Here is a 54,041-nt window from a genome sequence, read left to right as displayed (position 1 = left end):
CGGCGGCCCCGTGCCGTCGCCGGGGGGCTCGGTGGCCCCGCCGGCCGACCCGATCCGCGGCCCGGCCTCCTTCACCGGATGAGCGCCGTCGCGCCCGAGGCGTCCTCGCCGCCCCGGTGGCGGCTCGACCGCTACTTCTCCGGCCTGGACGACCGGGCGCTGCTGGGCGCGGTGGAGGCGGTCGGCGCCGAGGCCGGCCGGCTGCGGAGCCTCTGCGACGAGCGTGACGTGCGGGGCGGTCCCGAGCGGGCCCTCACCCCGGTCGACGCCGAGACGGCCGAGGTGGTGCTGGGCGCGGCCAACGACCTCATGGCCCGGATGCGCCTCGTCGCGGCCTACCTGCACGCCCACGTCGCCACCGACGCCCGCGATGCCGAGGCCGCCCGGCTGCAGGCCCGCTTCCAGGCCGAGACCGCGGGCTTCGGGCCCGTCCTCAAGCGCGTCGAGGCCTGGACCGCGTCGGTGGGCGCCGTCGCTCTCGCCGCCTCCGGACCGGTCGCCGGCGACCACGCCTACTGGCTCGAACGAGGCTCCCGGCTCGCCGCCCACCAGATGACCGAGTCCGAGGAGGACCTGGCCGCCGAGCTGGGCCTCACCGGCGGTCGCTCGTGGGCGCGCCTGCACGCCGAGCTGAGCTCGACGTTGACCGCCACCGTCGAGCTCCCCGACGAGGGGCCCACCGAGATGGCGGTCACCGCGGCACGGGGCCTGGCCGGGCACCCCGACGGCTCCGTGCGACGTGCCGCGTTCGAGGGCGAGGTCGCGGCCTGGCGCTCGGTCGAGATGCCGCTCGCCCTGGCCCTGGGGTCGCACCGGGGCGAGATGCTCGCCCTGAACCGGCGGCGCGGCTGGGACGACCCGCTGGCCCCGGCGCTGGCCACCAACAACGTCGACCGGGCCACCGTCGATGCGCTGACCGCGGCGGTGGTCGACTCCCTCCCCGCCTTCGCCCGCTACCACCGGGCCAAGGCCCGCGCCCTGGGTCACGGCGAGAGCGGCCTGCCGTGGTGGGAGCTCCAAGCGCCGGTCGGCGCACCCCGCCGGTTCTCGTGGGACGAGGCCGTGGGGGCCGTCACCGATGCCTTTGCCGGGTACTCGCCCGGCCTGGCTGCCCTGGCCCGCACCGCGGTCGACGACGGCTGGATCGACGCCGAGCCCCGTCCCGGCAAGGTCGGCGGTGCGTTCTGCATGCCGGTGCGCGACGGCGAGAGCCGGGTGCTGCTCAGCTTCGACGGGTCGTTTAACAGCGTGCAGACCCTGGCCCACGAGCTGGGCCACGCCTACCACAACACCCAGCTGGGCGATCGCCCCTGGTTGCAGCGCCAGACCCCGATGGCCCTGGCCGAGACGGCGAGCATCTTCTGCGAGACGGTGATGGTCGACGCCGGCCTGCGCGCCGCGGGCGACGACGACGGGGCCCGGCTGGCGATCCTCGACGGCGACATCGTCGGCTCCGCGGCCGTGGTGGTCGACATCCACAGCCGGTTCCTGTTCGAGACGGCCCTGTCGGCCGAGCGCGAGCGGGGCGCGGTGGGCCCGGCCCGCATGACCGAGCTGATGACCGAGGCGCAGCTCGCGGCCTACCGCGACGGAGTCGACCCCGACGCCTTGCACCCCTACATGTGGGCGGTCAAGGGCCACTACTACACCGCCTTCTACAACTGGCCCTACACCTTCGGGCTGCTCTTCGGCCTGGGCCTCTACGCCGAGTTCCGTCGCGACCCGGACCGCTTCCGGGGAGGTTACGACGACCTCCTGGGCGCCACCGGCCTGGCCGACGCCGCCCCGCTGGCCGCCCGCTTCGGCATCGACATCCGCGACCAGGCGTTCTGGGCCTCCAGCCTCGCCGTCGTCCAGGCCCGCATCGCCGAGGCCGAGGCCCTCCTCCCCGCGCCTCCCGTCTGATCCGCCCTCAACGCGGCTGCGACAGGAACCGGGACCGAGGTCGAACTGGTAGCGGATCCGGGGGTCGGAGCCCCCAGATCGCCGACCAGTTGGGGGTGGGGGAGCCCGTCGGGGCGGGGTCTCGTCCGGTGGCATCGGGGGCCAGGGGGCCGGTGTGGCACCCTCGGGCGGTGGATCGCCCGCTGTACCTGCACGAGATCGTCGACATCGTCGGACGCGGCGGCGCCCCGTACATGGCCCACGTCCTGGGCTTCGACCCTGACGTCGTCACCGATCGCGGCCTGGCCCTGGCCGGGACGTGGGAGGTCGTCGGCACGACTGGGCGCTGGCCCCAGGTGGTGAACCTGTGGGAGGTCACCGACGGGTGGGACGGCTGGATCCGCCTGACCCGGAGGACCAACCTGGCCGAGGCCGACAACGTCGAGCTGGCCGGCTGGTGGGACGAGGCGTTCGCACACCGCAGTGGCGGGGTCGACCGCCTGCTCGTGGCGGCGCCCGGCGCGCCGGACACACTCGAGGCCGCGGCCTCGGGCGTGCGGGGCGAGATCGCCATCCACGAGATCACCCAGGTCCGTCCGGGTGCCGGCCCCGACTACCTGGCCGCCCTCGTCGAGCAGTGGGCACCGGTCGCTGAGGGGCTCGGGGTGGCGCTGATCGGGGCCTTCGACGTGGTCATGTCCGACTCCGAGGTCGTCACCGTCTGGACCGCGGACCTCCCGGCCCACACCGCCCGGCTGCGGGCCTTCGCCGAGGGTGACCACCCGGCAGCGGCCTGGGCCATCACCCGTCGCCAGTGGTGCACCCGCTGGCACGAGGAGCTCATGACCCCCGGCGCCGGCAGCCCCTTCGCCCCTTGAGCGGGCGGGAACCAGCGGCTCGTCGGCGACGTCGGATGGGCATGACCTTGCGATCCACCGGTGTTCTCGCCGTGACCGTGACCGTCGAGGCCGACCGCCGATCTTCGACCGAGCGCACCACCATCCCGATCTCGCTTTCAGTCCCGGCCGTCATCGTCGAGGTGTTGAGGGGGCGGCAGATGACGATGAACTTCTGCACGGACGTGATCTCGACCGACGCGCAGCCGACATCAACGATGGCCGCGACGGCCGGTGAGGGCGAGATCGTCCTCGACGCCGCCCCACCCGAAGGCGAGTACACGGCATGTGGATCGACCCGCGGCTCGCTCCGCCTCACGGGTTTGGACGCCGAGGACGGCACCACCTTCGCCCCGATCACCCTCGCCTCGGAGACCATCGGCTGTTACTCCGGCTGACGTTCGCCCCGACCTGACGCCCCGGTCCGGGCCTTGGGTTGTGGGGGCGTCGGGCGTCGCTATCAGATGGGGATCAGCTCGAGCGACGGATCCAGGCAGTGCATGTCGTCGACGTCTTCGGTCACCACGGGGTGGTGGAGCCGCCGGGCGAGCACGACGACCGTCATCGGCCCAACGCCTGGTGGGCCGCCGCCCGCTCGTCCGCGGTGAGCGGCCCCCCGGTCTCGGCCAACATCTCCTCGAGCAGCGCCGCCTGGTCGTCGAGGAGCGCTCTCTCCTCGAGGGCCGAGGCGATGTAGCCGCTCACGCTGGCCCCCCGATGTGTGGGCGCTCACCGGTTGGCGGTGGCGGGCCCGACCGACCGGGGGTCGGGCGCGGTCAGCTCTCGCCCAGGGCCCCGGACTCCCGCAGCGCAGCGATGCGGTCGGCGTCGTAGCCGAGGACGTCGGTGAGGACCTCGTCGGTGTGCTGGCCGACGGTGGGGGCCTTGGTGGGCACCGGCACCGGGCTGTCCGCGAACTTGAGGGGCGAGGGCACCTGATCCGCGCCCACGGCGGCGGCGGGGATCCAGGGAAGCCGGTCCTGGAACTGCGGGTCGGCGGCCAGGGTCTGCGGCGTGTTGACCGGGGCGATGGGCGTGTTGTGCCCGTCGCCGAACGCGACCCACTCGGCGGTGGTGCGGCGGCGGAACTCGGCGCGCAGGACGGTCCGGAGCTCGGTGTTCCCGCGTGCGTGATCGGCGTACTGCGAGCCGGGATGGGCGTCGAAGAGCTCCGGGCGGCCGATGCCCACGCAGAAGCTCTTCCAGAACTCCCGCTCCGACGCCATGAACAAGACGTGGCCGTCGGCGGTCTCGTAGAACTGGTAGCGCACGCCGTCGCGCATGCCGGCGGTGCCCGGGGCCCGGCGCTCGAAGCCGTCGGCCTCGTTGCCGGTGACCTCGCTCTCGGGCCGCTCGTAGGCCCGGTAGGTCTCCGAACGGAGCCAGTCCATTGCGGCGGCGGCGTCGCTCTGGGCGACCTCGAGCTGACAGCCCTCACCGGTGGCCCTCGCCTGGGTGATGCCGGCGAGGATCCCAAGGGCGCCGAAGAGCGGCCCGGCGTGGATGCCGACCGACGGGTGCTCGGGGATGGCGCAGAACCCGTCGTCGGTGGTCTCCGGGGCGACGAGCCCGGCCCAGACGTCATAGGCGATGCCGTGGCTCGGCATGGTGGCGTAGGGGCCCGTCGTCCCGTAGCCGGAGATGGTGCAGAACACGATGCGAGGGTTGAGCTCCTTCAGCGCCTCGTAACCCAGGCCCCGGCGTTCGAGCCCGCCGGGGCGCATTGCCTCGACCACCGCGTCGGCGTCGCGGACCAGGTCGAGGAACACCGCAGACCCCTCGGGGGTGCGGAGGTCGAGCACGATCGAGCGCTTGCCCCGGCTGATGTGGAGGTGCATCAGCGACGTGCCCTCGACGATGGGCCAGGTCATGCGCCGGATGTAGTCGCCCGATGGCGGCTCGACCTTGATCACCTCGGCGCCCATGTCGGCTAGGTGGGTGCTGATGGCCCCGGGCCCGAGCATCGAGCACTCGACGATGCGGACCCCGGCGAGGGGTCCGATGCGGTCCTGGTCACCCACGGCGGCTCGCTCCTTTTCTGAGGCGTCCGCCGAGGCCCGCCAGGGTGGCGGGTGGGGTCGGCGGACGTGAGGCGTCCGCCGAGGCCCGCCAGGGTGGCGGGTGGGGTCGGCGGACGTGTATCTGACGGAACGTCAGATCGTAGACCCACGGATCGACCGGCCCCCTCGACACCCAAAACTAGAACGTGTTACAGTTTTTTCCCATGGAGTTCGGAGCCTTCGCCCAGCTGTTCGTCCCTCAGTTCGAGCGGGATCGCGATCCCCACGCCGAGCACCGCCGCATCATGCGCAACGTCGAGATCGCCAAGGCGGCCGACGCCTATGCGTTCAAGTACGTGTGGTGCCCGCAGCACCACTTCCTCGACGAGTACTCCCACATGCCCGGACCCGAGGCGTTCCTCGCCTTCTGCGCGGCACAGACCGAGCGGGTGCACCTCGGCTCGGCCATCTTCAACATCACCCCCGCGGTGAACAAGCCGGTGCGGATCGCCGAGAACGTCGCCCTGCTCGACCACCTCACCAACAACCGCTTCGAGTTCGGCACCGGCCGAGGCTCGTCGTCGACCGAGGTCCACGGCTTCGGCATCGCGGACGTCAACGAGACCAAGGCGATGTGGCGCGAGACGATCCGTGAGATCCCCAAGATGTGGCGCGACGAGGCCTACTCCTTCGACGGCGACTACTTCTCGGTCCCCGAGCGCAAGATCTTCCCCAAGCCCCACGGCACGTCGCACCCGGCGATGTGGGTCGCGTCGGGCAGTCCCGGCACCTTCACCGAGGCCGGCGAGATGGGCCTCGGTGCCTTCTGCTTCTCGATCGGCCGCCCCCAGCAGATGGAGCCGCTCATCAACGCCTACAAGGCGGCCATCACCACCGCCACGCCGGTGGGCCACTACGTCAACGACAACATCATGGGCGTCACCAACATGCTCTGCATGGAGGACCGCAACAAGGCCTTCGAGGTCGCCTCCAACATGGGCATGAGCTACTACTCGACGCTCGCCTACCACTGGCTCGACAACGTGCCCCGCCCCGAGAACTTCCCCGAGTGGCCGAACAAGATCCCCGAGCCGACCCCCGAGCAGGTCGAGAAGCTCTCGGCCGAGGGCTACGTCGCCATCGGCGACCCCGACGACTGCGCCCGCTCGGTGCAGCGCTGGGCCGACCTCGGCTTCGACCAGCTCACCTTCAGTCCCACCACCAACACGCTGCCCACCGACGTGGTGGTGGCATCGATGGAGCTCTTCGGCACCGAGGTAATCCCCCGCTTCGACACCGACCCGGTGCACTCGACCACCCGCTACCGCGAGGCCTACGCGGCCGAGGTCGGTGGCTCCGTCCCCGGCGTCGTCGCCGGCTTCGACGTGGCGTAGTCGCCGTCACTCGCTCGCTGCCGCTCGCTCGGTTTCGTCGTCGTTCGCTCGCTGCGCTCGCTCCACTCCGACGAGCTTGTCGTGCGACCTGCGGTCGCGCTGTCTGGCTGCGCCGACCGGCAAGCCGGATCGGCTCCGCCGACTCCTGGGGGAGACCCCCAGACCCCCAGCGGCTGCGCCGGGCGGGGCTCTGTGAGATCGTTTCGTCTCGTCCGCGGCACTCGCGCTGGCTCAGCGGGTATGCCCCGTGTTCTCGACAGGTGAGGTTCCCTGATGGCTGATGGTCCGCGCTCGTCGAACCTTGCGGATCTTTGGGAGTGGGCTGCTGCTCGCGTTCCGGAGCGCACTGCGCTGGTGTGCGGGCCGGCGCGGCGCACCTACGGGGATCTGGAATCCCGGGCGAACCGCCTGGCCCACCACCTGCAGGCGCGGGGCATCGGCCCCGGTGATCGCGTCGCCATCGATCTGCGCAACGCCCCGGAGTACGTCGAGACGATGCTCGCGGCGTTCAAGCTGAGGGCCATCCCGGTGAACGTGAACTACCGCTACGTGGCCGGCGAGCTGCGCCACGTCCTCGAGGCGTCGCGGGCTCAGGCGTTGGTGTACCACCGGTCGCTGGCCGATGCGGTCGCCGGCGTCCCCGAGGTGGTCGGGGCCATGGCCGCGGTGCTCGCCGTTCCCGACCTCGACGACGCGCCGCCCGGCGCCGCCGAGGTGCCTGGCGCCCTCGCCTACGACGAGGCTCTCGCCGCCGTGCCCGACGCTCCGGTCGAGAGCGAGGGCCGCTCCGGCGACGACCACTACCTGATGTTCACCGGCGGCACGACGGGCCTGCCCAAGGGTGTGCTGTGGCGCCACGAGGACGCCTTCTACGCCTGCCTCGGCGGCGGCGACCCGATGCGCCTCCACGGTCCGGTCACCGACCTGGGCGAGCTGGCCGACCGCTTCGTGGAGAAGATCGTCTACCTGCCCATCGCGCCGATGATGCACGCCGCGGCCCAGTGGACCACGTTCATGTGGCTCTTCGCCGGGGGGACCACCGTGCTCGTGCCCGGCAGCTTCGACGCCGAGGCGGCCTGGCAGCTCGTCGCCGACGAGGGCGTGAACATCATCACCATGGTCGGCGACGCCGTGACCAAGCCCATGCTCGACATGCTGGCGGCCCACCGCGGACGGTGGGACACCTCGTCGCTGTACGCGGTGGCCAACGGCGCCGCCCCCCTGTCGCCGTCGGTGCGGAGCCGCCTGGTCGAGGCCTTCCCCGGCTGCGTGGTCACCGACGGCATGGGTTCCTCGGAGTCTGGCGTCCAGGGTGCGGCCCGCACCCTGCCCGGCGAGGGCGGTGGTGGGGCGGTGGCCGCCGGCGGGGTGGCGTCGTTCTCGGTGGGCGACACCACCGCGGTGCTCGACGACGACCTGCGCCCGGTGGAGCCCGGTGCGGGCACCGTCGGCCGCCTGGCCACCTCGGGGCGGATACCCCTCGGTTACGACGGTGACCCGGAGCGCACGGCGGCCACCTTCGTCACCGTCGGAGGCACCCGGTGGGTGCTCTCGGGGGACATGTGCACCGTCGGTGCCGACGGCACCGTCCACCTCCTCGGCCGGGGCTCGCAGTGCATCAACACCGGCGGCGAGAAGGTCTACCCCGAGGAGGTCGAGGGGGTGCTCCACGGCGACCCGGGCGTGGCCGACGTCCTCGTGGTCGGCGTCGACGACGAGCGCTGGGGGAGCGCGGTGACCGCGGTCGTACAACCGGCCGAGGGGGTCGCCCCGCCGACCCTTGATGAGCTGCGCGCTCACGCCCGGTCGGAGCTGGCCGGCTACAAGCTGCCCAAGCACCTCGTGCTGGTCGAGCGGGTGCAGCGGACCCCGGCGGGCAAGGCCGACTACCGCTGGGCGGCCAACGCCGCCCGCTCCGCCGTGTCGTCCCCCTCCGGGTGACCGTGAGGTCGCGCCCGGCTTCAGCACCCAGGCGCCCCGACGGGGTGCGCCGTTGCGACGCGGGTGGGTCGTGATGGTGCGGCGGGTGGGGGCGCGTCGCGGGGACGATGAGGGGGCGACCGCCCGTCCTGCGCCGAGGGGTCTGACGGTGCGTCAGGTCGCGTGACCTACGGTGGGTCCATGTCGCTGCTGGCGCCGTTCCGTTCCTCCGACCAAGAGGACGCCCCACCGGGGACGCCCCAGCCCGACCTCCCGCTCGGGCGGCGGGTGGAGCTGCCCGGCCGGGGGACGACCTTCGTCCGCGACGTGCCGGGCCCGCCCGGCGCCCCGACGGTGGTGCTGCTCCACGGCCTCATCGCGTCGGGCGGGCTGAACTGGTTCCAGGCCTTCGGCCCCCTCGGCAAGCACTTCCGGGTGCTGGCCATCGACCACCGGGGCCACGCCCGGGGGCTGCGCACCCGCAAGCGGTTCCGCCTCGCCGACTGCGCCGATGACGTGGCCGCCCTCCTCGACGCCCTCGACATCGACGACGCCATCGCCGTCGGCTACTCGATGGGCGGCCCCATCGCCCAGCTCCTCTGGAAGCGGCACCCCGAGAAGGTCTCGGGCCTGGTGCTCTGCGCCACCGCCGACCGCTTCGTCCCGGGCCGCCGTGAGCAGCTGGTGTTCGTGACCGCCATGGGCGCGGCGGCCGGCTCGACCCGCTTCGGGCAGCTCCTGACGAGGGTGCCCGTCGGCGTCGTCCAGCGCCACGTGCCGGCCGGGGTTCGGGCCCGGCCCGAGAGCTTCCGCCGGTGGGCCCGGGCCGAGATGGGCCGTCACGACTGGCGGATGGTGGCCGAGGCGGCTGGGGCCATCGGCACCTACGACGCCTCGCAGTGGATCGGCGACATCGACGTCCCCACCGCCGTGCTCGTCACGACCGACGACAAGGCCGTGCCCGCCACCGAGCAGGCCCGGTTGGTCGTTCGCATCCCTGACGCCACGATCCACAGGGTCGACGACGGCCACATCGTCTGCTCCCGGCCCCTGTTCGGCCCCGTGCTGACCCGGGCCGTCCGCGACGTGGCCGACCGCATCGCCTGATCCGCGGGTCGTTCGGAGCGGCAGCCCGAACCGGTCGCGCTTTGGGTTCCCAGAGGGAAGGGTTTCGCGGCCAGTGCGGGTGACGGTCCGAACCGGTTGCCTCGATCTCGGGTCAATGGCGGGCGACACTCCCACGGAGTAGAACGTGTTCTAGCCAGAGGCGGCCCCGCCGGGCCGGCCGTGGACCCCCTCGGAGGAGATGCCGCGATGCACCTCGCCTACACGCCGGAGCAGACCGCGCTGCAGAAGGAGCTACGGGGGTACTTCGCGGCGCTCATGACGCCCGAGGTCACCGCCGCCGCGGTCGCCGGCGAGACGGGAGACCCCGCCTGCCTGGCCGCCGTCCGCCGGATGGGCGCGGACGGCTGGCTGGGCGTGGGCTGGTCGACCGAGTTCGGCGGGCGGGGCTTCGGCGCCGTCGAGCAGTTCATCTTCATGAACGAGGCCTGGCGCTCCGGGGCTCCGGTGCCGTTCCTGTCGGTCAACACCGTCGGCCCGACGATCATGGAGTTCGGCACCGACGAGCAGAAGGCGTTCTTCCTGCCCCCGATCCTCGCCGGCGAGCTGCACTTCTCGATCGGCTACACCGAACCCGGCTCCGGCACCGACCTGGCCTCGCTCACCACCAAGGCCGTCAAGGACGACGACCCCGCCCGTGGTCGGGGAGGTGGGTGGGTCATCAACGGCCAGAAGACCTACACATCGCTGGCCAGCTACGCGGACTACATCTGGCTCGCGGCCCGCACCGACCCGGGCGCCGCCAAGCACCGCGGCATCACCATCTTCGCGGTGCCGGCCACCGACCCCGGGTACTCCTTCACGAAGATCGAGACGATGGTGAACGCCAGCACGTTCAACACGTTCTACGACGACGTGCGCGTACCGGATACGGCCATCATCGGCGGGCTCAACCGGGGCTGGGACCTCATCATCAACCAGCTCAACTACGAGCGGGTCTCGCTGTCGCCCCCCGGCATGGTCGAGGCGGTCTACGAGGCCGTCATCGACTGGGCGCGCACCGAGACGTTGCCCGACGGCCGTCGGGTCGGCGACCAGGAGTGGGTCCGGGTCAACCTGGCCCGCGTCCGTGCCGGGCTCGACTTCCTGCGCCTCATCAACTGGAAGGTCGCGGCCCTCGACGCCGCCGGTCAGTCGCCCAACCCGGCCGACGCCAGCGCCACCAAGGTGTTCGGCACCGAGTTCTTCATCGACGCCTACCGGCTGCTGATGGAGGTCCTCGGCGCGCGCGGGACGCTGCGCCAGGAGAGCCCCGAGGCGTTCCTCGCCGGTCGCCTCGAACGGGCCTACCAGGGCACCTTGATCCTGACCTTCGGCGGCGGCACCAACGAGATCCAGCGCGACCTCATCGCCATGTTCGGCCTGGCCATGCCCCGCACCCCCCGGATGTAAGGACCGACCACGATGGACCTGACCCTCACCTCCGACCAGACGGCGGTCGTCGAGCTGGCAGCCCGGATCCTGGGCGACCGCTGCACCCCCGAGGTCCTCGCCGCCGCCGAGTCCGCCGGGGACCGCTTCGACGCCGAGCTCTGGGCCTTGCTCGCCCAGGCCGACCTGCTCGGCCTCTGCCTCCCCGAGGTCGACGGCGGCGGGGGCTACGGCGTGCTCGAGGCCGCCCTGCTCTGCCAGGAGGTCGGGCGCACCGCGGCTCCGGTGCCGCTCTGGTCGACCCTCCTCCTCGGCGCCCTGCCCCTGGCCCGCCACGGATCCGACGCGCTGCGGGCCGAGGTCCTGCCCCGGGTGGCCGAAGGGAGCCTGGTGCTGACCGCGGCGGTGGTGGAGGACGGATCATCGCTCCCGCCGGCCACGCCGCTCACCACCGCGACGCCGCACAGAACCGACCGGACCGGCGGAACGGGTGGAACGGGTGGAACGGGCTGGAGCCTCTCGGGCACCAAGCACGTGGTGCCCAGCGTCCACCTCGCCGGCTCCGGGGTCGATGTGCGGGTGCTGGTCCCGGCCCGCACCGGCGGCGGGGCCACGACCGTCTTCCTCATCGACCCCACCGCCGCGGGCGTCACCGTCACCCGCGGCCTCGGGACCGACCTCGAACCTCTCTCCACCGTGTCCTTCGACGGGGTGGCGCTGGGCACCGATGCCGTGGTCGGCGACATCGACGGCGGCACCGCCGTGGTGGCGACGATCACGGCCCTCGGCACCGTCGGCATCTGCGCCCGCCAGGCCGGCACCTGCGACGCCGCCCTCCGCACCGCGGCCGCCTACACCTCTGAGCGCGAGCAGTTCGGCACCAAGATCGCCACGTTCCAGGCCGTGGCCCACCGCCTCGCCGATGCCTACATCGACACCGAGGCGATCCGCCTCACCAGCATCCACGCCGCCTGGCTGCTCGACGAGGGCCGGCCGGCCGACGACGCCCTCGCGGTGGCCAAGGTGTGGGCCACCGAGGGCGCCCAGCGGGTCGTGCACGGGGCCCAGCACGTCCACGGCGGCATCGGCGTCGACACCGACTACCCGCTGCACCGCTGGTTCCGCGCCGCCAAGGCGGCCGAGCACACCCTCGGCACCGCCCACCCGCACCTCGTGGCCCTGGGGTCACGCATCGTGGGCGCCGCTTGACCACGGCAGGGCCTTGCGTGGCGGCGGCGAACCCCTCCACCGCCCGCCGCCCATCTGACGCCCCGTCAGATGTAGTGTGACCACAGACACCCCCAGCCCCGGAGCCCATCCCATGCGCCGTGTTGCCCTGTTCACCCTCTGCCTCTTCGCTCTGGTCGTGACGGCCTGCGGCTCCCGCTCCGACACCGAGGCATCGCCGGACAACGCCGAGGTCGAGGGTGAAGGCTCCTCCGGCGAGGACGACGGCGGGAGCGATGCCGCCGTGGGCCCCGACTCCACGGAGCTGGGCACCATTGCCAACCCGTGCTCCGACGATGCCCCGGAGGGCGAGCTCGCAGCCGACGTCCCCGGCGTCACCGAGGACACGATCCGCATCGGCGTCATCTCCGACAAGGAGAACCCGGCGGTGCCGCTGCCGACGGTCGGCATCGAGGAGTCGATGAAGGCCTTCGTCGAGTTCTGCAACGAGGCCGGTGGCATCAACGGTCGCCAGATCGAGCTCTCGACCTACGACTCGATGATCGCCCGCACCGAGGAGGCCACCCAGGCCGCCTGCCGCGACGACCTCTTCGCCCTCGTCGGGACGGGCTCGGTGCAAGACCAGCAGGGGGTCGGCACCCGCGAGGAGTGCGGGCTGGTCGAGGTGGGCGCCTACTCGGCGACGACGAGCCGGACCGAGTCGGAGAACTTCTTCGCCCCGGTCCCCGGGCTCAGCGCCACGGAGTTCAACTCCGGCCCCTGCCAGTGGATCGCCGAGGAGTACCCCGAGGCCGTGACGAGCGCGATGATGGTCTACACCGACCTGCCGGCGGCGAGCGTCCGAGGCCAGCAGATCGTCGACGGCTGCGAGGCCGAGGCCGGCTTCGACTTCGTGATCGAGCAGGCGATGGCCTTCGGTGACACCGACTTCTCGTCGCTCGTCCAGGAGATGAAGGACGAGGAGGTCAAGTACTTCACCATGGTGAGCGCCACGACCGAGACGCTCGCCCTGCTCGAGGAGATCCGGACCCAGGGCATCGAGCTCGAGGTGATCGACCTGGGCCAGCAGTACTACGACGACACCCTCGGCGCGTCCCCGGCGGCCGACGGCGCCCTCGTGCTCACCAACACGGCTCCGTTCTCCGAGGCCGAGGAGAACCCGGTGCTCGGTCTGTACCTGCAGTACATGGAGAACGTCGACGCCGCCGACAGGGCCACGACGCTCGGCGTGCAGGCCTTCAGTGCCGGGCTGCTGTGGGCCACCGCGGTCGACGCCCTCGGCAACGACATCACCCGCGAGGACCTCGTCACCGAGCTCGAGGGCATCACCGAGTGGGACGGCGGCGGGCTGCACATGCCGGCCAACCCGGGCGAGGGCATCCCCATCTCGTGCTTCCTCTACCTGGAGCTCGAGGGTGGGGAGTTCACACGCGAGCACCCCGAGGAGGACTACGACTGCGACGACGCGTACCTCTACACCTCCGACGAGCGGTTCGAGAGCTGAGGGGCGAGTAGCCACCGATGGAGGAGCTGTTCCGCTACTTCGTGGTCTTCGCCATCCTGGCGGCACCGACCTACGCCATCGCGGCCAGCGGACTGGTCGTGACCTACACGACCACCGGGATCTTCAACTTCGCCCACGGCGCCATCGGGATGATCATCGCGTTCTGCTACTGGCAGATCACCTCATCCGCGGCGTGGGACCTCCCGGTCCCCATCGGGTTGGTCCTGTGCCTGTTGGTCATCGCGCCGGCCCTGGGCTGGCTCCTCGATCGGCTGTTGATGCGCCGCCTGGCCGGGGCCTCGACGATCACGACCATCGTCGCCACCATCGGGCTCCTGTTCGCGCTGGTGTCGCTCGCGGATCTCATCTGGCCCTCGGGCACGGGCGTGCGATCGGTCGAGAAGCTGTTCGCGGGTAGCACCTTCGAGGTCGTCGGCGTCACCGTCGAGTACCACGACGCGGTGGCGCTGGGGGCGGCCATCGCGGTGGCCGTGGGGCTGCGGGCCCTGCTCTTCGGCACCCGGCTCGGCACCGCCATGCGCGCCGTGGTCGACAGCCGCGAGCTGGCCGCGCTGAACGGAGCGGATCCCAACCGGGTGTCCTCGGTGGCGTGGATGCTCGGCTGCTCGTTGGCCGGTCTGGCCGGGATCCTGCTGGCGCCCGACCTCACGCTCACGTCCATCGCCCTGACCCTCGTCGTGATCCAGGCCTACGCGGTGGCGATGGTCGGCCGCCTGCGGAGCCTGCCCCTCACCTTCCTCGGTGCCCTCATCCTGGCCGAGGTCAACAGCCTCTTCGACTACATCCCGTTGAAGGTCGAGCTCTCCGGAACCGTCGACCAGGCCTTCTCGGACCTCGGCTCGGCGACGCCCATCCTCATGCTGCTCGTCGTGCTCGTCGTGATGCGCCAGGACAAGGCCGCCCTGCGGCCCGAGAACATCCGGTTCCGGGTGCCCCGCCCGTCGATGTCCAGGGTCGCGGCCACCATGGGCGGGCTCATCGCCGTGTGCGCGCTCATCTCGGTCACCGACATCGTGTCGGCCAACACGGTCGACGAGCTGGGGAAGGGTCTGGCCCTGGGCATCGTCATCCTCTCGCTGGTGCTGCTCACGGGGTGGGCCGGCCAGGTGTCGCTGGCGCAGCTCGCCCTGAGCGGGATCGCCGCCCTGGCGGTGTGGAAGATGGGTCCCTACGGGCTCCTGGTCGGCGTGGTGGTCACCGCCGTGGTCGGCGCCGTCGTCGCCCTGCCCGCCCTCCGCATGCGCAGCCTCTACCTGGCCCTGACCACGATGGCGTTCGCCCTCCTGCTCGAACGGGTCGTGTACGGCAACAACACCCTGTTCCCCGAGTTCCTCCCCTTCGCGACCGGCAGCGCCTCGGCCGAGCGGTTCGCTCTGATCGAGAGCGACGAGGCCTTCTTCGTCTTCCTCGCCGTCGTGTTCGGCGCGGTGGCCCTCGGGCTGACCGCCATCCGCAACGGCCACTTCGGGCGCCGCCTGGCGGCGATGAAGGACTCGCCCAGCGCGTGCGCGACCTTGGGCCTCGACCTCACCGTCACCAAGCTCCAGGTGTTCGCCCTGTCCGCCGCCATCGCCGGCCTCGGCGGAGGCCTGCTGGCCATGTGGAAGTCCTCGAGCGTCGGGCTCACGGACTACGCCCTGCTCGAGGGAGGTGCCCTGGCCGGGCTCCCGCTGGTGCTCGTGGCCGTGATCGGGGGCATCACCTCGGTCACTGGCGCCCTCCTCGGCGCCGTGCTGCTGGTGGGGATGCCGATGTTCGGCCGGTGGTACGGCGCCCTCAGGACGCCCATGAGCCTGGCCCCCGGCCTCGCGGGGATCGGCCTGGCCCAGAACCCCGACGGCGTCGTCCGCCAGGTCGGCGAGGCCATCGAGGAGGCCCGTGCGCGCGCCGACGTCGTCGCCGAGCCGTTCGAGACGCCCGAGACGCTGGGCACTGACGGCCGCATCGGCGCCGCCGACGCCTCCCGGCTCGACGACGAGCTCGGCCTGAGCTGGGGTCGCTGACGTGCCCGACGCACCTCTGCTCGAGCTGCGCGACGTCGTGGTCCGCTTCGGCGGCAACGTCGCCGTCGACCGGGCCAGCATGGCGATCGAGAGCGGCCGCATCACCGGGCTCATCGGCCCGAACGGTGCCGGCAAGACGACGGCGTTCAACGTGATCACCGGGCTCCAGCGCCCGTCGTCGGGCCTGGTCCTGTGGGACGGGACCGACATCAGCCGCGTCAGCGCCCCGCGCCGGGCCCGCCTGGGGATGGGCCGCACCTTCCAGCGCCTCGAGCTGTTCGGCTCGCTGTCGGTGGCCGAGAACGTCCTGCTCGCCTGCGAGCTGTGCCGGCGCCAGGGCGGCGACGCCCGGCCTCCGGCGATCACCGTCGGCGGGGAGGCCGATCGGGGCGCGCCCGGTGCGGTGGCCGAGACCGCCGCGCTGCTCGAGCACCTGGGCCTGGGCGACGTGGCCGCGACCCGCGCCGAGGACCTGCCGACGGGTCTGGCCCGCCTGGTCGAGCTGGCTCGGGCCCTGGCCACCCGGCCCCGGCTCCTGCTGCTGGACGAGCCCGCCTCCGGGCTGGACGAGTCCGAGACGGCGCGCTTCGCCGGTCTCCTGGAGGAGCTGGCCGGCCGGGGGCTCGGCGTCCTGCTGGTCGAGCACGACGTCCCGCTCGTCATGCGCCTCGCATCGCTCGTGTACGTCCTCGACCTCGGGGCGGTCCTGGCCCACGGCACCCCGGCCGAGGTGCAGGCCGACCAGCGCGTCGTCGACGCCTACCTGGGCGCCGCCCCCGTGTCGGAGGCCCCGTGACCGATGAGCTGACCGAGCCGCTCCCGGTGCTCGAGCTGCGCGGCGTGCGCGCCGCGTACGGCAAGATCGAGGTGCTGCACGGGGTCGACCTGGTCGTGCCCCGGGGCACGGTGGTCGCCCTGCTCGGGCCCAACGGCGCCGGGAAGACCACGGCCCTCGCCGTGGCCAGCGGCCAGGTGCGACCCACCGAGGGCGACGTGTTCGTGGCCGGACGACGGGTCACCGGCGTCGCGCCCTCGGCGCTGGCCGCCGCCGGGCTCTGCACCGTGCCCGAGGGACGGGGCGTGTTCCGCACCCTCTCGGTGCGAGAGAACCTCCGCATGGCCACCTACCGGGGCCTGAAGCTCTCCGTCATCGAAGAGCGCGCCTACGGCACCTTTCCGAGGCTGGGCGACCGTCGTGACCAGCTGGCCGGCACCCTTTCGGGTGGCGAGCAGCAGATGCTGTCGTTGGCCCGGGCGCTGGTCACCGACCCGGCGGTGCTGCTCCTCGACGAGCTCTCGATGGGTTTGGCGCCGATGATCGTCGACGAGCTCTACCAGCAGGTCGGACAGATCACGCGCCACGGCGTGTCGGTGCTCGTCGTCGAGCAGTTCGCCCGCACCGTCCTCGGTGTGGCCGACCTCGCCGCCATCATGTCCCACGGTCGCATCACGTCCGTGGGGAGCCCGGCCCAGATCGAGTCCGAGCTGTCCGACGCCTACCTGGGAGCGACCTCATGACCGACACCACGCCCTCCGACACCATGCCCGCCGACGATGCGCCTTCCGACGGCTTCGCCGGCCGGGTGCAACAGATGCACGTCCCCGAGCCCAAGGCCGATCGCGAGGCGCTGTTGTTGAAGGTCGGCACCGCCCTCGTCGCGGTGGGCGTGGTGCTGATCCTCTTCGCCTGGTACCAGGCGTCGGGCACGCCGTCGGTGGCCGAGCAGATCCCCTACGCCATCTCCGGCGGCCTCACCGGTCTGGCGCTGGTGATCATCGGCTCGGCTCTTGTGATCCGCTTCTCCCTTGCCCGCCTCTTCCGCTTCTGGCTCGCTCGCATCGTCTACGAGCACCAGGTGCAGACCGACCGCACCGTCGAGGCCCTCGGCCGCATCGAGTCCGCCCTCAACCGGCGGGGCGGCGGGTCCTCCCCGTGAGCACCTCGTCGCGCCGTCCTCCGCCGACGGGCCGCCCGGCGCGCGACCGGCCTCCACACGGCACTCCGAGGCCGTCGAGGGCTGACCCGCCCTCAGCATCCGTTCACGTCGTGGCTGACCCGGTCTCGACGTCGCGCTGGGTCGCACCCCGACCGTGCGAGGTCAGCCGCACGGGTCGGCCGCGCCGGGGCCGCGGACGGCCTGGGCGAATCCCGATGTCTTGCGCCCGATTGTCTCGGCGGGCGCGGCGTCTCGGCGCAGAAACGGGCGCGGTCCGGATCGTCCCGATCCTTGCGCCGGTTCGCCGTGGTGGGCGCTGCATCTTGGCGCAAGAACCGTGCCGGCCGTCGCCGCCGCCCGAGCCAGGGGGTGAAGAGGGCGGCCCTCGCGGGGGGCATGGTCGGCGACGGTGGCGGGCCCCGCCCCGGGAGTGAAACGGGTTCTACCTCCGGCCTAGTGTCAGCCCATGGCTGACGCTTCCCCCGACCTGCTCGTCGAGATCGACGGACCGGTGATGACCGTGACCATGAACCGGCCCGAGGCGCGCAACGCGTTCAGCCCCGACATGCTCGTGCGGGCGGCCGACGCCTGGACCCGGCTCGACGAGGATCCGGCTCTCCGAGTCGCCATCCTCACCGGCGCCGAGGGCTGCTTCTGCTCGGGGATGGACCTGAAGGCCCTGGCCGCCGGCACGAGCGACGACGCCGCCGCCCGCTGGTCCGCGGACCCGGACATGCACTGGAAGGCGCTGCTGCGCCACTCCCGCCCGTCGAAACCGATCGTCGCTGCGGTCGAGGGCTACTGCGTGGCCGGCGGCACCGAGATCCTCCAGGCCACCGAGATCCGGGTCGCGGGTGAGACCGCGGAGTTCGCCATCGCCGAGGTGCAGCGGGGCCTGTTCCCGCTCGGCGGCTCCACGGTCCGGCTCCAGCGCCAGATCGGCTTCACCAACTCCGCCGACCTGCTCCTCACCGGTCGGCGCATCCGCGCCGCCGAGGCCAAGGCGATCGGCCTGATCGGACACGTGGTGCCCAAGGGCGAGGCCATGGCCAAGGCTCGCGAGCTGGCCGACCTGGTGGCGGCCAACGGCCCGCTGGCGGTCCGGGCCGTGCTGCGTTCGATGCGCGAGACGGCGGCCATGAGCGAGGCCGACGGGCTCGCCCACGAGCTCACCGTCGGTGAGCCGATCATCTTCGAGACCCAGGACGCCAAGGAGGGCCCCCGGGCCTTCGCCGAGAAGCGGCCTCCGGTGTTCACCGGCGAGTAGCGCGAGGGCTCCGAACGCCTCTGCTCAGGCTTGTGGGCCGGTCGGCACCCCCCGTTCGATGCTCGCCCTGGCTTCGTCCCGGTGGTAGCCGATCGGGATGTTGCCGCCGCGCCCCACCCGACCGATCACACGGGTCGTCCTCGAGGGCCTCGATCAGCGGTCGGCCCATGGCGTCGCCGGTGATCAGGACCACGTTGCAACGCTCGCGCTCGATCGCCGCCATCATGGTGACCACCCACTCGGTGGAGCTCTATCCGTGGATGCCCACGTGGTCGCCACGTCCCACGCCGTGGGCGGCGAGGTGGTGAGCGAGGCGGTTGGACCGGGTCTCGACCTCGTCGAAGGTGAGCCGGTCGTCGCCCACGACGAGGGCGGTCCAGTCGCCGCCGACGGCGTCGACGGTGTGCTCGAAGAGGTCGGCGATGTTGACCGCCATGGGCCCTGTGTCTACCCGAGGACTAGAACACGTTCTCGCGCCCGGACGTGCCGCCGGCCGCTTCGGAGCGTGCGGCAGCCTCAGGGGCCGCACCGACGCCCGGCCCCGGCTTCTTGCTCGGGCCCGCCTTCTTCGTCGCGGCTCTGGCCCTCGTCGCCTTCCGGCTCGCAGGCGTTGCCGGCGGACGCTTCCGGGGCCGCCGCCTTCTGGGTCGTCTTCCTCTGCGTCGTTGCCTTCGGCGCCGACGGCGCCGACGGCTTCGAAGCTGCGGACTTGGACGCAGGCCGCTTCCGGGCCGAGGTCTTGGGCGCCGCCGCCTTCCGCGTCCTGCCCTTCGGCGCCGACCGCGTCGGGCCTGCGGTCGTCCCGGTCGCAACCTCGGGCGCCGGCGCCTCCGAGCGCGGGGCAAGATCCGCGAACCGTCCGGCCGCGGCGACCAGCTCGGCGAGGGCGGGCTCCACGGCGTCGGCCATGGCCCACACATCGGGCACCAGCTCCTTGTCGACCATGAAGCCGATGTCGACCGAGCCCATGTAGCTGAACACCGTCACGTTGAGGCCGCAGCCCTCCATGACCGGTCCCATCGGGTAGGCGGCCACGGCCTCGGCGCCTGCGAAGTACAGCGGGAACGGGGGACCGGGCACGTTGGACACGATCATGTTGTGCACCGGCCGGTGGGCGTTGGCCAGGTTCATGCTCGAGTAGAGGCGGGACGCCAGGTTGAACACGTTGGGCCCGGCGAACTCGGCCCAGTCCTGCAACATGGTGGCGCCCACGGCGTTGTGCTCCTCCTTGGCGCCCTTGGTGGTGGCGCGGATGGCCGCGACGCGCTCGATCGGGTCGTCGAGGTGGGTGGCGAGGGTGGTGAACAGCGCCGAGACGCGGTTCCCCGGCCCGTCGCCCTCGGCGCGGACCGAGACCGGGCAGACGGCCACGAGCGGCTCGTCGGGCAGGGCGTCGTGGTCCTGGAGGTAGCGGCGGAGGGTGCCGGCGCAGAGGGCCAGCACGGCGTCGTTCACGGTGCAGCCGAGATCCACCTTGAGCTCCTTGACCGTCGCCAGCGGCACCCGGGCGAAGCCGACGTCGCGACGTCCCGAGGTCGGGCCGTTCCACGGCACCCGGGGCGCGCTGAGGGGCACCGCGCCCACGTGACCGTCAGGACCGCGACGGCCCTGCACCACCCGCGACACGCTGCGGACGGTCTGGCTGAGCAGCGGGGCGAGACCCATCGTACGACGGGCCTTCGAGGTAACGGCGTGGCCGATCAGCTCGACGTCGGTCGGGACCCGCTCCGACGGCAGGTCAGGTGGCGGCCCGTCGACCACGGCGTCGGCCGGGTCGAGGTCGAAGAGGTGCACCATGAGCTCGGCGCCGCTGGCACCGTCGATGGCGCAGTGGTGGACCTTGGACACGACACCGATGCGGTCCTGCTTCAGTCCCTCGACGACCCACATCTCCCAGAGGGGGCGGGAGCGGTCGAGGGGGATGCTGGCGATCTGGGCCGCCATCTCGCCCAGCTCGCGGCGTCCGCCGGGGGCCGGGGCCCCGATGCGGCGGATGTGGTAGTCGATGTCGAACTCGGGGTCCTCGACCCACACCGGGTGGTGGAGGTTCAGCGGCACCGACACCAACCGCCGGCGGAACGGCGGGATGCGGTCGGTGCGCGAGGCGATGAAGGCCTTGATCGCGCCGAACGAGTAACCCCCCGGCATCGTCGAGGGGTCGAGCACCATCGTCATGGCGACGTGCATATGGTGCGTGGGCGTCTCCAGGTAGAGGAAGGTCGCATCGAGTCCCGAGAGTCTCTCCATGGGTCATCCTCCTTGTCGGGCCGTCAGGCGCTCCCGGCCAGCATCCCACGGATCCCGGGTCGATGAGGGGGGCGGTCGACGCCCGGAACGAGAACGTGTTCTCGTCTCAGACCGTGTCCCGACGCCGGCCCCGCGGAGGCCGCGACCCGGGCCCGCAGGCGTCGACGTCGGGCACCTTCCGCCGGCTGTCGGCAGGACGGCGTTAGCGTTCCGCGGACCATGACATCTGTTGCCTCCGCCGGGGCTGACCCGGCATCGCTCACGCCGCCGCAGGCGGCTCGCCGCGAACGGGTCATCCGCGCCGCCCTCGACCTCGGCGCCGAGGGGGGTTACGACGCGGTGCAGATGCGCGACGTGGCGGCGCGCTCCGAGGTCGCCCTGGGCACGATCTACCGCTACTTCTCCTCCAAGGACCACCTGCTCGCCGCCGCCCTCGTCACCTGGACCAACGACCTCGAGCGGCGCGTCGCCCGGCGCCCCCCGAAGGGGAAGACCCCCTCGGCGCGCGTCGGTGACGTGCTACGCCGCGCCACCGAGGGCATGGAGCGCCAACCCCGGCTGACCGAGGCGGTGATCCTCGCCATCTCCTCTCCCGACCGCGGCGCGGCGTCCTGCCAGGGTGACGTGGCCGCGGCCATGGGCCGGGTCATGGAGCGGGCGATGCCCACCGATCTCGACCCCGAGGTGCGCGCCGAGGTGGCCCGGGTGCTCAACTTCGTCTGGTACGGCGCCCTGCTGGGCTGGGTCAACGGGTGGTCCGGCACCGACGACGTGGGCCGCGAGATCACCAACGCCACCCGCCTCCTCCTCCACCAGTTCGACTGACTCCAGGACTCCTGACATATCGCGATCGTTCATGCGGCCACGACCCGATCAGCGTCGCATGACCGCCCTGGTCACGGGTTCGGGCCTACCTGGACGGCCGAGATTATGCCGCAGAAACTCTGGTCGGCCCCTGACCTGGGAGTTCGCGGTGACCTGCGGAGATGCACCACCGTGTCAGGAGTCCTGGACTCCCTTCCCAGGTTGCCCCCCGACCGTTCTGAAGGCGCAGTTCACGCTGGAGGGCGAATCCTGCCCCCAGAACCGCGGGTCTCCGCCAGCCGGACTCCCCGATGACGACACCTTCGGACTCCCCGCCTCCCGCACTTCCGGTTGCTGCAACGCATCCATCAGCCCGGCGGCGGGCAGCTCACCGCCATCTTGGGCCGGCTCAGCCCCACTGGCCGCCACGCGATGCGCTATCCGCATCCCGAGGTCCTGCAGGTCGTCAGCGGGCCCAGTCGGGGGCGAAGGGGGGGTCCACCATGCGGCGGCCGCGATCGAGGGCGGTCAGGGCGTCGTGGTCGCCCTCGGTGAGCTCGACGTCGAGCGCGCCGAGGTTCTCCTCGATGCGCTCGCGGGCGGTCGCCTTGGGGATCACCGCGGTGTGCTCGTCCTCGTCGAGGATCCAGCGCAACAGGATCTGGGCCGGTGTGGCGCCGCGCTCCTCGGCGATGGCTACGACCGCGGGATCCTTCAGCAGCTCACCCCGGGCGAGAGGGGAGTAGGCGGTGAACAGCAGGTCGTTCTCGGCGCACAGCTCGAGCAGCCGGGGCTGGGCCAGGTAGGCGTGGTGCTCGACCTGGAGCGAGAAGATGGGCGCGGCGTCGAGGGCGCGGGTCAGGTGGTCGGGGGTGAAGTTGCACACGCCGATGTGACGGGCGGCGCCCGCCTCCACCAGGTCCCCGAAGACCTCCAAGTTGGTCTCGAGCTGGTCGAGACGCACCGGCCAGTGCACCATCAGCAGGTCGACGTGGTCGGTCTCGAGCTTCGACAGGCTCTCGTAGGTCGAGCTGCGGATGGCCTCGGGCGTGAGGTTGTCGTTCCCGATCTTGGTGGTGAGGAAGATCTCGTCGCGGTCGATGCCCGAGGCGGTGACGGCCTGGCCGACGGTGTGCTCGTTGCCGTAGTCCTGGGCCGTGTCGATGTGGCGGTAGCCGAGCTCGAGCGCCGCGGTGACCCCGGGGAAGGTGTCGTCGTCGACGAGCTCCCAGGTTCCGAAGCCGAGCGCGGGGACGGGTGTTCCCTGGATGGTGCGGAGCATGGCCCCTTGCTATCGCCGCCGGCGCCCGGCCCCAACCAGGACCGAGGTCAGCCCCGGACGACGGCGTGCCAGGTGAACTCGTCCACGGTGGCGCCCGTGGCGAGGAGGTCCCGGTGGACCATCTGCGTGAGTGGCGAGGTCCCATCACCGAACTCGAGTCCGTAGATGCTGAAGCCGGCCTTGGCGCTGGGGCTGATGCGGCGGGCGATGACGGGCCCGCGGGCGCCCTTGATCGAGACGACCGTGGTCGAGCCGACCCTCAGGTCGCCCGCGGTGCGGGCCATCACGCAGACTCCGCTGACCGACACGTCGAGCAGGCCCGCGGCCTCGGAGGGCCTGGGTTCGGGGCGGCGACGGCGACCACGGCGGCGCGAGCCCTCGGTGTTGGTGTCGACGTCCCACCGGACGATGACGGGTCCCACGTCATGGCGACGCCCGACGCGTCGCTCGTGCCCCGGAGTGTCGATCATGGCTCTCCGTCGGCCGGAGTGGGCCGATCCTGAGCGTCCGCCCGTGCTGGTGATCAGGGTGATGCCCGACGGTGTGACCGGTTCACCGCCTCACCGACGGGGAACACCCCGGCGGTACGGCTGACCCTGATCGGGCACGAGCCGGTGGGAACGGCGAGCAACGCCGGTAGACCCATGGGAACACTCGGGCGCCGCCACCGGCGCCGCACAAGGAGCTCCTCATGGCTGATCGCGATCGCGTCGACTTCTGGTTCGACCCCCTGTGCCCGTGGTGCTGGATCACCTCGCGATGGGTCCTCGAGGCTCAGGCGGTCCGCGACATCGACGTCACGTTCCACGTCATGAGCTTGGCGGTGCTCAACGAGGGGCGCGACCTGCCCGAGAAGTACCGGGACATGATGACCCGGGCGTGGGGCCCCGTGCGGGTCGCCATCGCCGTCGACCAGCAGCACGGCCAGGAGGCACTGGCGGCCTACTACACCGCGGCCGGGACGCTCATCCACACCCAGGGCCGGGGCAACGAGGACCTTCCCGCCGTCGCCGCCGAGGCACTGGCGGCGGCCGACCTGCCCCCCGGGCTGATCGACGCCTTTGACCGTGACGACCTCGACGACGACCTCCGCACCAGCCACCACGCCGGCATGGACGCCGTTGGCGACGACGTGGGCACGCCGACGATCCACGTGAACGGCGTCGCCTTCTTCGGTCCCGTGCTCAGCCGCATCCCGCGGGACGAGGAGGCGGGCCGGATGTGGGACGGAGCGGTGCTGCTCGCCGGCTACCCGCACTTCTTCGAGCTCAAGCGCACCCGCCACGAGGACCCGCAGTTCGACTGATCAGGCGCGCCGTCGCCGCACCGGTCGGCCACCCTCCGCGTACCGAGCTTGAAACGGCCGCCCTGGTGTGGCTCTGCGGCCCACCAGGGCGGCCAGAACTCAGTAGCGGTCAGATCTGGGTGGTCTGGTCGACCCAGTAGGGGTCGCGCAGGCGGCGCTTGATGAGCTTGCCGTTGGGTTCCCGGGGCAGGGCGGCGACGAAGTCGACCGACCTCGGCAGCTTGAAGCGGGCCATGCGGGTCGCCGCCCAGGCGAGGATCTCGGTCTCGACCTCGGGCGAGCCGTCGGTCCCCTCGGGCGTCTCGACCACGGCCTTGATTTCCTCGCCCCAGTCCCGGTTGGGGATGCCGAACACGGCGACGTCGGCCACCAGCGGGTGGTTGATCAGCTCGCCCTCGATCTCCGTGGGGTAGATGTTGACCCCGCCGGAGATGATCATGTCGCTCTTGCGGTCGCGGAGGAACAGGTAGCCGTCCGCGTCGAGCTCGCCCAGGTCGCCGACGGTGAAGTAGCCGTCGATGCGGTTGGCCCGGGTCTTGGACGGGTCGCCCTTGTACTCGAAGTCGGCCATCAGCGACATGTAGACGGTGCCGATCTGTCCGGGCCCCAGGAGTCGCTGCTCGTCGTCGTAGATCCGGATCTCCGAGCCGGGCCAGGGCCGCCCGACCGACCCCGGCCGCTCCAGCCACTCCTCGGCGGAGATGACGGTGCCGCCCCCCTCGGTCGCCGCGTAGTACTCCTGGATCGTGTTGCCCCACCACTCGATCATCCGGCGCTTGATCTCCTGCGGGCAGGGCGCCGCCCCGTGGACCATGTTGCGCAGCGACGACATGTCGTAGCGGGCGCGGGTCTCGGGGGGCAGCTCGAGCAGGCGCACGAACTGGGTGGGCACCATGTGGCTGTAGGTGACGCCGTGGGTCTCGATGAGCCGCAGCGTCTCGGGGGCGGACCACTTGTCCATCAGCACCACGGTGTGGCCGAGCGACAGCGCGTTGCCGGTCCACATGAGCACCGCGGTGTGGTAGAGCGGCGAGACGGTGAGGTGCACGTGGCCGTCGTGGGCCGCGATGCCGAAGAGGTTCGGCAGGTAGCCCATGAGCTCGGCCATGTCGCTGGGGTCGATCCCGGCCAGGGCGCGCTTGACGCCCTTGGGGCGACCTGTGGTCCCCGAGGTGTAGTGCATGGCGGCGCCCGTGGTCCGGCCCTCGGGGGCGGTGGTGGGCTGACCGTCGAAGAGCTCGCCGTAGGGCGCGAAGCCGGCGACGGCACCCACCGCGTAGCGGGCGTCGACGGGGAAGCCGGCCTCGTCCGCGGCGGCGACGGCGACCGCGGCGAAGCGCTCGTGGGCCACGAACGCCTTGGCCTCGGCATCAGCGAGGATGTAGGCCACCTCGGGTCCCACCAGGTGGAAGTTGATCGGGGTGATGCGCACCCCGACCTGCAGAGCGGCGAGGAACAGCTCGATCAGCTCCACCCCGTTGGGGAGCAGCACCGCAAGGGTGTCGCCCGCCTCCAGACCGAGGCCCCGCAACCCGTGGGCGGCCTGGTTCGACCGGGCCAGCAGCGCCCCGGCGGAGTGCTCGCCGCCGTCAGGGTCGACGAGCGCCAACCGGTCGCCGTCCGCCTCCGCCAGCCGCCAGAACCCGAGATCTCCCATGCCGGCGAGACTAGGCCGAAACGAGAACGCGTTCTCGTTTCGGCGAGTGAGGGCCTCGGTGGCCCGGCCACCTAGAACGCGTCCCACTAGGGTCCCAGCCGATCGACCCACGCTCGACGAGGAGACCGCCCATGCGCGCTGCGCTGCTGCACACCACCGGTGACGAGACGCTCGAGATCGTCGACGACATCGAGGTCGCGCCGCCCGGACCGGGTGAGGTCACCATCGACATCAAGGCCACCGGGGTCTGCCACTCCGACCTCTCGGCCATGAACGGCACCATCCCCCAGACGGCGCCGTTCGTGCCCGGTCACGAGGGCGCAGGTGTCATCTCCGCCGTGGGCGAGGGGGTCGCCGACCTCGCCCTGGGCGATCACGTCATCGTCGCCTGGTCGCCCCCGTGCGGGATGTGCAACAACTGCGTCGAGCGCAAGCAGCCGCACCTCTGCGTGATGATCCAGTTCGCCATCGCCGGGTCGTCCCGGTTCTCCCGCAACGGCGAGCCCGTCTACGGAATGGCCGGCACCGGCACCTTCGCCGAGTCGCTGACCGTGCCCCGGGAGGCGGCCATCAAGATCGACGACGACATCCCGTTCGAGATCGCCTCGCTCATCGGCTGCGGCGTCACCACCGGCGTCGGCGCCGCCGTCAACACGGCCAAGGTCACGCCCGGGTCGTCGGTCGTGGTCTTCGGCTGCGGCGGGGTCGGGATCTCCGCGATCATGGGCGCACGTGTCGCCGGTGCCGCGATCATCGTCGCCGTCGACCTGGTGGAGGCGAAGCTCTCCCAGGCCGAGGAGTTCGGCGCCACCCACGGCTGCACCCCCGACGGGCTGGGCGCGCTCCAGGCCGAGCTCACCGGCGACGGGTTCGACTTCGCCTTCGAGGCCATCGGGGTGCCGGCGGTGATGCGCCAGGCCTACGACGCCACCCGCCGCGGCGGCACCACGTGCATCATCGGGGTCGCCGGCATGGACAAGGAGGTCGCGTTCAACGGCTTCGAGCTCTTCTTCATGGAGCGGACCGTGATGGGCAGCTACTACGGCTCGGCCGACGTGCGCTCGGACTTCCACCGGTGGCTCCGACTCTGGAAGGCCGGTCAGCTCAACCTCGAGGGCATGATCTCCAAGCGGATCAAGATCGACGACGTCAACGACGCCCTCGTGGCCATGAAGAACGGCGAGGTCATCCGCACCGTCATCTCCTTCTAGCCCGGCGCGCCGCCGAGGTGTGGGGCCCAACCACCCGGGGGTGTGCCCACCCACCGTGGGTGGCTCGGCACGTGGCGCCGAGGTTCCTACGGTGGGGTCATGGGACACCACCTCGCCACCCCCGCCGCCCTTGCCCTGGTGCTCACCCTGGGCCTCACCGCCTGCGGAGGTGATGACGACGACGTGGCGTCGGACCAGACCACCGCGTCGACGACGGCGACGGCGTCGAGCGACGAGTCCACGACCACCGCCCCGCCCGATGACGCCTCCACCACGGCACCGCCCGACGACCCGTCCACGACGGCCCCGCCCGATGAGTCCTCCACCACCGGTCCCGGCGACGAATCGACGACCACCGCGCCCACCAGCGACACCAGCGAGGCCGACGGCGGAACATCGACCACCGCGCCTCCCGACGAGGAGGACCTGCCGGGCGAGAGGACCGACATCTACCCCTACGAGGGTGCCGCGCTGGCGGTCGTCGGCGTCGGAGCGGACGACACCCTGAACGTGAGGACCGGACCCGGCACCGACTACGACGTGGTGGTCGAGCTGGCGCCCCTGGCCGACGGCTTCGCGGCGACCGGCCACAACCGGAGGGTGGCCGACGGCACCCTCTGGGCCGAGGTCCTCGCTGACGGCCGCACCGGTTGGGTGAGCACCGCCTTCATCGCCCAGCTGGGGCAGGCCACCGACGTCACCGCCGAGCTGGGCGAGGTGCCGCGCGCCGAGACCATGGTGGCCATCGCGGAGGCCGTCGCCGCTCTGCGCAGCTCCGGGGCCGAGGGTCAGGAGCCGCAGCTCACCGTCGTCGACGGGCCCACCGTCGCCGATGTCGGGGAGATCACCGTCGACGTGACCGGCTACGCCGATGACGCCCAGCTGGGTGAGCGGTTCCACATCATCGCCGAGCCCGATCCGAGTGGCGAGGGCTTCACCGTCCGCACCGTCGAGGCCACCGCCCTCTGCGCCCGAGGCGCCACCGCCAAGGGCCTCTGCACCTGAGCTCGGCCCCAGATCGAGGTCGACGCCGGGGCTCGCCGGCCGCTGACGTCCCGGAGCATGTCCCGAAGAACTGGAACGTGTTCTAGTGTGGCGGTCGTGACGCCCACACCGCAGTCGGACGAGGTGCTGAGCGCTCCGCTCATCATCGAGTACCCCTTCCGCCGCACGACGGGACCGGTCATCGGCGCCTTCCTCACCGGCCTGCGCGAGCAGGTGCTGGTGGGGATCAGGGGCGTCGACGGTCGGGTCATCGTGCCGCCCGTCGAGTACGACCCGGTCACCGGCGAGGACCTCAACGAGGTGGTCGAGGTCGGCCCCGCCGGCACGGTCACCACGTGGGCGTGGGTCGCCACGCCGCACGAGAAGCACCCGCTCGACCGGGCCTTCAGCTGGGCCCAGATCCTGCTCGACGGCGCCGACACGCCGATGCTCCACGCCGTCGACGCCGGCCGGGTCGAGCTGATGGCCGCCGGGCTGCGGGTCGAGCCCCGTTGGGCCGCCGAGCGCGAGGGCCACATCGGTGACATCGCCTGCTTCGTGCCCGAGGAGACCTGATGGCCGAAGTCGTGCTCCCCGCGTCTCTGCGCGGCGTCGAGGCGGTCCGCAGCGTCCGCACCCCGGCCCGGCTCGACTACGAGTTCACCGCCGGTGAGGCCACCTCGCGCTTCCTCCGCACCATCACCGAGAAGCGCATCGTCGGCCAGCGCGCTCCGGGCGGTCGGGTGTACGTGCCGCCCCGCGGGGCCGACCCCGAGCTGGGCCGGCCCACCCCCGAGGAGGTCGAGGTCGCCCCGGTGGGCACCGTGACCTCGTTCTGCGTGGTGAACCTGCAGTTCTACGGCTCGGTGATGGAGATCCCGTACGTGAGCGCCCTGATCCTGCTCGACGGGGCCGACCTGTCGATCATGCACCTCATCCAGGAGGTGCCGGCCACCGACGTCCGCATCGGCATGCGGGTCGAGGCCGTCTGGCGCGACGACGCCGACATGGCGCCGACCCTCGAGTCGATCAAGTGGTTCCGGCCCACCGGCGAGCCCGACGACACCGACGTCCGCATCCCCGGCGAGGACCACGGCACCGGCCTGGGCTCGTGGGTCGGCGGCGTCGCTCCCACCGAGTCCCTGGTCCGCAACCCCCGCACCGGCCGGGGCGGCGCCACCCAGGGAGGAGAGGGCTGATGCGCGACGTGGCGGTGATCAGCGTGGCCCAGACCCCGGCCCGGCGCCGGGTGAAGGAGCAGAACGAGGTCGAGATGCTCATGCCGGCGATCCACGCCGCTTTGAGCCAGGTCGACATGACCATCGACGACATCGGGTTCACGTGCTCGGGCTCCACCGACTACCTCGCCGGGGTCGGCTTCAGCTTCGTGTCGACGCTCGACGGCGTCGGCCCGTGGCCGCCGATCCAGGAGAGCCACGTCGAGATGGACGGGGCGTGGGCCCTCTACGAGGCTTGGGTAAAGCTGCAGCTGGGCGAGCTCGACACCGCGCTCGTCTACAGCTACGCCAAGTCCTCACCCGGCGACCTGCCGATGGTGCTGACTCGCCAGCTCGATCCCATCACCGTGGCCCCGCTGTGGCCCGACTCGGTGAGCCTCGCCGCCCTGCAGGCCCGCGCGCTGATCGATGCCGGCAAGATCACCGAGGAGCAGATGTGCGAGGTCGCCGTCCGCAGCCGCAGGGCGGCCCTCGGCAACCCCAACGCCCAGCTGGCGTGGGACCGACCGGACGCCGAGCTGCTGGCCGAAGAGCACCACATCGCCCCGCTGCGCAAGAGCGACTGCGCCCCCATCACCGACGGTGCCGCGGCCATCGTGCTCGCCGCCGGCGACGCCGCCCGTGACCGGGTCGAGCGCCCGGCGTGGATCCGCGGCATCGACCACCGCGTCGAGTCGATCCACCTCGGCCACCGCGACCTCACCGTCAGCGAGTCGACCCGCATCGCGGCCGAGAAGGCCGGCGTGGCCGACGGGACCATCGACGTGGCCGAGCTCCACGCCCCGTTCTCCCACCAGGAGCTGATCCTGCGCGAGGCCCTCGGGCTCGGGCCCGAGGTCGACGTCAACCCGTCCGGGGGCGCGCTGGCGGCCAACGCCATGATGACCGCCGGGCTCATCCGCATCGGTGAGGTCGCCAACCGCATCTCCGCCGGCCAGGCCGAGCGGGGGGTGGCCCACGCCACCAGCGGCCCGTGCCTGCAGCAGAACCTGGTGTGCGTCCTGGAAGCTGACCCACCTCGTACTGGCGCGCGTTCGGGTCGCCAGGACGACCCGAACGCGCGCCGGAATGGTGCCGGGGGAGGAGACTGATGGGCAAGGAGAGGGTCGCCGTGGTCGGCATCGGCCAGACCGAGCACCGCGCCACCCGGGGCGATGTCTCCATGGCCGGGCTCCTGCGGGAGGCCGCGGGCCGGGCCCTGGCTGACGCCCAGATGACCTGGACCGACGTCGACGCCGTCGTCATCGGCAAGGCCCCCGACTTCTTCGAGGGGGTGATGATGCCCGAGCTGTTCCTGGCCGAGGCCCTCGGCTGCACCGGGAAGCCCATGTTCCGGGTGCACACGGCCGGGTCGGTGGGCGGCTCCACCGCCATCGTGGCCAGCCAGCTGGTCCAGGCCGGCATCCACGAGCGGGTGCTGACCGTGGCCTTCGAGAAGCAGTCCGAGAGCGAGGCCATGTGGGCCCTCTCCCTGCCGATCCCCTTCACCCCGCCGCTGCACGCCGGCGCCGGGGGCTACTTCGCGCCCCACATCCGCAGCTACATCCGTCGGGCCCATGCGCCTGATCACATCGGCATGCTGGTGGCGCTCAAGGATCGCCAGAACGGGCTGAAGAACCCCTACGCCCACCTCCACGAGCCCGACATCAGCTTCGACTCGATCAAGGAGTCGATGATGCTGTGGGACCCGATCCGCTACGCCGAGACCTGCCCGTCGAGCGACGGGGCCTGCGCGCTCGTGCTCGGCAGCGAACGGGTCGCGGATGTCGCCGCCGCCGACGGGCGCCCGCCGGCGTGGGTCCAGGGCACGGCGATGCGCTCCGAGCCCACCCTCTCGGCTGAGCGCGACACGGTGCTCCCACTGGGGGGTGCCCTGTGCGCCGCGGACGTCTACCGCCAGGCCGGCATCACCAACCCCCGTCGCGACGTCGACTGCGTCGAGATGTACGTGCCGTTCAGCTGGTTCGAGCCGATGTGGCTGGAGAACCTGGGCTTCGCCGAGCCGGGCGAGGGCTGGAAGATGGTCGAGGACGGCGCCACGGCCATGGATGGCGACCTGCCGGTGAACATGTCCGGTGGCGTGCTGTGCACCAACCCCATCGGCGCGTCGGGCATGCTGCGCTTCGCGGAGGCGGCCCTGCAGGTGCGGGGCCAGGCCGGCGAGCACCAGATCGACGGCGCCCGCCGCGCCGTCGGCCACGCCTACGGCGGGGGTTCGCAGTTCTTCGCCATGTGGGTCGTCGGCACCGAGAGGCCCTGAGCGACCCCCGAGCCTCCCGGAACGGCCACCCTGGTGCGCCCCAGGAGCACACCAGGGTGGCCGTTTCGCTCACCGACACGAGGAGCAGGACACGATGGGACGACTGGACGGCAAGGTGGCCATCATCACCGGGGCGGCCCGGGGCCAGGGCGAGGCCGAGGCCCGGCTCTTCGCGGCTGAGGGGGCGAAGGTCGTGGTGGCCGACGTGCTGGCCGACGAGGCCCGGGACGTGGCCGAGGCGATCGGCGACGCGGCGCGCGCCGTGGCCCTCGACGTGACCGACGAGGACGCCTGGACTCGCGTCGTGGCCGAGACCACCGACACGTGGGGCCCGATCACGACGCTGGTGAACAACGCCGGCATCCTCGATTTCAACGCCATCGACCGCTATGACACCGAGCGCTTCCGCACCGTGCTCGACGTCAACGTGATGGGCGCCTTCCTCGGGATCAAGTCGGTCACCCGCTCGATGGCCGCCTCGGGCAACGGCTCGATCGTCAACATCTCCTCCAACGGCGGCATGGAGGGCCTGCCCTTCCTCTCGGCCTACTCCACGAGCAAGTGGGCGCTGCGGGGCCTGTCGCGCTCGGCCGCCATCGAGCTGGGCCGGCGGGGCATCCGGGTGAACACCGTGCACCCCGGTGGGATCGACACGCCGATGACGCGCTTCGAGGGCAACGACGCCTCGAGCGCGACCTTCTACCAGAAGCTGCCGATCAAGCGGGTGGGCACGGTCGACGACGTGGCGCCCGTCGTGCTCTTCCTCGCCTCGGACGAGGCGGGCTACGTGACCGGCTCGGAGTACGTCGTCGACGGCGGCCACCTGGCGGGCGACGCCTCCGTCCTCACCCAGGTCCCGGGCACCGGATGACGCTCGCAGGCGAGGTGCAGAAGCCGTTCCTGTCGAGGTAAGGGCTCGGCGGTCATGCGAGCTGGCGGGGGCTGCGCGATGCTTTCGTGGTGGCCGGTGCCAGGCGATCGAGGACGGCGCAGGGCGTGGTTGCTGAGCGCGCGGTGTTGGCGGACATGGGTGTGCTTGCCGATCCCTTTGCTCGAGGGATGCTCACCCCGTCCATGGCGGCGATTTTCAGGGTCGTGCAGCATTGGCCGTACCGGGTGCGAGCGCGGTCGGTGACTCTGGCGGGCCTTGCGGCGCGTGTCTTGTGGTTCGACGCTCAGGTGGTCAAGGCGCTCGACGCCGGTATCAAGCAGATCGCGGTGATCGGAGCCGGCTATGACAGTCGAGCGTGGAGGTTCCGCCGCGACGGCGTGCGGTTCTTCGAGTTGGATCACGGAGCGACTCAGCAGGACAAGGCACGGCGGGCACCTGGGCCGGGGCCTACGTATGTCGAAGCTGATTTGACAACCCAGGGCGCTGCGGAGGCGCTACTAGAGCATGGACTCGACGCATCACGGCCCGCTCTCTTCGTCGTCGAAGGGGTCACGATGTATCTCGTGTTGGCCACGAGCGGGCAGATTCCGATGGCCACCAACAGGGGCTGAACTTCCCGGCGGCCCGTTCCCCTCTGTCCGCCTCACGTCCTCGTCAAGCAAGTCAACCGGTGATGAACGCTCGCACCAGATCAGTGCCGGCGTTGCCTCCGACCTCCCTGTGGCTGAGGTCACCGAAGTGTTCGAACCGCATGAGCTCCGACGGCAATGACGCTGCCACCTCTTCGTTGGTGCGCAGCGGCGTGACCGGATCGAGGCCGCCACCGAGGACCAGGACGGGGCATCGAGCCGATGCCAGTCCCGCTCGGAGGTCCATGGTGTGCTGCTCGCCGTTCTGGAAGTGCTGGAGGACGTCGATGTTCATCACCATGCGACCCATCACCTCCGGGTCGGGCGGGGCGACGCTGTACAGCGGCATGCAGATCTCGATGTAGTCGCCGAACGCTTCGAGATCGTTCTCCCAGAACCGCCGGGCCACCGATGCCGCCTCGGCTCCGCCGACCTTCTCGAACGCTTCTGCGATGGTGTCGACATCGAGGCGCGCCGAGGTGCAGGCGAGCACGACCTTCGCGGGGTGCTCGGGATGGCGGGCGATGTACCGCTGCGCGACCATGCCGCCGAACGACGCGCCGTACACGATCGGCCGGTCGATCCCGAGGGCATCGCAGAGACGCACGACGTCGTCGGCCCAGATGTCGAGCGTCCAGTCCGGCGACGATCCGATGTCACTGCGTCCTTGGCCCCGGTGGTCGTAGAACACGAGCTGCGCCACGTCCGTGAGACTCAGAAGCGTCGACGCTTTGTACAGCGAGTGGTCGAGACCCGGGCCACCGTGCAGGAAGAGCACGGTCGGCCGCTCCACCATCGTCGGCCCTTCGGGCACGAGCCCGAGTCCGTCGATGTCGACGAACAACCTCACACCGCCGCCGATGTCGACTCGCACGAGCCGAGGCTACTGGTCGGTCTCTTCAGCCTGCCGGGCGTGCCGCGGACAGCCGGATCGATCAAGCTGGAGGCCATGACCTCGGACCAGCCGTGACCGATCAGTGAGCACCGAAGTCACTCGCCCCACCACCGAGATCGGCGATCCGTCCACTCGCCAACCCCGCTGCAATATCAGGGTCTGACCCGGACCGGTCGAGCGGTCCGTCAGCCTCGGCCGTGGCGGGCCGACGCGGTGGCCCGGGCGGGCGTCTCGGCCATCTTCTCGGGCCAGTGGGGCGGCGGGAAGAGGGTTCGCTCGTCACCGGCACCGGGCCCATCGGCCTCGGCGTAGAACTGGTGGTACCACTTGCGGAAGGCCATGAAGGGCCCGTCGGTGTCGGCCAGCGCCGGCCGGGTGAGGTGAGCCTTGTGCTCCCACACCGGCATGTCCTCGAGGAACTGGCGGTCGACCTCGGCCACGAACGCCTGAGCCACGTTGGAGGTGGTCTCGGAGTCGCCGAGCGACCGGGTGTAGAAGTCGAACCGGGTCTCGCAGCTGCCCTCGTCGATGGGGGTCGTGGAGGTGACCAGCAGGGTGTCGACGATGCCGCTGAAGCGCACGATCGACACGCCGGGGCCGTAGCCGAGCGACTCGATCTTCCCATCCACGACGCCGCGGGGGGTGGGGAAGCGTTGCACCGAGCGCATGTCGGCCATCGGTCCGTCGGTCTCATAGGAGGTGATCTCGGGGACCTCGGCGGTGTTGTGCACGTAGCGGAAGTGCGCGGCGTCGACCGCGTTCTCACCCAGCTCCTGGGCATGGGCCATCACCGTGTGACGGGTGCGAACGGGGCCGACGAACTCGCCGCTGTCGAGCTCGGGTAGGGCCGGGACATCCCACCGCGGCCCCACCTCGGGGTCGGGGTGGAACCACACGAGGGACTTCCCGTTGACCTCGAGGGTCGGGTAGGTGCGGATCCGGGCCCGCTGGTTGGTGCGCGACGAGTACGGGATGTCGACGTTGGTGCCGTCGCCGTCGAAGCGCCAGCCGTGGAAGGGGCACTGGATCTCACACCCCTCGACGGTGCCACCGTGGCCGAGGTGGGCGCCGAGGTGGGGGCAGAAGGCGTCCATCACGTGGAGCTCGCCCGGCTCGTCACGCCAGGCGACGAGGTGGCGGTCGAAGTAGAACAGCGCCTTGGCGGACGCCCCGGCGACCTCCTCCGGGGTGCAGACCTGGAACCACCCGTAGGGGATGGGGAACGGGTACCGACTCATCGCAGCTGGACTCCGGCGCCGAGAAACTAGAACGTGTTCCACTATAGGGGGGCCGGGTGTCGGCACCCCGCCCGACGGCTCGCCCGGAGCGTTTCCCAGCCCCTCCTCCCACCGAAACTCGGAGTGCATGTCCATGGCCAACGACCTCAAGCTCGGACTCGTCCTCGGGTACTGGTTCGCCCAGCCCCCCACCGGGGTCGCTGACCGAGTCGCCGCGGCCGAGCGGCTGGGCTTCGACTCCGTCTGGTCGGCCGAGGCCTACGGATCGGACTGCTTCACCCCGCTGGCCTGGTACGGCGCCGCGACCCGGCGCGTGCAGCTCGGCACCGCGGTCTGCCAGATGGCGGCCCGCACCCCGGTCGCCACCGCCATGAGCGCCCTGACCCTCGACCACCTCACCGAGGGGCGGTTCATCCTCGGGCTCGGCGCCTCGGGCCCGCAGGTCGTCGAGGGCTGGTACGGCCAGCCCTACCCGAAGCCCCTCGCCCGCACGCGGGAGTACATCGACATCGTGCGCCAGGTGCTGGCCCGCGAGGCCCCGGTCTCCCTCGACGGCCAGCACTTCCAGCTGCCGCGCCGAGGCGACGACACGGCCGGACTGGGCAAGGCCCTCAAGTCGATCACCCACCCCCTCCGGGCCGACCTACCCGTCTACCTCGGTGCCGAGGGCCCCAAGAACGTCGCCCTGGCGGCCGAGATCGCCGATGGCTGGCTGCCCATGTTCATGTCGCCGGGCCTCGACCCGCTCTACCGCGAGAACCTCGAGGAGGGTTGGGCCCGACCCGGCGCCCGGCGCGGCCCCGACGACTTCGAGGTCGCCAACCTGGTGCAGATCGTGATCGACGACGACGTCGAGGCTGCGGCCGACCAGGTCCGCATGTCGCTCGGCTTCTACATCGGCGGCATGGGCGCCCGCGAGGTCAACTTCCACGCCGACCTCTTCAGCCGCATGGGCTACGCCGATGACGTGGCCCGCATCCAGGACATGTTCCTGGGCGGCCAGAAGGAGGAGGCCATCGCCTCTGTCCCCTTGGCGCTGGTCGAGGACGTGGCCCTCGTCGGCCCGGAGGACAAGATCCGCGAGGACCTCGAGCGCTGGCGCGAGACCTGCATCACGACGCTGCTGGTCGCCGCGCCCCCGGCCCAGATGGAGCAGATCACCGACCTCGTCCGCGGCTGAACCTGCTCGCCCGGTGCATCTCTGCCCGCCGGCTCGGGTCGCAAGGGTCAGACTGGAGCGGTGGACGGGCACACCGACGACGACCTCGGGCGACGGCTGGCGCTCGCGGATGCCGCCTACACACCGTTCGCACCGTTCTCGGACTGGTTGTCGGAGCCCGTCGGGCTCGGCCCGTGGACGAACGCCGCCGAACGATTGGCCGACATACGGGCCCGGACACCGGTGGATGCCGTCCGGGCCGCCCTCGACGAGGTGCGGCGTGCCGCCGCGATCGACACCGGGGCGATCGAGGGCCTGTAGCGACCGACCGCGGCTTCACCATGTCGGTGGCCCGGAACGTCATCTCTCTCGACCAGGCCGAGGTCGAGCGGGGGCCTGCCTTCCGCCGCCACTACCAGGCGCAGCTGGCGGGGTTCGAGATGGCCCAGAAGCTGGCGACCGGGGACGAGGTGGTCACCGAGGCCGCTCTGCGCGAGCTGCACCGGGTGACCTGCGCAGGGCACGGGACCCATCGCGTCCTCACCGCCATCGGTGTGCAGGAGCGCGCCCTGGCGCTCGGTTCGTACAAGTCGGATCCGAACCACGTCCAGCTCGGCGACGGGTCGTTCCACTCCTACGCGCCTGTCGGTCGGGTACCCGACGAGATGCACCGCCTGGTGACAGAGATGCGGTCGACGGCGTTCCTCGACGCGCCGGCGGTGGTGCAGGCCGCGTTCGCGCACCACGCCCTCACCGCGGTGCACCCCTTCGCCGACGGCAACGGGCGGGTTGCCCGGCTGGTGGCGTCGGTGTGGTTGGTGCGGGCGGTGTCGATCCCGTTGTGGGTCGAGCCGACCGACCGCGACCGCTACCTCGACGTGCTCGGTCAGGCCGATAGCGGCGACCGGGCGGCCTTCGTGGGGCTCGTCACCTCCGTGACCCTGCGCCTGCTCCGAGAGGTGACCCTCGTTCTGTCGGTGCCATGGGAGGCCGCTGAGCAGGACCCCGAGGACCGGGCGGCGGAGCGTGCCGCCGAGCGCCTCGCGTTCGAGGCCTCGACGGCCGTCGGCGCGGACGCGCACGCCACGGTGACGCACCCGCACGGGTACATGACACTTGCGGATCCGCCCGCCGGTGTGACCATCGCCTCGGGCAAGGCGGCGGTCATGGTGAACGTCGCGAGTGGGGTGTGGGACAGGGGAGCACGGTCTCTCGCCGTCGGGGTGGATCGCGGTTCTGACGAGCTGAGTCGCTTCTGCGTGCTCGTCTACGTCGGCGGCGGATACAGCTGGAACCTGGTGCTTCGCGAGGACTTCGAAGCCGACGAGCTGATGCTCGAGATCACTCCCTCGGCGAGCCGACGCCTGGCGGACATAGCGCGTCTCGTCGTGGAGAGCTCGAGGGCCGAGCACCGGGCCCGGGGGGCGGACCCCTCCTGACGCTTGCCGCGGCTTGGGGGCGCCGGTGGGTGGCGCCGTATCCTCGCCGCCATGTCCGACACGCTGCAGCCCGTCGCCCTCGGTCGAAAGCCGGGCCCGGCCGCCTCGTCCCGACCCGGTCTGAGCCCGCAGGAGGCGCGCACTGCCATCCGGGCGGGCGAGGTCGCCCTGCTCGACGAGCGCCGGCTCCTCACCGAGGACGAGATCACCGACCTCGCCCACGTCCCCGACGCCTCGGTGAACTCCCTCGCGGCGCTGGCCCACGAGGTGCGCCTGGCCTGGTGCGGCTCCGAGGTCGAGGTCGAGGGCATCTTGTCGGCCAAGACCGGCGGCTGCCCCGAGGACTGCCACTTCTGCAGCCAGTCCTCGCAGTTCGACACGCCGGTCAAGGCCACCCCGTTCCTCGACACCGACGAGGTGCTGGCCGCCGCCCGGGAGACCGCCGCGCTCGGCGCCAGCGAGTTCTGCATCGTCCTCGCCGTCCGCGGTCCCGACGAGCGGACCCTGCAGCGCATCCTCGAGCTGGTGCCCATCGTGCGCGCCGACGCGGGGCTGAACGTGGCCGTGTCGGCCGGCATCCTCTCCGAGGACCAGGCCCGGCGCCTGGGCGAGGGGGGCGTCCACCGCTACAACCACAACCTCGAGACCGCCGAGTCGTACTTCCCGGAGGTCGTGACGACCCACTCCTACGACGAGCGCCTGAACACGTGCCGCCTCGTCCTGGAGAACGGCATGGAGCTGTGCTGCGGCGCGCTGCTCGGCATGGGCGAGACCGTCGACCAGCGCATCGAGCTGCTCATGGCGCTGCGGTCGGTCGACCCCAGTGAGGTGCCGCTCAACTTCCTCAACCCCCGGCCCGGGACCCCTCTCGGCGACCGACAGGTGGTCGAACCCCTCGAGGCCATCCGGTGGATCGCCCTCTTCCGCCTCGCGCTCCCGTCGGTGATCCTCCGCTACGCCGGCGGCCGTGAGGTCACCCTGCGCGAGCTCCAGGCCATGGGCATGACCTCGGGCATCAACGCCCTGATCGTCGGCAACTACCTGACGACCCTGGGCCGCACGCCGGCGGAGGACCTCCAGATGCTCGCCGACCTGCGCATGCCGATCGGCGCCCTGAGCGCCGCCCTCTGAGCGCGACCGTGTCGTGAGCGGCCCGCACTGCACCGGTTGTGGCCGAACGTCGACGGAGTGCAGCGGCTGCGGTCGCGCTCTCGACCCGCCCCGGTTCTGCCCGGAGTGCGGCACCCGCCTGGCCGTGGTCGTGACCCCGACGGGGCATCGGGGTCGCTGCCGAGCTCACGGCCCCGTGACCGCCGGCGACACGGCGTAGGCCGGATCTGATCGCGGTGCCGCCAACTGCTCTGTAGGGCCCGATCGACGTCTGAGACCGGATCTGGCCCACAGGATCGATCTGGGGCGCGCCGGCGCCGGTCGGCGCGTAGGGTCGAAGGCGTGGAGGTTGTCGTCGGGCCCGTGCCGGCTGCGAGCATGGCGGCGTTCGCCCGCTTCGCCCGCGACGTGCTCCACGCCGAGGGCCCGGGCGCCGATGTGCCCTCCGACGCCGCCTCTTCGTTCGAGGACTACATCGGGCAGTGGGCGAAGGTGGCTCGCGCCGGTGGTGATCCGATCTGGGCCACGTCGGCCGACCCCGAGGTGATCGAGTACCTCGTCTACGCCTTCTACCGGGTGGCACGAGAGGTCCGGGTCGAGGCCGGTGACGTCACCGTCGTACCCGACGATGCCTCAGCCTTCTACTGGTTCCTCGTCGGGGCCCTGCTCGACGCCCTGGCCGAGGAGGGTGGCTCGCGGGCCGAGTTCGCCGCTCACCTGCGTGAGTTCTGGCCCGGGGGCGACGAGATCCCCTAGCCGCTCGGCCTCTCAGCCGTCGGTGCGGAGCCGGGTGAGGCCCTGGCGGGCCCGACCCACGATGTCGCCATGGGGGGTGCGGTCGAGGGCGTCGGCGGCGTGGGCGAGGCGCTGGATCACCACCGGCTGGCGCAGCCAACGGTCGAGCTGGCCCACGACGCCGCGCCGGGCGAGCGGGAAGCCGCGGATGAGCCGACGGCGACCTTCGGTGTCCAGCGGAGCCAGCAGGTCAGCGAGGTGCAGCACCGCGGCGAGGCGCGCCTCGGGGTCCCCCGGTGACTCGAGCCGGTCCTCCCAGAGGTCGAGGTAGGGCTCGAGGTCGTCCTCGGCGCTGGCGATGAGGCCGAGGCGCTGGGTCACCGGTGCTCGCCCGGCACCCGGCGCCGCGGCGAGGGTGGTGAGCCAGGCGGCGCGGAGCGTGCGGCGGACGGCGGGCGCCTCGGCCGCCGGCCAGTCGAGCCAGCCCGCTCGGCGCAGACGGGCTCCGACGAGCGCCTCGGGAGGTCCGAGGTGTCCGTCGCCCAAGCGGGTGAGGATCTCGGGCAGGAGGCGCTTCAGGTCGACGGCGTCGCCCCAGGTGATCATCGACTTGGCCACGTAGCGGTCGAGCACGGCACTGGGGATGCGAGCCGGATGACGGCCGAGCAGCCGGAGGTCGCGGTCGCTGACGCAGTGGGCGCACGCCGGCATCGCGGCGCGGTACGGGTAGACGGCGAAGACCTCTGACAGGTCGGTGAGCGCCAGCTCGAGCTGGCGCCGGGGGCCCTCGGCACCTGGGATCCGGGACGCCTCACGAGCGGGGGTGGAGGCGGTCGGGACGGGGCGGCGCGCCCGGTCCGTCGCCGTTCCGCGGGCGCCGGGGGCCGCCCGGGGCAGGGTGCGGGTGACGGGGCGCCTCGGGGCGCCGACGCGAGCGGTGGGCGGTCGGAGCGGCGCGGTCATGGCCGCGAGGCTATCGACGCACTCCGGGTCGATCGGGGACCGTGTCCCGACGCCACTGCGACCCGATCGTGTTCAACGGTGCCCGTCGACGGAGATGTCGTTCGACGGAAACTCGCTGGCGGGCACGAAGGCATCGCCGCCGTCCCACGTGAGGGTCACCTCCGACGCTCCCGCCGGCGGATCCGGGGGACCGACGGCGGCGGCCCACAGCTCGTAGCGCAACACGACGACGTCGTCGGAGATGCTCACCAACGACACGGCTGTGCTCGGATCACGGGTGTCGGTCCCGAGGAGCCGGCCATCGCCGAACAGGAAGGCCCGCATGCCGCCGTTCGATTCCTCGCCGATCAGGACCGAGGCCCCCCGGAGCCGAAACCCCGAGTCGTCGACGACCGAGACACCGGGGGATCGGTCGACCACCTGGGCGATCGCGTCGGCCACCGTGGCCGCCGGCGGCAGCGTCGTCGTACTGGTCGTCGTCGAGCTGGAGCTCGGCGCGGTGGTGCTCGGCCCGGAGCTCGGCGAGCTGGCCGTCGAGGACTCCGTCGCGCCCGTCGACGAGGACCCCCCGCTCGGCGACGAGGTCGTGGTGCTGCGGTCGGTGGCCGCGTCGTCGTCGTCGCCCAGCAGCACCACGGCGCCGCCGATGGCGGCGGCGAGGATCAGCACGGCGGCGATGAGTCCCAGAGCAAGGCCGGCCCGGCCTCGGGGTCGGGATCGGTCGGGAGGACGCGCGGCTGACGGTGGCTGGGTGGGCGCACCGGGGGGGATCGCCGCCGGGGCCGCCACGCTCGAGCCGAGCACCTCGGCGGTCCCCTCGATCGCCCGGCGGAACGCGGCGGTGCTGCGGAACCGCTCGGTGGGGTCCTTGGCCATGGCGGTCTCGAGCAGCGACGCCGCCGGGCCGGGCACGCCGATCGGCCGCAGGTCCGGGACCGGGGCGTGCACGACCCGGTACATGATCGGGGCCACGCCCTCGTCGTGAGCTCCGGCGAAGGCGGCTGTCCCGTGGATGAGGGTGAAGACGGTGGAGGCCAGCGAGTAGACGTCGGCCGACACCGTGGCCCGCTCACCCGAGAGGACCTCGGGGGCCGAGTGCAGCACGGTGCCGATGACCACGCCGGTGGCGGTCTGGTGGGCGCCAGCGACCACCGCGATGCCGAAGTCGGCCAGCTTGGGCGTGCCGTCGTCGCCCAGCAGGACGTTCTCGGGCTTGACGTCGCGGTGGAGGACCTCGGCCGCATGAGCGGCGGAGAGCGCATCGGCCAGCTGGGCCCCGATCGAGAGCGCCTCACCCACGGGCAGCGGCCCCCGGGTCAGGCGCTCGGCGAGGGAGCCCCCCGGCAGGTACTCCATGGCGAGGTAAGGGCGCCCGTCGTCGGTGGTGCCGGCGTCGTGGACGGCCACGACGTTGCGATGGCCCGAGAGGGCGCCGATGGCGGCGCACTCGTGCTCGAAGCGGGCCAGGGCGGCAGGGCTCGGGTCGCCGCCGTTCAGGACCTTGACCGCCACGAGACGTCGGAGGCGGGTCTGGCGGGCCCGATAGACGACGGCGAACCCGCCCCGACCGATCTCGACGAAGTCGTCGTAGCCCGGTATGTGCACGAGGTCTTCGCCGGCCATCGCGAGGGAGGCTACCGACCCCTGTCGCGATCCTTGGGCGCCACCGGCGGCGCGATGGCGGTTCGCACTGCGTGGGCGACCTCCGGCGCCAGGAGGGAGTCGGTCATGGCGAGGAGGTCGTTCAGCGGGGGGAGGGCGCCGATGAGCCAGCGGGCGAAGGCGCCGTCGTCCATCCACGCCGCCAGGTCAGGCGGAACGATGGGGCCCAGCGCGTCGCGAAGGGCGGCCTCGGCCGGCGTCCGCGCCGGGGTGTTGGTGGCGGCCAGCTCCCGCAGGGCGCGCCAGCCCGGGCCGTTGGACAGGTCAGGCCGCTCGCCGAGGGCGTCGACGACCTCGGCCGTGAGTCCGCCGCCTATGAGCGGGTGGAGCGCGAGGAGCTCGTCGGCCGTCCGGGGCGTGTCGGGGCCCGGAGCGACCTCGGCCACCACGGCGTCGAGCCACAACGCCGCCCAGAACTGGCGCGGCGACACATCGGGGGCGGCGGTCGGGCACCCGAGGGATCGCAGCAGCAGGTCGACGAGCCGCCCGCTCGGCGGGACCCCGCCGGCGGGCACCAGCTCGGCCCCGTCGCCGGCCTCCACGCGGTGCGCGATGTGACCGTCGCGGTCGACGAGCACCACCAGGGCGGCCGGTGTGAGGCTCTGGTCGTCGAGGTGGTGGGCGGTGGCGGTGGCCACGACACCGACGACGGTCCACCGGCGGGGCACGACCTGTCCGATCAGCACATCGGCCGGGTGGACCCCGTGAGGCAGGGAACGCAGCGCCAGCTCGACGCCGTCGGTGCCGGAGCGGGCCCGGACGACAGAGCGCCCGCCGCCGGTGCGGCGATGCGCAGTGGCCAGCTGCTCAGCGAGCAGCTCGATCAGCTCGCCGGGACGGGGCCCGGCGACGGGGGGGACGAGACAGGTGGGGTGGGGCATGGGACGACCTCCGGAGGTGACGGTTCCGGCGGTCGGTGGGCCCGAGGGGTGAGGGCGGCCGCGACCCTCAGGCCCCCATCATGCCCACCCCGCGCGACAGTGAGATGTGATCTACGCCGCGACTGGGTCCGGCGGAGACCGCGCCGCGCGCCGGCAGTCAGGCGATGGCGGTGGTGTCGTCGGCGAGGGGGTCGAGCCGGTCGATGAAGCGGGCGGCTCCGGGCATGCGCCGCTCGGTGAGCACCCGGGCCAGCCGGGCGTCGGACGACGCGTACGCGTGCAGCGCCTCGCGCGAGAGGTCGTGGATCCGGGTGCGGTCGACCTCGATCGGGGCGAGACCGACCAGCCGCGCGATGGACTTGAGCGAGCACGACACCCGCAGCACCGGTCCCACGTCACCTTTGTACATGCGGTAGGCGTCGAGGTGGGAATGGCGGAACCACGCCCCCCGGTATGCACCGCGAAGCCCGGGGAGGGGCGGGTGCGGCGACTTGATGGACGGGTCGTGGCAGAGCCGCAGACCGAGGTCGATCTGGTGACGGGCGGCGCGATGGGCCAGGAACGGCAGGTCGAACGCGGCCCCGTTCCAGGTGGCCAGCACGCCGGCGGGCAGCGACCGGAGCCTGCTGGCCAGATCGAAGAGCAAGGTCGACTCCCGGCCGCTGAAGATCTCGTCGTGGCTGCCGAGAGACAGGGCCACGGTGAGCACCGGCGCCACCCGGGGGTCGAGGCCGTCGTCACGGGTGTCGGTCTCGATGTCGAGCCCATAGACGATGGGACGGCGTGTCATCGAGGGGACAGGCTACGAAGTGGGCTCCGCCCGGTGGTGGATGCCGGGCGCCGGGGCCGAACGGTGTGGGTTCCGCTCCTTCCGCTCAGACGGCGTGGGCGATGCGGCCACCGATGGGAGCGGCCACGACGTAGCCGGCATCGGCCCGCTCCCCCTCGCTCTCGCCGCCCCACAGGCCGTACTCGAGGTTCTCCCGGGCGTGGTCCCGGCACTCGAGGCGCACCGGGCACCGCATGCACACCTGGCGGGCGGCGGCCTCGCGCCGCAGACGGGCCGGCGGGCGTTCGGCGTGGGGTGCGAAGAAGAGCTGGGTGTGGCCCCGACAGATCGCCTCGTCCATCCACGAGGGACGGGCGAGGGCGGTCTCCAGGTCGGTGAGGCTGTCCCGCGTGATGAGGCTCATGGAGGATCCCCTGTCGGTGTCGAGTGCCAGGCTACGCCGGGCACCCGGGGACATCTCGTGCTCTAGGACAGATTGTAGGGATACTTCCGATCTTGATGAGAGATGGCGGCCGCTCAGTCGGGCGCCCCTTCGAGGACGCGGGTGACGAGCGCGGCCACCGGGCTGCGCTCGGCGCGGGCCAGGGTCACGTGGGCGAAGAGCGGGTGTCCGGTGAGGGCCTCGATGACCGAGGTGATGCCGTCGTGGCGGCCCACCCGCAGGTTGTCGCGCTGGCCCACGTCGTGGGTCAAGACGACCCGGCTGCCCTCGCCGAGGCGGGACAGGGCGGTGAGCAGCACGCCGCGCTCGAGGTTCTGGGCCTCGTCGATCACCACGAAGGCGTCGGTGAGGCTGCGCCCCCGGATGTGGGTGAGGGGCAGCACCTCGAGCAGGTCGCGGGCGAGGACCTCCTCGACCACCTCGCGCCCGGCGAGGGCGTGGAGCGCATCGAGCACCGCTGCGCCCCAGGGGCCCATCTTCTCGTCGCGGTCACCGGGCAGGAAGCCGAGATCCTGACCACCGACCGCGTAGAGCGGGCGGAAGACCATCACCCGGGAGTGGGTGCCCCTCTCCAGCACGGCGTCGAGCCCGGCGGCGAGGGCGAGCACGCTCTTGCCCGTGCCGGCCCGGCCTCCGAGGCTCACGATGCCGACCTCGGGATCGGCCAGGATGTCGATGGCCACGCGCTGCTCGGCGCTGCGGCCCCGCACGTCGAACAGCGACCGCTCGCCAGTGATGAGGTGCACCCGCTTGTCGGCGTACACCCGGCCGAGGGCGGACTGCGAGCCGTTGTGCAACGCCACGCCGGCGTGGCAGGGCAGGTCCCGCGCCGCGGCCAAGTCGACGGTGCGCTCCTCGAACAGCTCGTCGATGTCCGCCGTCTCCACGTCGAGCTCGGCGAAGCCGCTCCAGCCCGTGTCCCGGCTCTGCTCGTTGCGGTACTCATCGGCGTCGAGGCCGACGATGCTGGCCTTGAGCCGCAGGGGGAGGTCCTTGGTGACCACCACCACGTCGGTGCCCTCGGCGGCCAGGTTGTGAGCCACGGCCAGGATGCGGTGGTCGTTGTCGTCGGTCGTGAGCGCTGCGGGCAGGTCCCGGGTGTCCTGGTGGTTCAGCTCGACCCGCAGGGTGCCACCGGCCGCGTTGACCGGCAGCTCGGCCGTGAGCGTCCCGTGCTCGATCCGCAGTCGCTCCAGCACCCGGAGGGCCTCGCGGGCCGCCCAGCCGAGCTCGGGGTGGTTGCGCTTGGCCTCCAGCTCGGTGAGCACCACGATGGGCAGGACGACCTCGTGCTCGTCGAAGCGGCCGAGGCTGCCCGGGTCGGCGAGGAGCACCGAGGTGTCGAGCACGTAGGTGCGGGGGCGCGATGAGGACAGCGTGGTTTCGGGCACGGAAGCTCCCGGGACGTGGGTGGGTGGGATCGGCGCAGGTCATCGACGGTTCCGGCCGCACCGTTCGGCGGCGGTGCCGGGAACGGGACCGGGGGACGATGACGCACTGGGGCCCATCTCACACCCCCGGGACCGGCACGGCAGGGATGGGCCGTGGCGTTCACGCGCCCGTCACTCGCCGCTCACGCCGGCGATGCCGGATCGTGGTCCGACGCCCCGGTTCGGGCTGCGAAGGGCGCGCGCCGTGAGCCTGACCGGCCCGATGCCCGGTGGGTGACGCCGATCGGCGATGGCATGATCCGGGGGTGCCCGGTCCTCGCGTCGACGACACCCTCGACGAGGACGTCCGGTCGCTGTTCTCCCTGCCCCGCGACGTCGCCTACCTGAACACGGCGTACATGGGGCCGCTGCCCCTGGCCGCGGTCGAGGCCGGGTGGATGGCGCTCGACCGCAAGGCCCACCCCTGGACGGTCGTGGCCGATGACTTCTTCGCCCCCGGCGAGACGTACCGGGGCCTCGTGGCCGACCTGCTCGGTGCGGACGCCGACGGCGTGGCCATCACCCCGTCGGTGAGCTACGGGCTGTCGACCTTCGCCTCCATGCTGGCGATCGAGCGGGGGCAGGTCGTGGTGGTCCCGGCCGAGGAGTTCCCCTCCAACCTCATCCCGTGGGTCGTGGCCGCCGAGAGGGTCGGGGCCGCGGTGGTGCGGGCCCCGGTGACCGGCGAGGGGGGCTTCACGGACGCCCTCGTCGCCGAGATCTACCGGCTCGGTGACCGCGTCGCGCTCGTGGCCGCCCCTCCGTGCCATTGGACCGATGGTCGCCCCATCGACCTCGTTGCCGTCGGCCGGGCGACACGATCGGTCGGTGCCGCCCTGGCGGTGGACGTCTGCCAGTCGCTGGGTGCCGTGCCCTTCGACGCCGCCGCGGTGCAGCCCGACGTCGTCGCCGGGGCCACCTACAAGTGGCTGCTCGGGCCCTACTCGCTCGGTTTCGCATGGTTCGCGCCCCGCTGGCGCGACGGGCTGCCCATCGACCACGGCTGGACCAACCGGGCCGGAGCCGAGGACTTCACGTCGCTCACCGCGCTCGCCGATGGCTACCGGGCCGGGGCCCGCCGCTACGACGCCGGCGAGTCGGCCCAGCACACCCAGATGCCGGTCGCCCTGGCCTCGCTCCGACTGGTCAGCGGGTGGGGCCCGGCGGCCACCGCTCTGCACGCCCGTCGGCTCACGGACCGCATCGCGGAGGGGGCGACCGCGCTGGGCCTCGGCGTGGCCCCGCCCGAGCAGCGATCGTCGCACCTGATCGGCCTGCACCTGGCGGGCACCGGCCTCGACGCCCCGACCCTGGCCGCACACCTCGCAGATGCCCAGGTCCACGTCAGCGTGCGGGGCCCATCCGTGCGGATCTCGGCCCACCGCTTCAACGATGACGGGGACGTCGACCGGCTGCTCGCCTCGCTCGCCGCCGCTATCCGAACCCCCCGGTCGCGATAGCGGTGGCGGCGCGGACCGGGCGGTCGTCGCCGTGTGTCTTCTGCGCCCTCGTGGCCGGTGAGGGACCGGCGGCCGTGGTCCTGAATGACGACGGCTTCCTGGGGTTCCTCGACCGTCGACCGTTGTTCGTGGGCCACACGCTGCTGGTGCCGAAGGTGCACCACGAGACGCTCACCGACCTGCCGCCCGACCTGGTGGGGCCTCTCTTCGCCCGGGCCCGGCTCCTCGCCGGCGTCATGGAGACCGAGCTCGGCAGCGAGGGCTCGTTCGTGGCCATCAACAATCGCGTTAGCCAGAGCGTTGCGCACCTGCACGTCCACGTCGTGCCCCGCACCAAGGGCGACGGGCTGCGCGGCTTCTTCTGGCCCCGCACCACATACGCCGACGACGAGGAGATGGCCGCGATCGCGACTCGCATCCGGGCCGCGCTCGAGAGGGAGCCGGCGGACGGCTGAGCACCGGAGGGCGCATGACATCGCTGCGAGCCCTCTCACCGTGGCCGCTCGTCGAAGGGGCCACCAGCGCAGCGCCCGTGACCGGTGGCACCCACCGGCGGTTCGGCGTGGTCGACCCGGGCCGCGGCTCGGCAGGATCCGGCCCGACGTGGTCCACTGGACCCTCATGGCCCTGTGTGACGCGCTCTTCGCCCGGTTCTACGACCCCCTCCTGGCGCCCATGGAGGAGGCCGGCCTCCAGATCTGGAGGGCGGAGCTGCTCGCCGAGCTGGCGGGCACCGTGGTGGAGATCGGCGCCGGCACCGGGGCCAACCTGGCGCACTACCCCGCCGCGGTCGAGCGCCTGATCCTCACCGAGCCCGAGCCCGGGATGCTCGCCCAGCTCCGGCCCCGGCTCGACCAGGTGCGCTCGGAGATCGAGGTCACGGCCCAACGGGCCTCGGCGTCGTCGCTCCCGCTGGGCGACGACGAGGCCGACGCCGTGGTCACGACGCTCGTGCTCTGCTCGGTGCCCGACCCCGGCGCCGTGCTGACCGAGGTCCGACGGGTCCTGCGCCCCGGCGGCCGACTCGTGTTCCTCGAGCACGTGGCCGCCGAGGGCCGCCCCGACCGACTGCGGTGGCAACGCCGGCTCGACCACGTCTGGCCCCACATCGCCGGGGGGTGCCGGCTGACCCGGGACACCCGGGTGGCCATCGAGGACGCCGGCTTCACGGTCGAGGCCCTCGCCCGCGAGAGCGCCCGCAAGGCACCGCCGTTCATCCGCCCCATGATCCGCGGCCACGCCCTCGCCCCCGCCTGACCGAACCACGGCGAACTGGTAGACGTCGTGGTCGCCAGGGCGACCGATCCCCCTACCAGTACGCGACCCCGGGCGAACTGGTACACGTCGTGGTCGCCAGGGCGACCGATCCCCCTACCAGTACGGAGCCAGGCGAGAGGTCAGACTCCCATCAGGCGACGATGCCGTCGGCGCGCAGGGTGCGGAGGGAATCCGCGTTGAGGCCCAGCTCCTCGGCCAGCACGGCGTCGGTGTGCTCGCCCAGCCACGGGACCCGGGTCTCGGGGCCCTGGGCGACGCCGCTCATCTTCACCGGGTTGCCCGGCACGAGGACGGGCTGGTCGACCCCGTCGGTGCGGGGCACCTGAACGAGCATGTCGCGGACCGCGAGGTGCGGGTCGGCCACCACCTGCTCGTCGGAGAGGCACGGCCCCGATGCCACCCCGACCGCGCCGAGGGCCCGGCTGGCCTCCATCGAGGTCATCCCCGCCGCCCACCCTTCGATGGCCGGGCGCAGCACGGTCTCGAGGTGGTCGAGCCAGCCCTGGCGGGTGGCGAAGCGGGAGTCATGGGCCCACTCGGGGTGGCCCACGGCCTCGACCAGCCGGGCGAACTGGTGCTCGCGACCGACCTGCACGACGAACCACCCGTCGGAGGCCCGGAAGCCATGCATCAGCAGCGGGCCCACGTCGCCGCCCCGCAGACCCATCGACCAGAGGTTGGTGACGATGTCGGTCATCGACACCATGGCGTCGAGCATGGCCACATCGACGTGGGTGCCCCGTCCGGTCTGGTCGCGGTGGCGCAGCCCGGCCAGCACGCCGATGACCCCGAACAGGGCGGTGCCGATGTCGCCCAGCGCACCGACCGGTGCCACGACGGGTGGCTGGTCCCCGGTGCGCTTCATCTCGTAGATCCCCGACATGGCCTCGACGATCGGCGCGAACGCGGGCATGTCGCCGTAGGGGGAACCGGAGTGGCCGAAGCCGCTCACCGACAGGTAGACGACGGCGGGGTGCACGGCCGCGACGTCGGCGTAGGAGAGGCCGAGGCGGTCCAGGGCCCCGGCGCGGAGGTTCTCGGCGACCACGTCGAAGCGGGGCGCCAGGTCGAGCACGAGACGGCGCCCCCGGTCGGTCTTCAGGTCGACGCAGATGCTGCGCTTGTTCAGGTTGGTGCGCAGGAACGTTGCGCCCACCGGGCGCCCGTCGGGGGCGGTCATGGCCGGGAGCGATCCCCGACCCTGATCACCGGTGCCGATGGCCTCGACCTTCACCACCTCGGCGCCGAGCCGGGTGAGCAGCTGGGTCGCCCAGGGAAGCGCCTGCATCTGTTCGAGGGCGAGGACCCGCACCCCGTCGAGGGGCTTCCCGTGGGCCAGGTCGTCGGGGTCGACGACGTCACCGAGGCGCATGCCCGGATCGTAGGCGTCGGCGAATGGTCGCCTCGGGCCCCAGCTCAGCGAACAGGTTGTCCTACGCGCTCGTCGTAGGCGAGGCTTGGGCTGTGGCTGACCGAGTTGAACAGCGGCGGCGCCTCGGTTCGCTGGAGGCTGAGGTGATGGAGATGCTGTGGGCCGCGGACGGGCCGCGGTCGGTCCGCCATGTCCTTGAAACGCTGAACGATGGCCGCCGGTCGCCGCTCGCCTATACGACGGTCATGACGGTACTCACTCGGTTGACTGGCAAGGGCGTCCTTGTTCGCGCCCAGGCCGGGCGTGGGTTTGTCTACTCGCCGGTGGCCGGCGACGAGGCGGGGATGGCGGTGCGGGAGGTGGTGCGCGACTACGGCGAGGCGGCCCTGGCCCACTTCGTGGAGCAGGCCCGGGCCGACCCGAAGCTGTACCGGCGGCTTCGCCGCCTGATGGGGGAGGACGACGGTTGAACACCGCGAACCGCAGCTTCGCGCTGGTGATGGCGACGGCGGCCGCGCCCTACGGCATGGTTCTCCTGGGCGGCTGCGGCCTCGGTGCTTACGTCGTCGGCCGTGTCGCCGAGGACGGCTTCGACACGCTGCGGCGCGGGGTGTTGCTGCCGGCCGTGGCGATGCTGGCGCTGCTGCTCATCGGGGCCGCCGCCGGCGCGAGCTCGGTGACGCGGCAGGTGGCGGCGACGCGTCGCCTCATCGACCACGTGGATCGCAACCGGGCCATACCGCCCCTCGGCACGCCGCTCGGTGTCGAGGTCGTGGATCACGACGAGCCCTTCGCCTTCACGTTTGGGTTCGGGGAGCCGCGTGTCGCAGTGAGCCGAGGGCTGATCGAGCGCCTCTCCGCTGACGAGCTCGAAGCGGTGGTTGTGCACGAGCGTTACCACGTCCACGCCCGCGACCCACTGAAGCTGGTGGCGGCTCGCGCTGCGGCACGCACGTGCTTCTTCCTGCCCGCAGTCTCCCACCTCGTCGCCCGCTACCTCGCTGGTCGAGAGCTGGCGGCGGACCGTCGATCGTTGCGAGATCTCGGTCGATCGGCCGTGGCCGGCGCACTGTTCAAGGTCGTGGCCGGCCCGGACTGGGACGAGCTCGACACCGCGGCCGCGATGGCCCGGCCGGACATGCTCGCCGTGCGAGTCGATCAGCTCGAACGCGGGACCGAACCCAGCCTTCCCACTCTGCCGGGCACCGCAGTCGCCATCTCGGCTCTGGTGCTCGCGGTCCTGGGCGGGATCGTCACTGCGCTGACTCTCCAGAGCGGCCTGTCAGGGGCGGCGGGCGCCGACCATTCGCTGTCCGTCGCTGACCTCGGTGGCGCGATCGCCGGGGGCCTTGCGTGCACCGCCGGGTGGGTGTTGCTGATCATCGTGGCGTGGCGGCGCCTCGACCGCATGGGCTTGACAACGACAAGCTCGTCGTAGTCTACTACCATCACGTAGTAGGTTGACCGGGAGGTCCGATCATGGAGTGGCTGTTCAGTCTGGCGTTGCTACCGATCTTGCTGTGCGGGCTGATGTGCATCGGGGGCATGGGGCTTGCCGCGCTCGGCCTGCGCCGCGGTACATCCAGGGGGTCGAGCCACGGCGGGTCGGCAGCAGGGTCAGCCCAGGAGGAGCCCGCTGAGGTGAGGTCCCGATGAGCGAGCGGGTCCGACATCCGATCTTCGCCCGCATCTACGCCCGCATCAGCGGCGCAGCCGAAGCGAAGGGCGGCGCCGAGCACCGAGAAGAGCTGTTGGCCGGTCTTGGCGGACGGGTCGTTGAGGTCGGGGCCGGGAACGGCCTCAACTTCGGTCACTACCCGGATGCCGTCACCGAGGTCGTGGCCGTCGAGCCCGAGCCACACCTGCGCCAACTCGCCGAAGCGGCCGCCACCCGGGTCATCGTGAAGGTCACCGTCGTGGATGGCACGGCCGCCAGCCTGCCCCTGGACGGCAAGAGCTGCGACGCGGCCGTGTGCTCGCTGGTGCTGTGCTCGGTTGCGGACCAGGACGCGGCGCTGCGCGAGGTCCGCCGGGTCGTGCGCCCCGGCGGCGAGCTCCGCTTCTACGAGCACGTCGTCGACCCCGGCTCCCGCTTCGCCCGCTTTCAACGGAGGGTCGACATCGTCCACCCTCACGTCGCAGGCGGCTGCCACGTCACCCGCGACACCGGCGACGCGATCAGTAGGGCCGGCTTCGAGATCACCTCCATCCGACGGTTCCGCTTCGCGCCGAACCGGCTATCCACGGCCGCGGCCCCAAAGATCCTCGGCACAGCCCGCGCGCCTCGGAGCTGAACGTCACGACCCTGGACTCTTGTCGCCGACCGACGGTGGTGACAGAGCAGGGCCTCGTCAGCCGGAGATCTGACTCCCCGTCAGATCCGACCGTAGGATCTCGACCATGCGCGGCATCCTCGCTCTCGGCGCCCACCTGCCCCACCGCCGCCTCGACCGCTCGACGATCGCGGCGGTGGCCGGCGGGGGCGGGGGCAAGGGCACCCGCAGCGTCGCCGGCTTCGACGAGGACGCCACCACCCTCGCCGTCGAGGCGGCTCGCGCCACGCTCCGGGGTCACCGGGGGCCGGCGCCCACCGCACTCTGGTTCTCGACGACCACCCCCACCTACGCGGACAAGACCAACGCCACCGCGATACACGCCGCGCTCCGCCTGCCCGGCTCGTGCGCGGCGGCCGACTTCGCCGGCGCGGCCCGCTCGTCGGTCGCCGCCCTCCGCGCCGCCCTCGCCGGTGGGGGCCCGACCCTCGTGGTGGCCGGCGACGTGCGCCCCGGCCTGCCCGGCAGCCCCGACGAGGCCGCCGCCGGCGACGGTGGCGCCGCGCTGCTGGTGGGCGACGCGGCCGACGGAGCCCCCGTGCTCGCCGAGCTGATCGGCGCTGCAGCGCGCACCGAGGAGTTCCTCGACCGGTGGCGCGCCCCCGGCGACGCCCGCACCCGGCAGTGGGAGGAACGCTTCGGCGAGACCCGCTACGTCCCCCTCGGCCTGGCCGCGGTCACCGCCGCCCTCGACGACGCCGGCCTCGCCGCCGCCGACGTCGACCGGGTGATCGTGGCCAGCCCCCACGCCCGCGCCGCTCGCAGCACGGTCCGCCGGCTGGGTCTGGCCGCCGACGTGGTGGCCGACGACCTCAGCACGACCGTCGGCAACCCGGGCGCCACCCAGCCGCTGCTGCTGCTCGTCGCCGCGCTCGAGGCGGCCGCGCCGGGTGAGGTCATCGCCCTGCTGTCTCTGGCCGACGGGGCCGACGTGCTGCTGTTCCGGGCCACCGCGGCGGTCGCCGACCACCAGAGCGCCCGCCCGGTGGCCGAGCAGGTCGCCGCCGGCCGCGACGTGGCGTACCCCACCTACCTGCGGTGGCGGGGCCTGCTGCCCACCGAGCCACCGCGGCGGCCCGAACCCGCCCGACCCTCCGCATCGGCGGCGGCCCGGACCGCGGACTGGAAGTTCGGCATCGTCGCCTCGGAGGACCGCACCTCGGGGAGCGTGCACATGCCCCCGGCCCGGGTCGCCATGGGGGGCGGGGCCATCGACGACATGGAGGCCCGGCCCATGGCGGAGGTCGCCGGCACCGTGGTCACCTCCACCATCGACCGCCTCGCGTACTCGCCCAGCCCGCCCATCGTCTTCGCGGGGGTCGACTTCGACGGCGGCGGCCGCCTGCCGATCGAGCTCACCGACTGCGACGCGGACGAGGTCGCCATCGGCACCCGGGTCGAGATGACCTTCCGGCGCCTCTTCACCGCGGACGGCATCGCCAACTACTTCTGGAAGGCCCGGCCCCAGCGCGCCGCCGACGGCTCGGTCACCACCGCGGCCTCGGCCGCCGCCGGCTGAGCCCGCCCACCGTCTTCGAGGAAGGTCGACCACCACCACCAATGGCATCACACGGGATACGCGACCGGGTCGCCATCGTCGGCATGGGGTGCACCGCCTTCGCCGAGCACTTCGACCGCGGCGTCGACGACTTGCTCGTCGAGGCCACCACCGAGGCCCTCACCGGTGCCGGCATCGCACGGGCCGACGCCGATGCCTGGTGGCTGGGCACGGCCCAATCGGGGATGAGCGGCATCGTGCTGGCCCGGGCCCTGCAGCTCGAGGGCGCGCCGGTGACCCGGGTCGAGAACATGTGCGCCACCGGGTCCGAGGCCC

General features: G+C 72.1%; 50 protein-coding genes and 2 pseudogenes. 36 read left to right on the top strand and 16 right to left on the bottom strand.

Annotation, left to right across the window (positions count from 1 at the left end):
- From VNL12_RS02135 to VNL12_RS02125, 3 genes are all read left to right on the top strand, one after another.
- The coding region (locus tag VNL12_RS02135) for a M3 family oligoendopeptidase (RefSeq protein ID WP_325591116.1) at nt 1–1,905 on the top strand (1,905 nt) is incomplete at its 5' end.
- 170 nt (nt 1,906–2,075) lie between these two features.
- Nucleotides 2,076–2,762 carry a hypothetical protein gene (locus tag VNL12_RS02130; RefSeq protein WP_325591115.1) on the top strand — a complete coding sequence of 229 codons (687 nt, stop codon included), beginning with the start codon at nt 2,076–2,078 and terminating at the stop codon, nt 2,760–2,762.
- 41 nt (nt 2,763–2,803) lie between these two features.
- A complete protein-coding gene (locus tag VNL12_RS02125; protein WP_325591114.1) occupies nt 2,804–3,178 on the top strand; it encodes a hypothetical protein in 375 nt (124 codons plus the stop codon).
- 163 nt (nt 3,179–3,341) lie between these two features.
- On the opposite strand, the gene VNL12_RS02120 is transcribed toward VNL12_RS02125, so the two are convergent.
- Nucleotides 3,342–3,485, bottom strand: a complete 144-nt coding sequence (locus VNL12_RS02120; RefSeq protein ID WP_325591112.1) for a hypothetical protein — start codon at nt 3,483–3,485, stop codon at nt 3,342–3,344.
- A gap of 71 nt (nt 3,486–3,556) precedes the next feature.
- Nucleotides 3,557–4,801 (bottom strand): CoA transferase, encoded by a 1,245-nt coding sequence (locus VNL12_RS02115; RefSeq protein ID WP_325591111.1) that lies wholly within the window; start codon nt 4,799–4,801, stop codon nt 3,557–3,559.
- Nucleotides 4,802–5,004: 203 nt separating this feature from the next.
- On the opposite strand from VNL12_RS02115, the gene VNL12_RS02110 reads away from it, so the two are divergent.
- From VNL12_RS02110 to VNL12_RS02060, 11 genes are all read left to right on the top strand, one after another.
- On the top strand, nt 5,005–6,174 hold the full coding sequence (locus VNL12_RS02110) for an LLM class flavin-dependent oxidoreductase (RefSeq protein ID WP_325591110.1): 1,170 nt from the start codon (nt 5,005–5,007) through the stop codon (nt 6,172–6,174).
- Nucleotides 6,175–6,447: 273 nt separating this feature from the next.
- Complete coding sequence (locus VNL12_RS02105) at nt 6,448–8,115, top strand: acyl-CoA synthetase (RefSeq protein WP_325591109.1); 1,668 nt, start codon at nt 6,448–6,450, stop codon at nt 8,113–8,115.
- Nucleotides 8,116–8,295: 180 nt separating this feature from the next.
- Entirely contained in the window at nt 8,296–9,201 is a 906-nt protein-coding gene (locus tag VNL12_RS02100) for an alpha/beta hydrolase (protein ID WP_325591107.1), read from the top strand.
- Between the two features lie 207 nt (nt 9,202–9,408).
- The gene (locus tag VNL12_RS02095; RefSeq protein ID WP_325591106.1) at nt 9,409–10,611 is read left to right on the top strand and encodes an acyl-CoA dehydrogenase family protein; all 1,203 of its coding nucleotides are present in this window, start codon (nt 9,409–9,411) and stop codon (nt 10,609–10,611) included.
- Between the two features lie 12 nt (nt 10,612–10,623).
- Entirely contained in the window at nt 10,624–11,799 is a 1,176-nt protein-coding gene (locus VNL12_RS02090; protein ID WP_325591105.1) for an acyl-CoA dehydrogenase family protein, read from the top strand.
- A 112-nt stretch (nt 11,800–11,911) separates the two neighbouring features.
- On the top strand, nt 11,912–13,282 hold the full coding sequence (locus VNL12_RS02085) for an ABC transporter substrate-binding protein (protein WP_325591104.1): 1,371 nt from the start codon (nt 11,912–11,914) through the stop codon (nt 13,280–13,282).
- A 17-nt stretch (nt 13,283–13,299) separates the two neighbouring features.
- Nucleotides 13,300–15,306, top strand: a complete 2,007-nt coding sequence (locus tag VNL12_RS02080) for an ABC transporter permease (protein ID WP_325591102.1) — start codon at nt 13,300–13,302, stop codon at nt 15,304–15,306.
- Between the two features lies 1 nt (nt 15,307).
- Nucleotides 15,308–16,102, top strand: coding sequence for an ABC transporter ATP-binding protein (locus tag VNL12_RS02075; RefSeq protein ID WP_325591101.1), 795 nt, complete (start codon nt 15,308–15,310; stop codon nt 16,100–16,102).
- Nucleotides 16,099–16,824, top strand: a complete 726-nt coding sequence (locus VNL12_RS02070; protein WP_325591099.1) for an ABC transporter ATP-binding protein — start codon at nt 16,099–16,101, stop codon at nt 16,822–16,824. Before VNL12_RS02075 ends, VNL12_RS02070 begins: the two co-directional genes overlap by 4 nt.
- On the top strand, nt 16,821–17,243 hold the full coding sequence (locus tag VNL12_RS02065; protein WP_325591098.1) for a hypothetical protein: 423 nt from the start codon (nt 16,821–16,823) through the stop codon (nt 17,241–17,243). The genes VNL12_RS02070 and VNL12_RS02065 overlap by 4 nt, the downstream gene beginning before the upstream one ends.
- A 466-nt stretch (nt 17,244–17,709) precedes the next feature.
- Nucleotides 17,710–18,510, top strand: a complete 801-nt coding sequence (locus VNL12_RS02060; protein WP_325591096.1) for a crotonase/enoyl-CoA hydratase family protein — start codon at nt 17,710–17,712, stop codon at nt 18,508–18,510.
- Nucleotides 18,511–18,760: 250 nt separating this feature from the next.
- Here VNL12_RS02060 and VNL12_RS02055 read toward each other — a convergent pair whose 3' ends face one another.
- Nucleotides 18,761–18,946 (bottom strand): AMP-binding protein, encoded by a 186-nt coding sequence (locus tag VNL12_RS02055; protein WP_325591094.1) that lies wholly within the window; start codon nt 18,944–18,946, stop codon nt 18,761–18,763.
- 80 nt (nt 18,947–19,026) lie between these two features.
- On the bottom strand, nt 19,027–20,757 hold the full coding sequence (locus VNL12_RS02050; RefSeq protein ID WP_325591093.1) for a wax ester/triacylglycerol synthase family O-acyltransferase: 1,731 nt from the start codon (nt 20,755–20,757) through the stop codon (nt 19,027–19,029).
- 219 nt (nt 20,758–20,976) lie between these two features.
- Here VNL12_RS02050 and VNL12_RS02045 point away from each other — a divergent pair, with 219 nt between their 5' ends.
- The gene (locus VNL12_RS02045) at nt 20,977–21,582 is read left to right on the top strand and encodes a TetR family transcriptional regulator (protein ID WP_325591091.1); all 606 of its coding nucleotides are present in this window, start codon (nt 20,977–20,979) and stop codon (nt 21,580–21,582) included.
- A 445-nt stretch (nt 21,583–22,027) separates the two neighbouring features.
- On the opposite strand, the gene VNL12_RS02040 is transcribed toward VNL12_RS02045, so the two are convergent.
- Both VNL12_RS02040 and VNL12_RS02035 read right to left on the bottom strand, forming a co-directional pair.
- Nucleotides 22,028–22,843, bottom strand: coding sequence for an aldo/keto reductase (locus VNL12_RS02040; RefSeq protein WP_325591089.1), 816 nt, complete (start codon nt 22,841–22,843; stop codon nt 22,028–22,030).
- A gap of 47 nt (nt 22,844–22,890) precedes the next feature.
- Nucleotides 22,891–23,313: a hypothetical protein gene (locus VNL12_RS02035; RefSeq protein WP_325591087.1), complete on the bottom strand. Its 423-nt coding sequence runs from the start codon at nt 23,311–23,313 to the stop codon at nt 22,891–22,893.
- Nucleotides 23,314–23,534: 221 nt separating this feature from the next.
- On the opposite strand from VNL12_RS02035, the gene VNL12_RS02030 reads away from it, so the two are divergent.
- Nucleotides 23,535–24,149: a DsbA family protein gene (locus tag VNL12_RS02030; protein WP_325591086.1), complete on the top strand. Its 615-nt coding sequence runs from the start codon at nt 23,535–23,537 to the stop codon at nt 24,147–24,149.
- Nucleotides 24,150–24,258: 109 nt separating this feature from the next.
- Here VNL12_RS02030 and VNL12_RS02025 read toward each other — a convergent pair whose 3' ends face one another.
- On the bottom strand, nt 24,259–25,806 hold the full coding sequence (locus tag VNL12_RS02025) for an acyl-CoA synthetase (protein WP_325591084.1): 1,548 nt from the start codon (nt 25,804–25,806) through the stop codon (nt 24,259–24,261).
- Between the two features lie 131 nt (nt 25,807–25,937).
- Here VNL12_RS02025 and VNL12_RS02020 point away from each other — a divergent pair, with 131 nt between their 5' ends.
- The 7 genes and pseudogenes from VNL12_RS02020 (at nt 25,938) to VNL12_RS01985 (ending at nt 33,002) form a co-directional block, all read left to right on the top strand.
- Nucleotides 25,938–27,017, top strand: coding sequence for a Zn-dependent alcohol dehydrogenase (locus VNL12_RS02020; RefSeq protein ID WP_325591082.1), 1,080 nt, complete (start codon nt 25,938–25,940; stop codon nt 27,015–27,017).
- A 99-nt stretch (nt 27,018–27,116) separates the two neighbouring features.
- The gene (locus VNL12_RS02015) at nt 27,117–28,022 is read left to right on the top strand and encodes an SH3 domain-containing protein (protein WP_325591080.1); all 906 of its coding nucleotides are present in this window, start codon (nt 27,117–27,119) and stop codon (nt 28,020–28,022) included.
- A 57-nt stretch (nt 28,023–28,079) separates the two neighbouring features.
- Nucleotides 28,080–29,062, top strand: a pseudogene (locus VNL12_RS21120) (OB-fold domain-containing protein); the annotation flags it as partial.
- 137 nt (nt 29,063–29,199) lie between these two features.
- Nucleotides 29,200–30,330, top strand: coding sequence for a thiolase domain-containing protein (locus tag VNL12_RS02000; RefSeq protein WP_325591076.1), 1,131 nt, complete (start codon nt 29,200–29,202; stop codon nt 30,328–30,330).
- On the top strand, nt 30,330–31,499 hold the full coding sequence (locus tag VNL12_RS01995) for a thiolase domain-containing protein (RefSeq protein WP_325591074.1): 1,170 nt from the start codon (nt 30,330–30,332) through the stop codon (nt 31,497–31,499). Before VNL12_RS02000 ends, VNL12_RS01995 begins: the two co-directional genes overlap by 1 nt.
- Nucleotides 31,500–31,593: 94 nt before the next feature.
- On the top strand, nt 31,594–32,370 hold the full coding sequence (locus VNL12_RS01990) for a glucose 1-dehydrogenase (protein WP_325591073.1): 777 nt from the start codon (nt 31,594–31,596) through the stop codon (nt 32,368–32,370).
- Between the two features lie 86 nt (nt 32,371–32,456).
- On the top strand, nt 32,457–33,002 hold the full coding sequence (locus tag VNL12_RS01985; protein ID WP_325591072.1) for an SAM-dependent methyltransferase: 546 nt from the start codon (nt 32,457–32,459) through the stop codon (nt 33,000–33,002).
- Between the two features lie 52 nt (nt 33,003–33,054).
- Here the strand turns inward: VNL12_RS01985 and VNL12_RS01980 are convergent, their stop codons facing one another.
- Together VNL12_RS01980 and VNL12_RS01975 are read right to left on the bottom strand one after the other, a co-directional pair.
- A complete protein-coding gene (locus VNL12_RS01980) occupies nt 33,055–33,894 on the bottom strand; it encodes an alpha/beta hydrolase (RefSeq protein WP_325591070.1) in 840 nt (279 codons plus the stop codon).
- Nucleotides 33,895–34,100: 206 nt separating this feature from the next.
- Complete coding sequence (locus VNL12_RS01975; protein WP_325591068.1) at nt 34,101–35,153, bottom strand: Rieske 2Fe-2S domain-containing protein; 1,053 nt, start codon at nt 35,151–35,153, stop codon at nt 34,101–34,103.
- Nucleotides 35,154–35,286: 133 nt separating this feature from the next.
- On the opposite strand from VNL12_RS01975, the gene VNL12_RS01970 reads away from it, so the two are divergent.
- The 5 genes from VNL12_RS01970 (at nt 35,287) to VNL12_RS01950 (ending at nt 39,617) form a co-directional block, all read left to right on the top strand.
- Nucleotides 35,287–36,333, top strand: a complete 1,047-nt coding sequence (locus VNL12_RS01970; protein ID WP_325591066.1) for an LLM class F420-dependent oxidoreductase — start codon at nt 35,287–35,289, stop codon at nt 36,331–36,333.
- Between the two features lie 60 nt (nt 36,334–36,393).
- Nucleotides 36,394–36,633: a hypothetical protein gene (locus VNL12_RS01965; protein ID WP_325591064.1), complete on the top strand. Its 240-nt coding sequence runs from the start codon at nt 36,394–36,396 to the stop codon at nt 36,631–36,633.
- A gap of 26 nt (nt 36,634–36,659) precedes the next feature.
- On the top strand, nt 36,660–37,751 hold the full coding sequence (locus VNL12_RS01960; protein ID WP_325591062.1) for a Fic family protein: 1,092 nt from the start codon (nt 36,660–36,662) through the stop codon (nt 37,749–37,751).
- Between the two features lie 51 nt (nt 37,752–37,802).
- Entirely contained in the window at nt 37,803–38,882 is a 1,080-nt protein-coding gene (gene bioB / locus VNL12_RS01955; protein ID WP_325591061.1) for a biotin synthase BioB, read from the top strand.
- Between the two features lie 321 nt (nt 38,883–39,203).
- A complete protein-coding gene (locus VNL12_RS01950; RefSeq protein WP_325591059.1) occupies nt 39,204–39,617 on the top strand; it encodes a hypothetical protein in 414 nt (137 codons plus the stop codon).
- Between the two features lie 12 nt (nt 39,618–39,629).
- Here the strand turns inward: VNL12_RS01950 and VNL12_RS01945 are convergent, their stop codons facing one another.
- The 6 genes from VNL12_RS01945 to VNL12_RS01920 all read right to left on the bottom strand — a co-directional run bounded on the left by VNL12_RS01945 (nt 39,630) and on the right by VNL12_RS01920 (nt 45,725).
- The gene (locus VNL12_RS01945) at nt 39,630–40,559 is read right to left on the bottom strand and encodes a hypothetical protein (RefSeq protein ID WP_325591057.1); all 930 of its coding nucleotides are present in this window, start codon (nt 40,557–40,559) and stop codon (nt 39,630–39,632) included.
- A gap of 72 nt (nt 40,560–40,631) precedes the next feature.
- Nucleotides 40,632–42,182, bottom strand: coding sequence for a protein kinase domain-containing protein (locus VNL12_RS01940; protein WP_325591055.1), 1,551 nt, complete (start codon nt 42,180–42,182; stop codon nt 40,632–40,634).
- Between the two features lie 11 nt (nt 42,183–42,193).
- Complete coding sequence (locus tag VNL12_RS01935; RefSeq protein ID WP_325591053.1) at nt 42,194–43,102, bottom strand: hypothetical protein; 909 nt, start codon at nt 43,100–43,102, stop codon at nt 42,194–42,196.
- Nucleotides 43,103–43,259: 157 nt separating this feature from the next.
- Nucleotides 43,260–43,892 carry a ribonuclease H-like domain-containing protein gene (locus VNL12_RS01930; RefSeq protein WP_325591052.1) on the bottom strand — a complete coding sequence of 211 codons (633 nt, stop codon included), beginning with the start codon at nt 43,890–43,892 and terminating at the stop codon, nt 43,260–43,262.
- A gap of 85 nt (nt 43,893–43,977) precedes the next feature.
- Nucleotides 43,978–44,295: a WhiB family transcriptional regulator gene (locus VNL12_RS01925; RefSeq protein WP_325591050.1), complete on the bottom strand. Its 318-nt coding sequence runs from the start codon at nt 44,293–44,295 to the stop codon at nt 43,978–43,980.
- A gap of 113 nt (nt 44,296–44,408) precedes the next feature.
- A complete protein-coding gene (locus VNL12_RS01920; protein WP_325591049.1) occupies nt 44,409–45,725 on the bottom strand; it encodes a PhoH family protein in 1,317 nt (438 codons plus the stop codon).
- 305 nt (nt 45,726–46,030) lie between these two features.
- Here VNL12_RS01920 and VNL12_RS01915 point away from each other — a divergent pair, with 305 nt between their 5' ends.
- The 3 genes from VNL12_RS01915 (at nt 46,031) to VNL12_RS01905 (ending at nt 48,481) form a co-directional block, all read left to right on the top strand.
- On the top strand, nt 46,031–47,224 hold the full coding sequence (locus VNL12_RS01915) for an aminotransferase class V-fold PLP-dependent enzyme (RefSeq protein WP_325591048.1): 1,194 nt from the start codon (nt 46,031–46,033) through the stop codon (nt 47,222–47,224).
- Entirely contained in the window at nt 47,221–47,679 is a 459-nt protein-coding gene (locus VNL12_RS01910; RefSeq protein WP_414654837.1) for an HIT family protein, read from the top strand. Before VNL12_RS01915 ends, VNL12_RS01910 begins: the two co-directional genes overlap by 4 nt.
- A gap of 148 nt (nt 47,680–47,827) precedes the next feature.
- Nucleotides 47,828–48,481 (top strand): class I SAM-dependent methyltransferase, encoded by a 654-nt coding sequence (locus VNL12_RS01905; RefSeq protein WP_325591044.1) that lies wholly within the window; start codon nt 47,828–47,830, stop codon nt 48,479–48,481.
- Nucleotides 48,482–48,632: 151 nt separating this feature from the next.
- Here VNL12_RS01905 and VNL12_RS01900 read toward each other — a convergent pair whose 3' ends face one another.
- Entirely contained in the window at nt 48,633–49,874 is a 1,242-nt protein-coding gene (locus VNL12_RS01900; protein WP_325591042.1) for a CoA transferase, read from the bottom strand.
- 92 nt (nt 49,875–49,966) lie between these two features.
- On the opposite strand from VNL12_RS01900, the gene VNL12_RS01895 reads away from it, so the two are divergent.
- The 5 genes and pseudogenes from VNL12_RS01895 to VNL12_RS01875 all read left to right on the top strand — a co-directional run.
- On the top strand, nt 49,967–50,344 hold the full coding sequence (locus VNL12_RS01895; RefSeq protein WP_325591040.1) for a BlaI/MecI/CopY family transcriptional regulator: 378 nt from the start codon (nt 49,967–49,969) through the stop codon (nt 50,342–50,344).
- A complete protein-coding gene (locus VNL12_RS01890; RefSeq protein ID WP_325591039.1) occupies nt 50,341–51,312 on the top strand; it encodes a M56 family metallopeptidase in 972 nt (323 codons plus the stop codon). The genes VNL12_RS01895 and VNL12_RS01890 overlap by 4 nt, the downstream gene beginning before the upstream one ends.
- A gap of 214 nt (nt 51,313–51,526) precedes the next feature.
- The gene (locus tag VNL12_RS01885) at nt 51,527–52,168 is read left to right on the top strand and encodes a class I SAM-dependent methyltransferase (RefSeq protein ID WP_325591037.1); all 642 of its coding nucleotides are present in this window, start codon (nt 51,527–51,529) and stop codon (nt 52,166–52,168) included.
- A 106-nt stretch (nt 52,169–52,274) separates the two neighbouring features.
- A complete protein-coding gene (locus VNL12_RS01880) occupies nt 52,275–53,726 on the top strand; it encodes an OB-fold domain-containing protein (RefSeq protein ID WP_325591036.1) in 1,452 nt (483 codons plus the stop codon).
- Between the two features lie 41 nt (nt 53,727–53,767).
- Nucleotides 53,768–54,041 (top strand): annotated as a pseudogene (locus VNL12_RS01875) (acetyl-CoA acetyltransferase); the annotation flags it as partial.

This window comes from Iamia sp. (assembly GCF_035575815.1).
Lineage (GTDB): Bacteria > Actinomycetota > Acidimicrobiia > Acidimicrobiales > Iamiaceae > Iamia.
The sequence above is the reverse complement of the archived record's forward strand: the minus strand, read 5'-3'. Positions and strand labels throughout refer to the sequence as shown.

What these genes read in the sequence shown, in the direction of transcription:
- VNL12_RS02125 (WP_325591114.1), top strand. Translation starts at nt 2,804, where the DNA reads ATGACCTTGCGATCCACCGGTGTTCTCGCCGTGACCGTGACCGTCGAG.
- VNL12_RS02110 (WP_325591110.1), top strand. Translation starts at nt 5,005, where the DNA reads ATGGAGTTCGGAGCCTTCGCCCAGCTGTTCGTCCCTCAGTTCGAGCGG.
- VNL12_RS02105 (WP_325591109.1), top strand. Translation starts at nt 6,448, where the DNA reads ATGGCTGATGGTCCGCGCTCGTCGAACCTTGCGGATCTTTGGGAGTGG.
- VNL12_RS02100 (WP_325591107.1), top strand. Translation starts at nt 8,296, where the DNA reads ATGTCGCTGCTGGCGCCGTTCCGTTCCTCCGACCAAGAGGACGCCCCA.
- VNL12_RS02095 (WP_325591106.1), top strand. Translation starts at nt 9,409, where the DNA reads ATGCACCTCGCCTACACGCCGGAGCAGACCGCGCTGCAGAAGGAGCTA.
- VNL12_RS02090 (WP_325591105.1), top strand. Translation starts at nt 10,624, where the DNA reads ATGGACCTGACCCTCACCTCCGACCAGACGGCGGTCGTCGAGCTGGCA.
- VNL12_RS02085 (WP_325591104.1), top strand. Translation starts at nt 11,912, where the DNA reads ATGCGCCGTGTTGCCCTGTTCACCCTCTGCCTCTTCGCTCTGGTCGTG.
- VNL12_RS02080 (WP_325591102.1), top strand. Translation starts at nt 13,300, where the DNA reads ATGGAGGAGCTGTTCCGCTACTTCGTGGTCTTCGCCATCCTGGCGGCA.
- VNL12_RS02065 (WP_325591098.1), top strand. Translation starts at nt 16,821, where the DNA reads ATGACCGACACCACGCCCTCCGACACCATGCCCGCCGACGATGCGCCT.
- VNL12_RS02060 (WP_325591096.1), top strand. Translation starts at nt 17,710, where the DNA reads ATGGCTGACGCTTCCCCCGACCTGCTCGTCGAGATCGACGGACCGGTG.
- VNL12_RS02055 (WP_325591094.1), bottom strand. Translation starts at nt 18,946, where the DNA reads ATGGCGGTCAACATCGCCGACCTCTTCGAGCACACCGTCGACGCCGTC.
- VNL12_RS02050 (WP_325591093.1), bottom strand. Translation starts at nt 20,757, where the DNA reads ATGGAGAGACTCTCGGGACTCGATGCGACCTTCCTCTACCTGGAGACG.
- VNL12_RS02045 (WP_325591091.1), top strand. Translation starts at nt 20,977, where the DNA reads ATGACATCTGTTGCCTCCGCCGGGGCTGACCCGGCATCGCTCACGCCG.
- VNL12_RS02040 (WP_325591089.1), bottom strand. Translation starts at nt 22,843, where the DNA reads ATGCTCCGCACCATCCAGGGAACACCCGTCCCCGCGCTCGGCTTCGGA.
- VNL12_RS02035 (WP_325591087.1), bottom strand. Translation starts at nt 23,313, where the DNA reads ATGATCGACACTCCGGGGCACGAGCGACGCGTCGGGCGTCGCCATGAC.
- VNL12_RS02030 (WP_325591086.1), top strand. Translation starts at nt 23,535, where the DNA reads ATGGCTGATCGCGATCGCGTCGACTTCTGGTTCGACCCCCTGTGCCCG.
- VNL12_RS02025 (WP_325591084.1), bottom strand. Translation starts at nt 25,806, where the DNA reads ATGGGAGATCTCGGGTTCTGGCGGCTGGCGGAGGCGGACGGCGACCGG.
- VNL12_RS02020 (WP_325591082.1), top strand. Translation starts at nt 25,938, where the DNA reads ATGCGCGCTGCGCTGCTGCACACCACCGGTGACGAGACGCTCGAGATC.
- VNL12_RS02015 (WP_325591080.1), top strand. Translation starts at nt 27,117, where the DNA reads ATGGGACACCACCTCGCCACCCCCGCCGCCCTTGCCCTGGTGCTCACC.
- VNL12_RS02000 (WP_325591076.1), top strand. Translation starts at nt 29,200, where the DNA reads ATGCGCGACGTGGCGGTGATCAGCGTGGCCCAGACCCCGGCCCGGCGC.
- VNL12_RS01995 (WP_325591074.1), top strand. Translation starts at nt 30,330, where the DNA reads ATGGGCAAGGAGAGGGTCGCCGTGGTCGGCATCGGCCAGACCGAGCAC.
- VNL12_RS01990 (WP_325591073.1), top strand. Translation starts at nt 31,594, where the DNA reads ATGGGACGACTGGACGGCAAGGTGGCCATCATCACCGGGGCGGCCCGG.
- VNL12_RS01975 (WP_325591068.1), bottom strand. Translation starts at nt 35,153, where the DNA reads ATGAGTCGGTACCCGTTCCCCATCCCCTACGGGTGGTTCCAGGTCTGC.
- VNL12_RS01970 (WP_325591066.1), top strand. Translation starts at nt 35,287, where the DNA reads ATGGCCAACGACCTCAAGCTCGGACTCGTCCTCGGGTACTGGTTCGCC.
- bioB (WP_325591061.1), top strand. Translation starts at nt 37,803, where the DNA reads ATGTCCGACACGCTGCAGCCCGTCGCCCTCGGTCGAAAGCCGGGCCCG.
- VNL12_RS01945 (WP_325591057.1), bottom strand. Translation starts at nt 40,559, where the DNA reads ATGACCGCGCCGCTCCGACCGCCCACCGCTCGCGTCGGCGCCCCGAGG.
- VNL12_RS01940 (WP_325591055.1), bottom strand. Translation starts at nt 42,182, where the DNA reads ATGGCCGGCGAAGACCTCGTGCACATACCGGGCTACGACGACTTCGTC.
- VNL12_RS01935 (WP_325591053.1), bottom strand. Translation starts at nt 43,102, where the DNA reads ATGCCCCACCCCACCTGTCTCGTCCCCCCCGTCGCCGGGCCCCGTCCC.
- VNL12_RS01930 (WP_325591052.1), bottom strand. Translation starts at nt 43,892, where the DNA reads ATGACACGCCGTCCCATCGTCTATGGGCTCGACATCGAGACCGACACC.
- VNL12_RS01925 (WP_325591050.1), bottom strand. Translation starts at nt 44,295, where the DNA reads ATGAGCCTCATCACGCGGGACAGCCTCACCGACCTGGAGACCGCCCTC.
- VNL12_RS01900 (WP_325591042.1), bottom strand. Translation starts at nt 49,874, where the DNA reads ATGCGCCTCGGTGACGTCGTCGACCCCGACGACCTGGCCCACGGGAAG.
- VNL12_RS01885 (WP_325591037.1), top strand. Translation starts at nt 51,527, where the DNA reads ATGAGCGAGCGGGTCCGACATCCGATCTTCGCCCGCATCTACGCCCGC.
- VNL12_RS01880 (WP_325591036.1), top strand. Translation starts at nt 52,275, where the DNA reads ATGCGCGGCATCCTCGCTCTCGGCGCCCACCTGCCCCACCGCCGCCTC.